The organism is Flagellimonas olearia (genome assembly GCF_009184425.1).
Taxonomy (GTDB): Bacteria; Bacteroidota; Bacteroidia; order Flavobacteriales; family Flavobacteriaceae; genus Flagellimonas; species Flagellimonas olearia.
Window position 1 is genome coordinate 346,030 of sequence record NZ_WELG01000001.1, and the last position, 57,671, is coordinate 403,700.

51 protein-coding genes and 1 tRNA gene (2 of these 52 only partly in view) are annotated in these 57,671 nt (G+C 42.2%); 34 read left to right on the forward strand and 18 right to left on the reverse strand.

From position 1 onward, the window contains the following. From F8C76_RS01355 to F8C76_RS01440, 18 genes are all read left to right on the forward strand, one after another. Positions 1 to 412: the end of a RagB/SusD family nutrient uptake outer membrane protein gene (locus F8C76_RS01355; protein WP_129655898.1), read on the forward strand. The gene continues 1,202 nt to the left of window position 1, outside the view; 412 of the gene's 1,614 nt are visible here — the last part of the coding sequence; the start codon falls outside the window, past its left edge; its stop codon occupies positions 410 to 412. 361 nt (positions 413 to 773) lie between these two features. Beyond that, the gene (locus F8C76_RS01360) at positions 774 to 1,946 is read left to right on the forward strand and encodes a heparan-alpha-glucosaminide N-acetyltransferase domain-containing protein (RefSeq protein WP_152130126.1); all 1,173 of its coding nucleotides are present in this window, start codon (positions 774 to 776) and stop codon (positions 1,944 to 1,946) included. A gap of 9 nt (positions 1,947 to 1,955) precedes the next feature. Next, positions 1,956 to 3,038 (forward strand): family 20 glycosylhydrolase, encoded by a 1,083-nt coding sequence (locus F8C76_RS01365; protein WP_152130127.1) that lies wholly within the window; start codon positions 1,956 to 1,958, stop codon positions 3,036 to 3,038. A gap of 179 nt (positions 3,039 to 3,217) precedes the next feature. Further along, the gene (locus F8C76_RS01370; RefSeq protein WP_242502190.1) at positions 3,218 to 4,900 is read left to right on the forward strand and encodes a PQQ-dependent sugar dehydrogenase; all 1,683 of its coding nucleotides are present in this window, start codon (positions 3,218 to 3,220) and stop codon (positions 4,898 to 4,900) included. Between the two features lie 26 nt (positions 4,901 to 4,926). Further along, complete coding sequence (locus tag F8C76_RS01375) at positions 4,927 to 5,940, forward strand: SMP-30/gluconolactonase/LRE family protein (protein WP_211372096.1); 1,014 nt, start codon at positions 4,927 to 4,929, stop codon at positions 5,938 to 5,940. A gap of 17 nt (positions 5,941 to 5,957) precedes the next feature. Continuing rightward, positions 5,958 to 7,205 carry an amidohydrolase/deacetylase family metallohydrolase gene (locus F8C76_RS01380; protein ID WP_152130128.1) on the forward strand — a complete coding sequence of 416 codons (1,248 nt, stop codon included), beginning with the start codon at positions 5,958 to 5,960 and terminating at the stop codon, positions 7,203 to 7,205. A gap of 42 nt (positions 7,206 to 7,247) precedes the next feature. Then, positions 7,248 to 8,876 carry an aminotransferase class V-fold PLP-dependent enzyme gene (locus tag F8C76_RS01385; protein ID WP_152130129.1) on the forward strand — a complete coding sequence of 543 codons (1,629 nt, stop codon included), beginning with the start codon at positions 7,248 to 7,250 and terminating at the stop codon, positions 8,874 to 8,876. Positions 8,877 to 8,940: 64 nt separating this feature from the next. After that, complete coding sequence (locus F8C76_RS01390; protein ID WP_129655910.1) at positions 8,941 to 9,423, forward strand: RidA family protein; 483 nt, start codon at positions 8,941 to 8,943, stop codon at positions 9,421 to 9,423. A gap of 40 nt (positions 9,424 to 9,463) precedes the next feature. Continuing rightward, on the forward strand, positions 9,464 to 10,384 hold the full coding sequence (locus tag F8C76_RS01395; protein ID WP_242502191.1) for an RraA family protein: 921 nt from the start codon (positions 9,464 to 9,466) through the stop codon (positions 10,382 to 10,384). Between the two features lie 26 nt (positions 10,385 to 10,410). Further along, the gene (locus tag F8C76_RS01400; RefSeq protein ID WP_152130130.1) at positions 10,411 to 10,905 is read left to right on the forward strand and encodes a nuclear transport factor 2 family protein; all 495 of its coding nucleotides are present in this window, start codon (positions 10,411 to 10,413) and stop codon (positions 10,903 to 10,905) included. A 60-nt stretch (positions 10,906 to 10,965) separates the two neighbouring features. After that, on the forward strand, positions 10,966 to 12,072 hold the full coding sequence (locus F8C76_RS01405; protein ID WP_242502198.1) for a bile acid:sodium symporter family protein: 1,107 nt from the start codon (positions 10,966 to 10,968) through the stop codon (positions 12,070 to 12,072). Positions 12,073 to 12,125: 53 nt separating this feature from the next. Next, positions 12,126 to 13,172, forward strand: coding sequence for a sugar kinase (locus tag F8C76_RS01410; RefSeq protein ID WP_129655914.1), 1,047 nt, complete (start codon positions 12,126 to 12,128; stop codon positions 13,170 to 13,172). A 31-nt stretch (positions 13,173 to 13,203) separates the two neighbouring features. Further along, positions 13,204 to 13,878, forward strand: a complete 675-nt coding sequence (locus F8C76_RS01415) for a bifunctional 4-hydroxy-2-oxoglutarate aldolase/2-dehydro-3-deoxy-phosphogluconate aldolase (RefSeq protein WP_152130131.1) — start codon at positions 13,204 to 13,206, stop codon at positions 13,876 to 13,878. Between the two features lie 185 nt (positions 13,879 to 14,063). Beyond that, the gene (locus tag F8C76_RS01420; RefSeq protein ID WP_249042334.1) at positions 14,064 to 14,939 is read left to right on the forward strand and encodes a sugar phosphate isomerase/epimerase family protein; all 876 of its coding nucleotides are present in this window, start codon (positions 14,064 to 14,066) and stop codon (positions 14,937 to 14,939) included. 92 nt (positions 14,940 to 15,031) lie between these two features. Continuing rightward, a tRNA-Arg gene (locus F8C76_RS01425) sits at positions 15,032 to 15,108 on the forward strand. An 887-nt stretch (positions 15,109 to 15,995) separates the two neighbouring features. Further along, a complete protein-coding gene (locus F8C76_RS01430; RefSeq protein WP_152130132.1) occupies positions 15,996 to 19,154 on the forward strand; it encodes a SusC/RagA family TonB-linked outer membrane protein in 3,159 nt (1,052 codons plus the stop codon). Positions 19,155 to 19,163: 9 nt separating this feature from the next. Beyond that, a complete protein-coding gene (locus F8C76_RS01435; RefSeq protein ID WP_152130133.1) occupies positions 19,164 to 20,843 on the forward strand; it encodes a RagB/SusD family nutrient uptake outer membrane protein in 1,680 nt (559 codons plus the stop codon). A gap of 195 nt (positions 20,844 to 21,038) precedes the next feature. Further along, a complete protein-coding gene (locus F8C76_RS01440; protein ID WP_152131434.1) occupies positions 21,039 to 23,357 on the forward strand; it encodes a GH92 family glycosyl hydrolase in 2,319 nt (772 codons plus the stop codon). Between the two features lie 26 nt (positions 23,358 to 23,383). On the opposite strand, the gene F8C76_RS01445 is transcribed toward F8C76_RS01440, so the two are convergent. Both F8C76_RS01445 and F8C76_RS01450 read right to left on the reverse strand, forming a co-directional pair. Beyond that, positions 23,384 to 25,303 (reverse strand): helix-turn-helix domain-containing protein, encoded by a 1,920-nt coding sequence (locus F8C76_RS01445; protein WP_152130134.1) that lies wholly within the window; start codon positions 25,301 to 25,303, stop codon positions 23,384 to 23,386. 233 nt (positions 25,304 to 25,536) lie between these two features. Beyond that, complete coding sequence (locus F8C76_RS01450) at positions 25,537 to 26,499, reverse strand: NAD-dependent epimerase/dehydratase family protein (RefSeq protein ID WP_152130135.1); 963 nt, start codon at positions 26,497 to 26,499, stop codon at positions 25,537 to 25,539. 164 nt (positions 26,500 to 26,663) lie between these two features. Between F8C76_RS01450 and F8C76_RS01455 the strand changes: the two genes are divergently transcribed. Continuing rightward, a complete protein-coding gene (locus F8C76_RS01455; protein ID WP_152130136.1) occupies positions 26,664 to 27,125 on the forward strand; it encodes an Lrp/AsnC family transcriptional regulator in 462 nt (153 codons plus the stop codon). Between the two features lie 315 nt (positions 27,126 to 27,440). Here F8C76_RS01455 and F8C76_RS18820 read toward each other — a convergent pair whose 3' ends face one another. From F8C76_RS18820 to F8C76_RS01475, 5 genes are all read right to left on the reverse strand, one after another. Next, a complete protein-coding gene (locus F8C76_RS18820; RefSeq protein WP_211372097.1) occupies positions 27,441 to 27,644 on the reverse strand; it encodes a hypothetical protein in 204 nt (67 codons plus the stop codon). Next, a complete protein-coding gene (locus tag F8C76_RS19055) occupies positions 27,595 to 27,801 on the reverse strand; it encodes a Rid family hydrolase (protein WP_211372136.1) in 207 nt (68 codons plus the stop codon). Before F8C76_RS19055 ends, F8C76_RS18820 begins: the two co-directional genes overlap by 50 nt. Positions 27,802 to 27,974: 173 nt before the next feature. Continuing rightward, positions 27,975 to 28,484: a cupin domain-containing protein gene (locus tag F8C76_RS01465; RefSeq protein WP_152130137.1), complete on the reverse strand. Its 510-nt coding sequence runs from the start codon at positions 28,482 to 28,484 to the stop codon at positions 27,975 to 27,977. After that, positions 28,459 to 29,076, reverse strand: coding sequence for an FMN-dependent NADH-azoreductase (locus F8C76_RS01470; RefSeq protein ID WP_152130138.1), 618 nt, complete (start codon positions 29,074 to 29,076; stop codon positions 28,459 to 28,461). The genes F8C76_RS01465 and F8C76_RS01470 overlap by 26 nt, the downstream gene beginning before the upstream one ends. A 140-nt stretch (positions 29,077 to 29,216) precedes the next feature. Then, positions 29,217 to 30,104: a sigma-70 family RNA polymerase sigma factor gene (locus tag F8C76_RS01475; protein ID WP_170283933.1), complete on the reverse strand. Its 888-nt coding sequence runs from the start codon at positions 30,102 to 30,104 to the stop codon at positions 29,217 to 29,219. Positions 30,105 to 30,177: 73 nt separating this feature from the next. On the opposite strand from F8C76_RS01475, the gene F8C76_RS18990 reads away from it, so the two are divergent. The 3 genes from F8C76_RS18990 to F8C76_RS01485 all read left to right on the forward strand — a co-directional run bounded on the left by F8C76_RS18990 (position 30,178) and on the right by F8C76_RS01485 (position 31,198). Continuing rightward, on the forward strand, positions 30,178 to 30,306 hold the full coding sequence (locus F8C76_RS18990) for a hypothetical protein (RefSeq protein ID WP_283016249.1): 129 nt from the start codon (positions 30,178 to 30,180) through the stop codon (positions 30,304 to 30,306). 8 nt (positions 30,307 to 30,314) lie between these two features. Continuing rightward, a complete protein-coding gene (locus F8C76_RS01480; RefSeq protein ID WP_152130140.1) occupies positions 30,315 to 30,539 on the forward strand; it encodes a hypothetical protein in 225 nt (74 codons plus the stop codon). Positions 30,540 to 30,673: 134 nt separating this feature from the next. Next, positions 30,674 to 31,198 (forward strand): hypothetical protein, encoded by a 525-nt coding sequence (locus F8C76_RS01485; RefSeq protein WP_152130141.1) that lies wholly within the window; start codon positions 30,674 to 30,676, stop codon positions 31,196 to 31,198. An 83-nt stretch (positions 31,199 to 31,281) separates the two neighbouring features. Here the strand turns inward: F8C76_RS01485 and F8C76_RS01490 are convergent, their stop codons facing one another. Both F8C76_RS01490 and F8C76_RS01495 read right to left on the reverse strand, forming a co-directional pair. Continuing rightward, on the reverse strand, positions 31,282 to 31,914 hold the full coding sequence (locus F8C76_RS01490; protein ID WP_152130142.1) for a response regulator: 633 nt from the start codon (positions 31,912 to 31,914) through the stop codon (positions 31,282 to 31,284). Then, entirely contained in the window at positions 31,901 to 33,892 is a 1,992-nt protein-coding gene (locus F8C76_RS01495) for a tetratricopeptide repeat-containing sensor histidine kinase (RefSeq protein WP_152130143.1), read from the reverse strand. The genes F8C76_RS01490 and F8C76_RS01495 overlap by 14 nt, the downstream gene beginning before the upstream one ends. A 148-nt stretch (positions 33,893 to 34,040) precedes the next feature. On the opposite strand from F8C76_RS01495, the gene F8C76_RS01500 reads away from it, so the two are divergent. From F8C76_RS01500 to F8C76_RS01510, 3 genes are all read left to right on the forward strand, one after another. Continuing rightward, positions 34,041 to 34,430 carry a hypothetical protein gene (locus tag F8C76_RS01500; protein ID WP_152130144.1) on the forward strand — a complete coding sequence of 130 codons (390 nt, stop codon included), beginning with the start codon at positions 34,041 to 34,043 and terminating at the stop codon, positions 34,428 to 34,430. Positions 34,431 to 34,502: 72 nt separating this feature from the next. Next, positions 34,503 to 35,000: an outer membrane protein gene (locus F8C76_RS01505; protein WP_152130145.1), complete on the forward strand. Its 498-nt coding sequence runs from the start codon at positions 34,503 to 34,505 to the stop codon at positions 34,998 to 35,000. Positions 35,001 to 35,080: 80 nt separating this feature from the next. Beyond that, the gene (locus F8C76_RS01510; RefSeq protein WP_152130146.1) at positions 35,081 to 36,127 is read left to right on the forward strand and encodes an OmpA family protein; all 1,047 of its coding nucleotides are present in this window, start codon (positions 35,081 to 35,083) and stop codon (positions 36,125 to 36,127) included. A gap of 70 nt (positions 36,128 to 36,197) precedes the next feature. Here the strand turns inward: F8C76_RS01510 and F8C76_RS01515 are convergent, their stop codons facing one another. The 5 genes from F8C76_RS01515 to F8C76_RS01535 all read right to left on the reverse strand — a co-directional run bounded on the left by F8C76_RS01515 (position 36,198) and on the right by F8C76_RS01535 (position 39,717). Beyond that, on the reverse strand, positions 36,198 to 36,833 hold the full coding sequence (locus F8C76_RS01515; RefSeq protein ID WP_152130147.1) for a hypothetical protein: 636 nt from the start codon (positions 36,831 to 36,833) through the stop codon (positions 36,198 to 36,200). A 268-nt stretch (positions 36,834 to 37,101) separates the two neighbouring features. Beyond that, positions 37,102 to 37,932, reverse strand: coding sequence for a hypothetical protein (locus F8C76_RS01520; protein ID WP_152130148.1), 831 nt, complete (start codon positions 37,930 to 37,932; stop codon positions 37,102 to 37,104). Positions 37,933 to 38,404: 472 nt separating this feature from the next. Beyond that, the gene (locus F8C76_RS01525) at positions 38,405 to 38,764 is read right to left on the reverse strand and encodes a nuclear transport factor 2 family protein (protein ID WP_152130149.1); all 360 of its coding nucleotides are present in this window, start codon (positions 38,762 to 38,764) and stop codon (positions 38,405 to 38,407) included. A 45-nt stretch (positions 38,765 to 38,809) separates the two neighbouring features. Next, on the reverse strand, positions 38,810 to 39,232 hold the full coding sequence (locus tag F8C76_RS01530; RefSeq protein ID WP_152130150.1) for a VOC family protein: 423 nt from the start codon (positions 39,230 to 39,232) through the stop codon (positions 38,810 to 38,812). Positions 39,233 to 39,534: 302 nt separating this feature from the next. Continuing rightward, on the reverse strand, positions 39,535 to 39,717 hold the full coding sequence (locus F8C76_RS01535; RefSeq protein ID WP_152130151.1) for a hypothetical protein: 183 nt from the start codon (positions 39,715 to 39,717) through the stop codon (positions 39,535 to 39,537). A gap of 223 nt (positions 39,718 to 39,940) precedes the next feature. Here F8C76_RS01535 and F8C76_RS01540 point away from each other — a divergent pair, with 223 nt between their 5' ends. Continuing rightward, on the forward strand, positions 39,941 to 40,177 hold the full coding sequence (locus tag F8C76_RS01540; protein WP_152130152.1) for a hypothetical protein: 237 nt from the start codon (positions 39,941 to 39,943) through the stop codon (positions 40,175 to 40,177). A 91-nt stretch (positions 40,178 to 40,268) separates the two neighbouring features. Further along, positions 40,269 to 41,273, forward strand: a complete 1,005-nt coding sequence (locus tag F8C76_RS01545) for a C45 family autoproteolytic acyltransferase/hydrolase (RefSeq protein ID WP_152130153.1) — start codon at positions 40,269 to 40,271, stop codon at positions 41,271 to 41,273. A gap of 160 nt (positions 41,274 to 41,433) precedes the next feature. On the opposite strand, the gene F8C76_RS01550 is transcribed toward F8C76_RS01545, so the two are convergent. Further along, a complete protein-coding gene (locus F8C76_RS01550) occupies positions 41,434 to 41,997 on the reverse strand; it encodes an RNA polymerase sigma-70 factor (protein ID WP_152130154.1) in 564 nt (187 codons plus the stop codon). Positions 41,998 to 42,251: 254 nt separating this feature from the next. Between F8C76_RS01550 and F8C76_RS01555 the strand changes: the two genes are divergently transcribed. The 7 genes from F8C76_RS01555 to F8C76_RS01585 all read left to right on the forward strand — a co-directional run bounded on the left by F8C76_RS01555 (position 42,252) and on the right by F8C76_RS01585 (position 54,080). Next, entirely contained in the window at positions 42,252 to 43,214 is a 963-nt protein-coding gene (locus tag F8C76_RS01555; RefSeq protein ID WP_152130155.1) for a FecR family protein, read from the forward strand. A 163-nt stretch (positions 43,215 to 43,377) separates the two neighbouring features. After that, positions 43,378 to 46,902: a SusC/RagA family TonB-linked outer membrane protein gene (locus F8C76_RS01560; RefSeq protein WP_170283934.1), complete on the forward strand. Its 3,525-nt coding sequence runs from the start codon at positions 43,378 to 43,380 to the stop codon at positions 46,900 to 46,902. A 36-nt stretch (positions 46,903 to 46,938) separates the two neighbouring features. After that, positions 46,939 to 48,336: a RagB/SusD family nutrient uptake outer membrane protein gene (locus F8C76_RS01565; protein WP_152130157.1), complete on the forward strand. Its 1,398-nt coding sequence runs from the start codon at positions 46,939 to 46,941 to the stop codon at positions 48,334 to 48,336. A 79-nt stretch (positions 48,337 to 48,415) separates the two neighbouring features. Beyond that, positions 48,416 to 49,303 carry an ABC transporter ATP-binding protein gene (locus F8C76_RS01570; protein WP_152130158.1) on the forward strand — a complete coding sequence of 296 codons (888 nt, stop codon included), beginning with the start codon at positions 48,416 to 48,418 and terminating at the stop codon, positions 49,301 to 49,303. A 4-nt stretch (positions 49,304 to 49,307) separates the two neighbouring features. Continuing rightward, positions 49,308 to 49,976 (forward strand): hypothetical protein, encoded by a 669-nt coding sequence (locus F8C76_RS01575; protein ID WP_152130159.1) that lies wholly within the window; start codon positions 49,308 to 49,310, stop codon positions 49,974 to 49,976. Positions 49,977 to 49,978: 2 nt separating this feature from the next. Further along, complete coding sequence (locus F8C76_RS01580; protein WP_152130160.1) at positions 49,979 to 51,214, forward strand: DUF4857 domain-containing protein; 1,236 nt, start codon at positions 49,979 to 49,981, stop codon at positions 51,212 to 51,214. Positions 51,215 to 51,263: 49 nt separating this feature from the next. Then, entirely contained in the window at positions 51,264 to 54,080 is a 2,817-nt protein-coding gene (locus tag F8C76_RS01585; RefSeq protein ID WP_152130161.1) for a M16 family metallopeptidase, read from the forward strand. Between the two features lie 192 nt (positions 54,081 to 54,272). Here the strand turns inward: F8C76_RS01585 and F8C76_RS01590 are convergent, their stop codons facing one another. The 3 genes from F8C76_RS01590 to F8C76_RS01600 all read right to left on the reverse strand — a co-directional run. Next, positions 54,273 to 54,776, reverse strand: coding sequence for an ecotin family protein (locus F8C76_RS01590; protein ID WP_152130162.1), 504 nt, complete (start codon positions 54,774 to 54,776; stop codon positions 54,273 to 54,275). 1,053 nt (positions 54,777 to 55,829) lie between these two features. Beyond that, positions 55,830 to 57,284, reverse strand: coding sequence for a nitrilase-related carbon-nitrogen hydrolase (locus F8C76_RS01595; RefSeq protein ID WP_152130163.1), 1,455 nt, complete (start codon positions 57,282 to 57,284; stop codon positions 55,830 to 55,832). An 83-nt stretch (positions 57,285 to 57,367) separates the two neighbouring features. Then, positions 57,368 to 57,671: the 3' portion of a helix-turn-helix domain-containing protein gene (locus F8C76_RS01600; protein WP_170283935.1), read on the reverse strand. It continues 560 nt past the right edge of the window; the window shows 304 of its 864 coding nt (coding positions 561–864); its start codon lies beyond the right edge, outside the window — the gene reads right to left on this strand; it ends in the stop codon at positions 57,368 to 57,370.

A 57,671-nucleotide genomic window follows, 5' to 3' on the forward strand; every position in this document is an offset into this window, starting at 1 on the left:
CGCTGATGATTATATATCGGACAACGTTTCCGTGCCTGCAGATTATGTGGACCCAGTGTACCCGTCCAACAATATCAATGCCCTTACCGATGCAACCATTGCTTGGGATGGTGCTGATGACAATGAAACCAAATTGGAAAAGATCATTACCCAAAAATGGATAGCGGTATTCCCTGATGGACAAGAGGCGTGGAGCGAGTTCCGTCGTACCGGATACCCCAAAATTTTCCCGGTAGTGAGCAATCAAAGCCCAGGAACCATAGATACGGATATTCAAATCCGAAGAATCCCATTTGTGGATAGTGAACTTTCTACCAATGCCGAAGGCGTTGCCGGAGCCGTTTCCAAATTGGGCGGTCCCGACAATGGAGGCACTAGACTTTGGTGGGATACTGGCGCCCCTAATTTTTAGAGTTTACATGTTTAAGTTGAGTTAAGTTTGAAGCCGCGGGCGGGAAAGCCAGTTTTCTCGCCCGCTTTTTTGTTTTATATCTTGAATAATGGAATTCGAAGGCAAATGGATTCATAAGATATTAAGAGCTTTCAAAGAGGATTCTTTTTTTGAAGGCTTTCTTTTGAAAAAATAACAATTGTTTGCAATTTAAATCCAAGGAAATCGAAAATTTAATAGCTTGCAGGATTATATATATGAAGATTTTTTATTAAAAATCACAAAAAAATATAGGGTTATTAAAGTTTCGTGCGTACTTATAATATGGGTGTAATAAACTTGGGAAATTTTTCAAAAGGATATAAGGCCTACGGAAACTAATATGCGACTCAATTCAATAGACATTCTGAGGGCGTTGACCATGGTTTTTATGATATGGGTAAACGACTTTTGGACATTGGATAATGTTCCAAAATGGCTTTTGCATGCCAAGGCAAGTGAAGACTATTTGGGCTTTTCCGATATTATTTTTCCCTTGTTTCTTTTTATAGTGGGGCTTAGTATTCCTTTTGCGATCAAAAATCGCTTAAAGAAAGGGGACACGCGCGCATCCATTGCAAAGCATATTTTGATAAGGTCGTTCTCCTTACTCTTCATAGGGGTCTTCATGGTGAACTACGAAACCGCATTTAGTGAAGGCATGATAATTGGAAAATATCTTTGGTGCATGCTGATGGCCTTTGCTGTATTTTTGGTATGGACCCATTACAAAAGAAGCCCAATTCCTAAAAAATGGCATCTTCCACTTCAGATTTTTGGGGTACTGATATTCTTGTTTTTGGCCTTGATTTATAAAGGAGGTGCAGACGGAGAGCATTGGATGCGGCCACAATGGTGGGGTATTTTGGGATTGATTGGGTGGGCCTATTTGGCCAATGCCCTTATCTTTTTGTATGCAAGGGGAAATTTTGCTGTAATGATTGCGGTTTGGATACTTTTCAATGTCCTTTCAGTGTTGGCGCAAACCGATTTTTCTTTGGAGTTGAATGGAGGGTGGAGATATTTTTCAACTGTTGTTGGTGGTACCATACCCGGGCTGACTTCTGCAGGGATTTTGGCTTCACTGATTTTTGAAAAATATGTCAAAACCAGTTTAAAACAAGTGTATCTGATTCTCACAGTGTTAGGAATTATATGTCTTGTTTATGCATTGGGTACCCGGCCAATATGGGGAATCTCCAAGTTAAGGGCAACACCTTCATGGTTGGCAGTGTGCTCTGCCATGGGTTTTATCCTTTTTGCGGTTCTGCACTATATCGCAGATAAGAAGAAAATTACAAAGTGGGCCAAGATCATTGCTCCGGCAGGAACGGCTACTTTAACGTGCTATATGTTACCGTACATTATTTATCCATTACGGACATTTGTGGGCTTTACGTTGCCCGATGTTCTGAACACTGGGGTAATCGGACTTTTAGGCTCCATGGTATTTGCCCTGCTCGTAGTTGCGATTACGGGATGGTTGGAGAAAAAAGGAATTAAACTAAAACTATAAAACAAAATCATGGGAAGAAAAACAATAGTGCTGATTTTGCTGCTTGCCACGACTTTTGGTTTTGGGCAATCCCCATTTGCAGTGAGAGGTTTTTGTATAGCGGCCCCATCCAAGGATAAAGTAAACGATTTTGTAAAGTTCATTGAAAACGAACTGGCTCCCGGCGGAATCAATACCCTTGTATTGAGGGTAGATTACAATTATGCCTATGAGTCCAGACCAGAGCTTAGGGATGAGAATCCATTGAGCAAGGAAGATATCAAGAAATTGCTGGCGGTTAGCAGAAAGCACAACATCAATTTGATTCCACAGGTAAATCTTTTGGGACATCAATCCTGGCATAGTGATTTGAGCAAACTTTTGGAGGCCTACCCAGATTTTGACGAGACCCCAAAGGTAAAGCTTCCGGAAAAATATGAGTGGCCCAATGCGGATAGGCTGTATTGCAAAAGCTATTGCCCGTTGCATCCCAAAGTACATGATGTTGTTTTTGATATAGTGGATGAGATTATGGAGGTTTTTGAAGCCAACGCTTTTCATGCCGGTATGGATGAAGTGTTTTATCTGGCGCATCCAGATTGTCCTCGATGTCAAGGAAAAGACCCTGCCATGCTTTTTGCAGGGGAAGTGAACAAAATAAGCGATCATTTACAGAGTAGTGGCAAGGAACTATGGATTTGGGGCGATCGTCTTATCGATGGTACCGATTCTGGAATAGGAATGTGGGAGGGAAGCTATAACAATACGGCGAGTGCAGTGGGGATGATTTCAAAATCTGTGGTCATTTGCGATTGGCATTACGAGAAGGCCATTCCCACACCTGCCTATTTTGCCATGAACGGATTACAGGTAATTGCCTGTCCATGGCGTAGGCCCAATGTGGCCGAAGAGCAAGTGGAAATGATGAACTCCTTCAAACAAAATTCAACCCCTGAAATGGCTGGGAAATATTTGGGGGTAATGCATACAGTGTGGTCGTCCGCAGATTCTTTTATGGAAAATTATTACAGTGAAAAACCAGATGAAGCCAGCGCAGGAGTGGTAAACACCCTAAAAGCAATGATTGCCGCAACACAAAAGATAAAAAACTAAACTTAAGTAAACTAAAACCAAACAATAGAGTAATACCCTTGACTAAAATGAGTAAATTTTTGAACCAAACTAGCCAACCAAACTTTAAATACGCTAACAAAAGGCGTGTTTTTGCGTATCCCTTACTTTGTGCGATCGCCGCAATTTTTCTTGTACAATGCGCCCCAAAGGACAGTGGATTGCCCCCCGGAGACCCGGACAATGCAGGTCTGTTTGTTCCGGATGGATTTGAGGTGGTGTCCGTTGTGGACAGCTTGAAAGGAAGGGCTAGGCACCTTACCGTAAATACCAATGGCGATATTTACGTAAAGTTAAGATTCCCAAATGATGAAGGAGGAAATGCTGCGCTTCGGGATACCGATAATGACGGTAAGGCCGATATCATTGAAACATTCGATGATTACATAGACCGCAGTAGTTACGGAACCGAAATGCGTATCCACAATGGATATCTATATTTCAGTTCGGTAACAAGGATTTATCGCCAAAAATTAACGGACCAGTTGGTGCCCGATACTGAACTTGAGTTGATCTTGACAGATAGGCAACCGCCAAGACAGCATGATACCAAGCCAATCGCTTTTGATAAAGAAGGAAATTTGTACACGGTGTATGGAGCTCCTTCCGATGTATGTCAAGTGGACGATAGATCGCCATTGTCCCCTGGAATGTTCCCTTGCCCCATACTGGAAGATAGAGCTGGGGTTTGGAAGTTTGATGCCAATAAGTTGAACCAGTTTCAGGAAGATGGAGAGAAATTCGCTACGGGTCTACGAAGCGTTGTGGGAATGGATTGGAACGATCAAGACAATAACTTATATGCCGTGGTGCACGGAAGGGATTACATGCACCCCACATGGCCAAATAAGTTTACGGCTTGGGAAGGCTCTGTATTGCCTTCGGAAGTATTTGTGAGGCTTAAGGATGGAGACGATGCAGGATGGCCATACCATTACTATGACCAAATCAAAGGAGATTATTTCCTTAATCCCGAGTATGGCGGTGATGGCGAAAAACAAGGAGAGGATGTAGACAAATTGACCGACCCTGTTGTTGGTTTTCTTGGGCACTTTGCACCAAACGATATCATGTTCTATGAGGGAGATCAATTTCCAGAGCGATATAAGAATGGTGCCTTTATAGCCTTCCATGGTTCTACCAGTAGTGCCCCATACCCCCAAACAGGTTATTTTGTTGGATTTGTTCCTATGGAGAACGGAATTCCAACAGGACCTTGGGAAGTATTTGCTGATGGCTTTGCCGAACAGGAAATCATCAAGAACACCAGTGATGCAATGTACCGTCCTATGGGGCTGGCCGTTGGACCCGACGGTTCTTTGTATGTATCGGATTCCGAAAAAGGTAAGATTTGGAGAATCATGTACAAAGGGGATAAGGAGGAATTCGGTGAAGCTGAATTGGCTGGGATGGAAGAGCGCAAAAGAACGGCTTCCAACATTAAAACTCCGGTTGAGTTCGAAGACTTGGTGGTTAAGCCGAATGATGGCGAAGATAAGTATAGTGATGAAAATGTAGGCGAAGGAGGAAAGCTTTTCAACACCTATTGTTCCGTATGTCACCAACGAAATGGTTTGGGTAACGATCGTTTTCCACCTTTGGATGATGCAGAGTGGATTTTAGGAGACAAGACGCGTTTGATCAATGTGGTGCTTCAAGGCCTTCGCGGGGAAATATTTGTACACGAAAAGTCCTATAACAACGTAATGCCCAAGTTGGATAGACTTACAGATGAGGAGATTGCGGGTATATTGACCTATGTGCGTGGTAACTTTGGAAACAAAGGTTCAAAAATAACCCCGGAAGAGGTGGCTAAGGTGAGAAAGGCCAACGAAACACCGTAGGGACAACCAATTAAACCACTTTTTTTATGAAATCTGTATATCGTATAACAATGGCTATTAAGAATATGGGCGTTTGCAATCCCTTCCGTAACTTTAGGCTGATGACGGTATGTTTGGTGTTGCTATCCACAGCATGTAAGCAAAAATCAAACGGTCAGTCAGTATCCGAAGCACAGGAAAACAGTACTAAAGAAGAATCCACATTGTATCAGAGCAGCGTTTTTACAGAACCATCAGGTTTTACCGGAGGAATAGAAGGGCCTGCTGTTGACGCAAATGGCATCCTTTATGTGGTAAATTTTGAAAAGCAGGGTACCATTGGTCAAGTGGATGCTGTGGGGAATGCCTCGCTGTTTGTGACCCTTCCCGAAGGGAGTATTGGCAACGGTATCCGGTTTAACAGTGCCGGGGATATGTTCATTGCGGATTATACCATGCACAATGTGCTAAAAGTGGATATGGACACCAAGGAGATCAGTGTTTATGCCCACAATGACGAATTGAACCAACCGAATGATATCGCCATTATGGACAATGATATCATCTTTGCCAGCGACCCTGATTGGGCCAATTCAAAAGGACAGATTTGGAGAGTGGAAGAGGGGACCTTTACCTTGCTCGAAGGGGATATGGGAACCACCAACGGTATTGAAGTGAGCCCGGACAACAAAACACTTTATGTGAACGAATCCGTACAGCGAAACATATGGGCCTATGATCTTTCTCCGGAAGGGGAAATCAGCAACAAACGTTTGCTGACCAAATTTGAAGATTTTGGGATGGACGGTATGCGCACCGATGCGGATGGAAATTTATATGTGACCCGCCACGGAAAAGGTACCGTTGCCAAGATATCCACAACAACAGGGGAAATCCTTGAGGAGATTCCATTGACAGGTAAAAAAGCTTCCAATATTGCATTTGGCGGTGAAGAGGGAACCCAGGCATTCATTACCCTTCAGGATAATGGAAATGTGGAGACCTTTACTGTGGAGAGTCCAGGAAGGGCATTCCAAATGATCAAAGAAAGAAAAGAATAACATAATCTCATAATACAATGAAAATACATAAATTAAAGTACGCACTTATTGCTTTGGCAGTTTTGTTCTGTTCAAAGGCCGTTCAGGCACAGGAATATGATTTGGTGATCAAGAACGGAACGCTTATCGATGCCAAAAATGGCATAAACAAGAAAATGGATGTGGCCATTTCAGAAGGAAAAATCGCTGAGGTTTCCAGTAACATATCGGCCAAGAAGGGTAAAAAAGTTATCGATGCCCAAGACAAATTGGTCACTCCCGGACTTATTGACCTTCACGGACACGTTTTCTTCGGAACCGAAGAGAATTCAATGTACAGTGGAGGTTCGCACAGTGTTGCTCCTGATAACTTTACTTTTCGAAGCGGTGTAACTACCGTCGTGGATGCCGGTAGCGCAGGATGGCGAAATTTTCAGGTTTTCAAGAAAAATGTCATTGATGAATCCAAGACCAGGGTATTGGCATTTTTGAACATTGTGGGCTCTGGTATGAAAGGTGGTGTGATCGAGCAGAACGTCAACGATATGGATCCAAAAATGACTGCCTTGACCGTTGGTAGATACAAGGAATTGGTAGGGGTAAAGTTGGCCCACTATTCAGGATTCGAATGGACCCCAACCGAAAGAGCTGTTGAAGCAGGAACCATGGCCGATGTACCGGTAATGATCGATTTTGGAGGAAGTAGACCTATGTTGTCCATAGAGACCCTGTTCATGGAAAAGTTGAGACCCGGGGATATCTTTACACATGCCTACGCCTCATTGGGTAGCAGGGAGCGAGTGGTTGATGACCAAGGAAAGGTGAAGCCTTTTGTTTTTGAAGCCCAAAAAAGAGGAATCGTTTTTGATGTAGGCCATGGTGGCGGAAGCTTTGCTTTTTCACAGGCAGTTCCTTCCATGCAGCAAGGTTTCAAGCCCAATTCCATCAGTACTGACCTGCACATTGGTAGTATGAATGGTGGTATGAAGGATATGACGAACATTATGTCCAAGTTTTTGAATATGGACATGCCGGTTGCGGAAGTAATTGCCATTTCCACATGGAACCCTGCCCAATATATCAAGAGGACCGATTTGGGACATTTGAGTGTTGGTGCCATTGCCGATGTGGCCATTCTTAGCATTGAAAAAGGAGAATTTGGATTTGTGGACACCAAGAATGAAAAGATGATGGGAGACCAAAAATTCCAGTGTGAGGTGACCTTAAAGGACGGTAGGGTAGTGTATGACCTTAACGGATTGTCCAGCAAAGAATGGGACAAATAAAAATGACCAAACTAAAACAAACTAATACGTAAAGACATGAGCATGAAACGAAGGGAAATAATCAAACAATTGGGTGTCGTTCCTGTAGCGGGAAGCCTAATGGCCAGCCAATCAATGCTTGGCGGTACATTGGGAAGTGTTACAGGTCCATTGATGACCAAGTCATCCAAAGGCCCCAGCATTTATGAATCCTTGGGAATAGATACCATTATAAACTGTAGAGGTACCTTTACCATATTGGGAGGCTCTACGGAACGTCCAGAGGTGATAGAGGCCATAGAGGCCGCATCTGGGTACTTTGTACAATACGATGAGTTGGCCGAAGGTATTGGCCGTCGTTTGGCTGAAATTACCAAGGCAGATTGGGGAATGGTCTCTGCAGGATGTGCTGCAGGGATGAAACACGTTACTGCCGCCTGTGTAACCGGTGGTAACCCAGAAAAACTGATCAGGATACCCCATATTGATGATTTTGAAAAGAACGAGGTTATTATCCCAAGAAGTTCACGAAACTACTACGATCACGCTATCCGAAATATTGGGGTAAAAGTGATTACCGTGAATTCGGCAGAGGAAATGCGGGAGGCCATCAACCCAAGAACGGCCATGATCTATATCATGACAGGGGATGACAATGAAACAGGAAAACCACTTTCGTTGGAAGTGATCAGCGAAATTGCCAAGCCAAAGAACATTCCAATCTTGGCCGATGCGGCTGCGGAAGATTTGAGCATTCCTTGTGTGCACTTGGAGCGTGGGGCCACAGTGGTTGCCTATAGTGGAGGAAAGGCCATTTGCGGACCACAGTGTGCCGGGTTGTTATTGGGAGACAAGGATCTTTTAATGGCAGCATGGCAGGCCAGCTCGCCACACCATGGACCGGGAAGGGACAACAAAGTAGGAAAAGAGGAGATGTTGGGAATGTTGGCCGCTGTTGAGGCTTGGACAACCAGAGATCATGATAAGGAATGGCAGACCTGGTTGGGTTGGATGGACGAGATTTCTTCCAAATTGACCAAAATTGATGGAATTACTCCTGAAGTGACCTTGCCCAAAGGCTTGAACAATAGGACCCCTAGATTGATTTTAAAATGGGATCCGGACAAACTTAACATCACTGGAGAGGAAGTGGCCGAGATCGTGGCCCGAACCAAACCAAGGATCGCCATTGGAGGTGGGAGCAGGGGTGACAGTAGTGCCATCACTATTACCCCTAGCCAAATGCGTCCAGGAAATGCAAAAGTGGTCGCGGATAGATTGTATGAGATACTTTCACAAGAGAGAGAGCCAATTTCAGATGAAATGGTATCTCCAAGCGAAGATATCTCAGGCCATTGGGAAGCCGATGTAAAATACTTTACCAGTAACAGTACCCATAAGTTTTTCTTGGAGCAGGATGGTAACTGGATATCAGGTACGCACACCAGTGAAAATGGCAGTCAGGATATGATTGGTATGATCGAGGGCGATGAAGTGGTACTCCGAAGCAGTTTTAGGATTCCAGGAAATGGTATCAGTTTTTGGTTCACGGGTAAGATTTCCAATGGAGAGCTGAGCGGTTCCGTATTTCTTGGGGAATATTTAACAGCCAAGTTCGCTGCCAAAAAGGTATCTTACAGGCAAAATCGTAAAAAATTGAATGTACCGGGAGGCCCGCCGTTGGCTACCTAGTCTTTAAAATAATGTATATAATAGAAAAATAAACAAACCTTAAATCATTTTTAAACATTGTAATATGGAAAATCAAACATCAAGAAGATCATCATTCAAGCGAATTGGAGTAGGATTGGCAGCTCTATTTGGAGTTGGGGCAACAGCCGCTGCAAAAGCCATGACCGGAGGAGAAAAAGCTAAAAAAGAAATAGTTGGTGATATTGTGACCGACCAAGATGTTCCTTTGTTCTCTGGAGCTGTAAAACATGGAAACACTTTGTATATTGCAGGTAAAGGGGCACACGTTGAACCTTTCGAAATAAAAGCGCATACCAAAATTGTTTTGGACAACATCCAAAAGGAGTTGGAAAAGAACGGTTCCTCCATGGATAAAGTGCTAAAGGTGAATGTATATTTGGCAGACCTTAACGATTATCACGCCATGAACGAGGTGTACCGTGGTCGATTTGGAAACAATCCTCCTGTAAGAACTACTGTGGCTACGTACGGTGGTGTACCTGGAGATTCCTTGGTGGAGATTGACTGTATAGCTGCTTTGGACTAAACAAATAGTACAAACGATTAACTTAAATATGATGAAACATATGTTCAAACTGAACATTGCCATAGTATTTTTATTTTTTATCTCAATAGGTCTGAAGGGTCAGACAATCCCAAAAGAAGAATTGGTTTTCTTGACTTCGGAGTGGAAAGGCGAACGTTTTCCTGACGGGCGTCCACGCATTCCGGATGATATTGTGGAGAGAGCCAAAAAAATTGGGATAGACGATGCTTGGACCGTTCTCAATAACGAAGGGTATACCAACCAGTTCGAAGGGAATTGGAAAATGATCCATGACGATGTTGCCGTCGTAGGTCGTGCGCTAACGGCCATGTACATGCCAAGCCGACCCGATGTTGAAACTAACATCAAGGCACGTGGACATGCCGAGGGCAGAAAAGGGAATACCAATTCCTGGCCCATCGATATGCTTACCCAGGGAGATGTCTATGTTGCGGATGGCTTTGGTAAAATTGATGCCGGTACACTTATGGGTGCTACTTTGGCCACTTCAATTTTTAGCAAGTCTGGCAACGGTGTGGTCTTCAACGGAAGTGCAAGGGATTTGGAAACGGTCAAGGAATTGCAAGGTTTCAATGCTTTTGTACGGGATTTCCATCCTTCTTTTTTGGAGGAAATGGTAACCATGGGACTCAATGTGCCCATCCGTATGGGTGCTGCCATAGTACTTCCCGGTGATTTGGTGATCGCCAAACAGGAAGGTGTCCTTTTTGTACCGGCCCATTTGGCCGAACAAGTTGTGGCCACTGCAGAGTTCGTGGCCCTAAAGGATGTGTTCGGTTTTGAGATGATAAAAACCAAAAAATACACCACAGGTGAGATTGATAGCCAATGGACCGATAAAATCAAAAGTGATTTTATCACATGGCTAAAAGGAAAGCCTGAACTTGGCAAAATGACCAGGGAAGAACTGGACAAGGTCTTGAGTAAAAGGACCTGGTAGAGAAGATAAAAGACTAATAAACATTTATGACTGTAAAAAATAGTACGGCCATTGCCCTTTCGGCAATGGCCCTGTTGCTATCCCTAGCTTCCTGCGGGGATGCCCAACAGAAACAGGAAGAGACAACAACAGTGGTTGAATCCGCAGCCCCTGCGCCTAAAGTATCGGACGTGGAAGCTGTGGTTTTGGAATTTAACAAGGCATTGGAAAATCCAACCCGTGAGGTGCTGGAAAAGCTTTGTTCGGATAAAATGACCTATGGCCACTCCAGTGGATTGGTACAGGACAAAGAGACCTTTATTGATGATGTGCTCAATGGCCCTTTTGATTTTCAATCAGTGACCGGACCAGAGCAGACCATAACCCTATCGGGCAATACCGCAGTGGTGCGTAACATCTTTTTGGCCAGTGCCACCAAAGATGGTGAACCCTTGGAAATCAAGATAGGGAACATGCAGATCTATGAACTCTCCGAAAGTGGGGAATGGCAATTATTGGCCAGACAAGCCTTTAAATTATAGGCAAGCGTTCCTTAAGGGAACAACAACTGTACATAAGAATAACCAAAACAAACTTGACTTTTGAAAAAATTAAATAAACACTCAATTTCCTTGGGGATTTCCCTGCTTTTGCTGGTTATTGCCATAGGCATGGCCGCAACGGGTAACTTACCTAGTGCAGGTCTCGTGATCATTGGCATATTTGTTTTTTGTGCCTATGGTTTCAGTGGGTACGAATCTTTGAATGGCAATGTGTTCACGGCCTTGATATTTGCCGGGGTGACATTGGCTTTGTATTATCCCCAATATTTCACCTATATAGGTGACTTCAAGCTAACAGGATTGATCATCCCTTTGATCCAGATAATCATGTTTGGTATGGGAACCTCCATGAGCGTCAACGATTTTGTGGGAATCATTAAAACTCCAAAAGGGGTTTTGGTAGGGGTAACCGCCCAATTGGCCATTATGCCGGTTATGGGTTTCCTATTGGCTACCATTAGCGATTTTCCACCGGAGATTGCCGCTGGTATTGTATTGATCGGTTGTTCACCCAGTGGGGTGGCATCCAATGTAATGGCCTATTTGGCCAAAGCAAATTTGGCGCTTTCCATTACCATTACGTCCATAGCTACGCTTTTGGCCCCATTTGTCACTCCTTTGTTGATGAAACTATTGGCAGGGGAATTCATCGAAATAGATGTGTTGGGTATGATGTGGAGCATTGTTAAAATGATCATCTTGCCCATTGGGGCTGGTTTGTTGTTCAACAAACTAAGAGGCGATGGAGCCAAATGGTTGGATAAGGCCATGCCCATAATTTCCATGTTGGGTATAGGATTGATCATTGTGGTGATTACTGCTGCCGGAAGGGACAGTCTATTGGATATAGGTGGTGTGCTGATGCTATTGGTATTGGTGCATAACCTTTTTGGATATACCTTGGGCTATTGGTTCGCACGACTTGTGGGCATGTCCGAGAGGGATTCCAGAACCATATCCATAGAAGTGGGAATGCAGAATGGCGGACTGGCTTCGGGTATTGCAAACTCCTTGGGCAAAATTGCCACCATGGGACTTGCACCTGCCGTATTTGGTCCGTTAATGAACATCACGGGATCTATATTGGCCTCGTACTGGCACAAAAGACTTCCGGAAGGTGAAGAAGTTGAGGAAGATAAAGAGTAAGAAATCAGATTAAATTAAACAATAACAAACAAATAATACGATTAGTAGAAGGAATGAAAAGAGTTGTGACATTTGGTGAAATTATGCTGCGATTGGCCCCTGAAGGGTTTTTAAGGTTTTCGCAAGCAAGTAGTTTTGATGTGGTGTATGGTGGAGGAGAGTCCAATGTGGCCGTTTCCTTGGCCAATTATGGGGTTCCTGTGGATTTTGTGACACGGCTTCCCAAAAACGATATAGGGGAATGTGCCCTTATGGAGATGCGAAAAAGAGGCGTTGGCACCGAGCATATTGTGTTTGGTGGAGACCGTCTTGGGATTTACTTCTTGGAAACCGGAGCGGTGAGCAGGGGAAGTAAAGTGGTCTATGACCGTGCCCATTCGGCCATGGCCGAGATCACCAAAGGCATGGTGGATTGGGATGCTGTTTTTGAAGGAGCCGAATGGTTTCACTGGACAGGTATTACCCCCGCTATTTCCCAAGGAGCTGCCGATGCTTGTATTGAAGCCGTTAAAGCCGCAAAAAAATTGGGACTAACGGTTTCCACAGACCTTAACTACAGAGCAAAACTTTGGAAGTACTGTGACGATGCCAAACGTGAGGAAATCATGTCCGAACTGACCTCATACTGCGATATTGTATTGGGTAATGAGGAAGATGCCGAGAAGCACTTTGGAATCAAACCAGAAGGATTGGACATTACTACCCAGGGTGAACATGTAAAGGCCGAAGCCTTTTTGTCGGTTTGTAAGCAAATGATGGAGCGTTTCCCCAATGCCAAAAAAGTAATCACTACCCTAAGGGGATCAATATCTGCCTCGCACAACACGTGGGCAGGAGTTTTGTACGACGGAAAAACCATGTACAAGTCCAGTGAGTACCAGATTACCCATATTGTGGACCGCGTAGGGGGTGGGGATTCGTTTATGGGAGGCCTTATTTATGGACTCCTTAAGTATCCCGAAGATGATCAGAACGCATTGGACTTTGCGGTAGCGGCTTCTTGCCTTAAACATACCATCAAGGGAGATGCGAACTTGGTAACCGTGGATGAAGTGGAAAAACTCATGGGAGGAGATGCCTCCGGACGAGTTGCCCGATAACAAGTATTATTTAGAATAGAAGAAGATATATATGGCAAGGTACAGTAGATTGGAAGTAGCACAGGTCATGCAGGAAACTGGCATGGTTCCGTTGTTCTATCACCCAGATGTGGAACTTGGAAAAAAAGTGCTCAAAGCCTGTTATGATGGAGGCGCACGTTTATTGGAATTCACGGCCCGTGGCGATTTTGCTTACGAGGTCTTTTCAGAACTCAACAAGTACGCTTTGGCCGAACTCCCAGGTATGATTATGGGAGTGGGGTCCATTACGGATGCAGCTGCAGCTTCACTTTTTATACAGATGGGGGCAAACTTTATTGTGACCCCATCGTTGCGAGAGGACATTGCAGTGACCTGTAACCGTAGAAAAATAATGTATTCACCAGGCTGTGGAAGTCTAACGGAGATCAACCGGGCGGAAGAGCTTGGTGTGGAAATCATTAAACTGTTCCCGGGATCAACCTATGGCCCCGGCTTCGTGAAGGCCATAAAGGGACCACAACCATGGACCAGCATTATGCCTACCGGAGGGGTAAGCACGGAAACCGACAACCTGAAAGCATGGTTTGCCTCTGGGGTCACTTGCGTGGGCATGGGATCTCAACTGATCAGCAAACAAATTTTAGCGGATCAAGATTATGCCGGACTGGAAGCATTGGTCAGTGATACCTTAAAGAACATCAAGGAAATCCGGAGCGGACTCTGAATATAGGGATAAGCTTACTATAAGTTTGTAAAGCCAATAGCAAAGAATTTTGTTATTGGCTTTCTTTTTGAATAACATTTAGTGTTTGAAAACATAGGGAACCCTAAGTAGTCAACCGTAGTATTCAGGGGCAGGAATAATCCCAAGAAAATCCTATATTGAACAGAAATTAATCTATACATACAATGATGAAAACAGATTTAAAATCAGCCAAAGGTATTCTATTTGCATTTTTAGGGTTGTTTTTAGCAGTAGTCGTAAATGCCCAAGAAAACTTTGGGGGGTTGGCCCTGTATACGGTCAGGGATAATATGGGAGATGATGCTAAAGCAACCTTGGAGAAAGTGGAAGAGGCAGGCTATGCCTACGTGGAGGCTGCTGGTTACAGCGATGGAAAGTACTACGGAATGGCCCCGGAGGATTTTAAGGCGTATTTAAATAGCTTGGGATTACAACCTGTAAGTACCCATCAGGCATCGGCTACTTTAGATAATATTGACACGGAACTGGCAGCTGCCAAAAAAGCTGGATTTGAGTACTTTGTCATTCCAGTGCCCCCAATGGGACTTTTTACCTATAACTCGGAAACCAAGAGTATGGGAATGAAAGGTCCTATATCCGATTTGGCAGAAATACTTACCCAAATGGGGAAAAAGTGCGAGACCGTTGGTTTAAAGTTATTGTACCACAACCACGATTTTGAATACAAAGTAAATGAAGAGGGTATTGTGCCCATTGACTATCTTTTGGAGCATACAGACCCAAAATATGTAAACTTTCAAATGGACTTGTATTGGGTAACTAAGGCTGGTGCCGATCCCCTTGCGTATTTTGAAAAGTATCCAGGGCGATTTAAGGCGTGGCATGTCAAGGATATGGATGAAGAGGGAAAGTTTGCCCCCGTGGGTGAAGGTACCATCGATTTTAAACGGATTTTGGCTCAAAAAGAAGATTCCGGGATGGTAAAATATTTTGTGGAACAGGACAGGACCTGGGACCAAAAACCCATGGAAGTGATAAAAATTAGCCATGAAGGACTGAAAGAAATAGGCTTTCATTAGAGAATTGGCAGAAATGGGGGTAAAGGACATAAGAAATCAAAAAAATATTTTTTACAACCGAAGACATTAGTATCTTTGCACCCGCAAACTTAGGTCGCGTAGCTCAGCTGGATAGAGCATCTGCCTTCTAAGCAGACGGTCGAAGGTTCGAATCCTTCCGCGATCACCAGTATTTAGAGACCCTTGGAGAGTTCCACTTTTTAAGGGTCTTTTTATTTGCAAACAATTTGCAAGCACCTTATTTTTTTAACAAACTTTAACATTATTTGGCTTCGTTTGTTAAACTTTAAATAGATTAGTCTAATCTATATGATTTAGTATTCTTTCTGATGATTTAATCCTTGGAAAATCATAAATATGATGGTCCATATTCCCGAGTTTCCTTTTCTGAATTATTGAAATCCGCAATGCCATTTTATGTCGGTGGGAATCTTCAATTTTATCAATTGGGATGAATATAGAGACCGTTCCCTATTTAATGCAATGTCTAATTGAGGAAAGGGAAGGTAGCTTAACCTCATATGAACCTCAACTTCAAGTCCATTATCGATTCAGCCCAGCTATTATAATGCAATATGCTTTTAAAAGATTAAGAATTCCATAAGAAGATTATTATGCATAATCTTATGGAAATGTAAGTTAAATCGGTTCTGAAACGTAAAATTCATGAATTTTAGAGCTTTTTTTTAAAAAATATTCAATTGAATGTCATCTATGGATAACTTCATCATCAAAATGAACTCTTACTGTTTTAAATTCAGAAGGTATTTGGCAGGGGAGGTAAAGATGCTAACTAAAAAAACGGCCCTCATGAAAACAAGATTCTAACGAAAAAAGCCTAGAAAATGTTGGAGGTTTTCTAGGCCTGAAATTCCAATATTGTACTGACAATATCCGAAACTACAAAAATATACTTCTTTTTTGGATTGATGAAGGTTTAGGTTCATTAATGATAAAGGTGAAGGTTTTGTGCAGTATTGGCATTGATACCTAATGTCCCATAAACGATATCGGGATAAAACACTGAAAATTAATAACTAACAAACTATTCAAATTATGAAGTATTGTTTATACAAAAAAAAGCTGTTGCTTGGATTTGTACTTGTTTCAAATATAATCCTTGCACAGACAAAGACCGTTTCGGGAACAGTACGGGACAACCAAGGGAGTCCATTGCCCGGGGTAAATGTTGTTGTCGATGGTACCACCAATGGGACACAAACGGATTTTGATGGAAATTATTCTATCGAGGTATCTGAAGGAGAGATGTTACGATTCTCCTATATTGGGATGGTAACGGCCTCCGCATTGGTGTCAAGCACCAACATCCTAGATATCGTCATGCAGGAGGATACCAATCTTCTTGATGAGGTGGTGGTGACCGGATATTCCAAACAGTCTACCCGAAATATTACAGGTTCGGTAACCGTAGTGAACACGGAAGACCTTGCGGCCACATCACCTGTAAACGTGGAGCAATCCCTACAGGGGCAGGCCTCAGGAGTGGTGGTAGGTTCAGAAGGTGGTCCAGGTGGGGAGGCCCTTGTGCGGATCCGGGGCTTTGGGACCATAAACAACAATGATCCATTGTATATTATAGATGGTACGCCCACCACATCTGGGATTCGACAGCTCAATCCAGCGGATATCGAGTCCATACAAATTCTAAAGGATGCCTCATCCGCTGCCATATACGGGTTTAGAGCTGCAAATGGAGTGATCATCATTACCACCAAGGGTGGAAAATATAATAGCAAATCCAAAGTAGAGATTGGGGTGAACACAGGCATTGATTTTGTTGCCAAATCCGATTTTCCAAAGTTTTTGAGTCCTCAAGAATCGGCCAATGTAATATGGCAACGGTTTCAAAATGACGGTGTTGCACCATCACATCCTCAATACGGTAATGGAGCCTCTCCAGTACTGCCCAATTATTTGACACCCACGGGAGCGGATTCTGTGGATGAATCCACGTATGACCCGTTGACCAATAAAATCACCAGAGCCAATAAAAAAGGGACCAATTGGTTTGATGAATATTTTGACCCTGCACTGGTCCAGAACTATACCTTGGGCATGTCCGGAGGGTCGGAATCGGCCAAGTTCAATGTAGGTATGGGCTTCCTAAAGCAAGATGGTGTAGCTCTTGAAACCTATTTTGACAGATACACTCTAAGGGTGAATTCTGAGTTCAAGGCAACAGAAAACATTAGAATAGGGGAATCGTTCAATATTTCCTATTCAGACAGAGTTGCTGCAGGTGGCAATCAAAATACGGGTGGTGATATATCATTTCTTTATCGCGCCGATCCCATTTTACCAGTTTATGATATCGCGGGGAATTATGCGGGAACCAGAAGTGTTGGTTTAGGAAATGGCTTTAATTCCGTTGCGGCTGCAAAACGAAACAAGGATAATATATTTAGGTCATTACGGGCACTGGGTAATGTATATGTAGAGGTTGATCTTTTGGAGGGACTCACGTTCAAGACCAATATTGGGTTGGATTATGACACTTCCCATTGGTCAACATTCAGGTTCCTGAATCCTGAAGTAGCCGAACCCAATGCAGTCAATGGGTTGACCGAGAATACCATATACACGATTTCCTCAACTTGGTTCAATACCCTTAACTATGCAAAGGATTTTGGCCAGCACAATATCAATGTATTGTTGGGAACGGAGTTTTTCAAAAACCAGTTCAAGCAATTTGGGGCAACCAGAAACGAATTCTTTACAAATTCCCTGGATTATAGATATCTGGATGCCGGTACGGGTACAAGTACAAACTATGGTTATGGGGGCAAGCGGTCTTATTTCTCATCCTTTGGGAAAATAGACTATAATTATTCAGATAAATATTTGGTTTCATTTTCAATGCGTAGGGATGCCACTTCACGTTTTGCAAAGAATACAAGGGTGGGCTATTTTCCATCCTACAGCGCAGCGTGGAGATTGTCCAATGAGAAGTTTCTTGAGGATTCAAACGTCATAAATGATCTTAAACTCAAATTGGGATATGGTGAATTGGGGAATGAGAGTATCCCTCAGGGAAGAGTGGAAAACTTGTACGGGAACGACATCAACACCTCCAATTACTCAGTTACCGGGAGCAATAGTTCTGTGGCCCCAGGTTATAATCTGACTTCTATTGGCAATCCAGACCTTAAATGGGAAACCACTACCACCAAGAATATTGGTGTTGGTGGAATTCTTTTTGACAACAAGCTCAATTTTAGTTTTGAGTACTACATATCGGAAACCAAGGATATGCTATTACAAAGTGCCGGTGATATCACCATTATCGGGCACGTGACCGCACCATATGCCAACTTGGGATCCATGGAGAACAAAGGATTTGATTTTTCCGTTGGATATAATGGTAGAATAGGTGAGGAGCTTAAGTTCAATGCATCGGCCAATATATCTGCATACAAGAATAAAGTACTTAGCCTAACGGATAACCCAGATTACTTTTTGAACGGTAATGCTGCTCGGGAAACCTATCCTTCTCGAACTCAGGCTGGTCAGGCACTGGCTTCGTTTCATGGATTTATAATTGATGGAATAATCCAAAATGAAGCAGAGCGTGATGCCGCTGCGGACTACGGAGGAAAAAATGTGGGTACCTTTAAATATAGAGATGTGGTTCCTGATGGAGTCATTGATGACAATGACCGTACCTTTATTGGTAGTCCACACCCCGATTTTACCTACGGATTGAACCTAGGGATGGAATACAAAAACTTTGATTTATCTGTGCTTTTCCAAGGAAGTGAGGGGAACGATATCTATAACTTCACCCGATTCTTTACCGATTTCAATAGCTTCCCAGGTGCCAAAAGCTATAGGTACCAAAATTCATGGAGCCCTGACAATACAAGTGGAGGGTTGCCCCAATTGACCAATAATCCTGCACAACATTACTCAAGTGCAAGCACCTACTATATTGAGGATGGCTCCTATCTGAGATTAAAGAACATCCAATTAGGCTATAATTTGCCTGAAGCATTGACTTCCAAGATAGGGGTGGAGTCATTGAGACTTTTCATTCAAGGAAAGAATCTGTTCACTTGGACCCAATACTCTGGTCTTGATCCGGAAATCAACCTTCAGAGCTATGGAGGGGATGATGTAAACCTGGACATAGGGATAGACCGAGGGGCATATCCAATTGCCAAGTCGGTATTGTTCGGCCTAAATCTAACTTTATAAAAAACTATCATGAGAAACGTAATATTATTTTCACTTTTTACAGTTCTTACCCTTGCTTCATGTGAAAATGAGCTGGAGATAAATCCGCAGGGAAGCCTTTCGGAAGGGGTTATTGAGATCAATGAAGAATGGGTGGGCCAACAATTGGTGAGTGCCTATGCAATGTTGGATGGAAATCCAGGATATTTTTGGGCGCCAGCATCTAATTGGACGGTTGGCGATGTAGCGTCCGATGACTTTTACAAAGGTAGCGATATCTCTGACCAACCCCCTTTGAATGAGATAGAACGGTATACCCCTGGAACCACCAATATTTATTTGATTAGAAAATGGCAAGCCATTTATGAAGGGATACATAGGTGCAACCAAACCTTGAACTCCATTGGATTGGCCATAGAAAATGGCACGGCGGAAAGTGCTTTGACCACCTTAGGGGCTGAAGCGCGCTTTTTAAGGGCACACTACCATATGGATGCCAAGAAAATATGGAACAATATTCCTTATATATTGGAGACCACCACAGAGGCCGTGTCCAATGATATTGATGCTTGGCCAAGTATAGAGATGGATTTGGAGTATGCCGTGTCCAATCTCCCTGCTGTCCAAGATGATGCAGGAAGACCAACTTCATGGACGGCCAAAGCTTATTTGGCCAAAGCCCATATGTTTCAGAAAGATATGGCAGCTGCAAAGCCTATCTTAGACGACATTATTGATAATGGCCCTTATAGCTTGGTGACCAATTACCATGATAACTTCAATGGGGAGAAGAATAACAATTCAGAGTCTGTTTTTGCCGTTCAAAATTCAGTGAATGATGGTGGGGATGGTTATATCAATGGGAATAGGGGAAACCGATTGAACCACCCCTACTCCAATGATGCTCCCGGAGGAGGATGCTGTGGATTTTTCCAACCTAGCCAAAATCTTGTGAACGCCTTTAAAACAGATGCGAATGGACTTCCTTTGTTGGATACTTTCAATGATGTGGACGTAACGAACGACCAAGGTATACCCTCCGAAGACCCTTTTGATTCTTACGTGGGCAATCTAGATCCTAGACTGGACTGGACTGTTGGAAGAAGGGGGATAGAATATTTGGAATGGGGCCCCATGCCCGGTATGAGATGGGTCAGGGACCAATCCAATGGAGGTCCGTATGTAGCCAAAAAGCATGAGATCCTTAAGTCGCAAGAAGGAACCATTTCTGCAGCAGGCCTACCTCAGTACAATGCAATCAATACCCCTTTGATCAGATATTCCGATGTGTTGTTGTGGAGAGCTGAAGTACATGTGGAAGACAATGAACTTCCAGAAGCCATGGGCTTGGTCAACCAAGTCCGTAGCAGGGCGGCCAACCCTGATGGGTTTGTTAAAGACACGGAAGGAATGGATGCGGCCAATTATGTTATAGGACTATATGTGGATTTTCCAAACCAAGACTACGCCAGAAAAGCGGTTCGGTTTGAAAGACGGTTGGAGCTTGCCTCCGAAGGACACCGGTTCTTTGATTTGGTTCGCTGGGGAATTGCTGATGAAGTATTGAACGAATATGTTTCCGGGGAACAATCCAAAAGAGTATACCTGCAAGGTGCAGTTTTTACTTCCGGAACCAACGAATACTATCCAATACCACTTGAGGCCATTAATACATCAAGAGGTGTTTTACAACAAAACCCGGGATATTAGTTTTTGAGTTAGTTTAGTTTTTTAATTCGAGAGGTGGGATTGTGCGTAATCCAATCCTGCAGATCAGCGATGAAAGGCAGTGTCTTCCTTGGATACTGCCTTTCTCATCAATAATATCTTCCCCACAATAGGTAAACGATTTTATCGCATTTATAGAGTATTGAAATGTTTTCAGTGAAATATAGTATTGCCCACATGACAACCCTTGTGTTGTTATCCATTTCTTTTTCATGCAAACAAAAAGAAGCTGTTTCTGATTTAAAAGCGGAAACTCGCACGCATGACGATTTTATCCAGTATGTAAATCCAATGGTGGGCACCAAGAATATGGGGCATACCTTTCCTGGGGCAACCTCTCCTTTTGGAATGGTACAGCTTAGTCCCCAAACCAACAACCAACCCTATGCCATAGGGGGGAGGTACAATAAACGAACCTACGAATACTGTTCTGGATACCAATATGCAGACTCTACCATTTTTGGTTTTGGACACACACATTTTAGTGGTACGGGCCATTCAGACTTAGGGGATCTTGTAATAATGCCCACGGTAGGTAAATTACAACTGCAACCTGGAGATGCTTCGGAACCCAATAGCGGTTATCATTCAAAGTTTTCCCATGAAAATGAACAGGCAGTTCCAGGATATTACAAAGTAAAGCTTGAAGACTACAATGTATTGGCCGAACTGACTGCCACTGATAGGGTGGGTCTCCATCAATACACTTTTCCAAAATCCAATAGTTCACATATTGTACTTGACTTGGTGTCCAATATTTATCACCATAAAGATAAAAATGTATGGACTTTTGTTAGGGTGGAAAATGACTCCTTGGTCACAGGATATAGGCAGACCACTGGATGGGCAAGGACCAGAAAGGTTTTCTTTGCCATGAAATTCTCCAAACCATTTCAATCATACGGCCACAAAAAATACGATACCATTCAATATGGCGGATTTTACCGTAGGTTCAATGAAGAGAAGAATTTTCCCGAAATGGCAGGAAAGAATCTAAGGGCCTATTTTACGTTCAATACCGACGAGAATGAGAAAATAAAGGTGAAAATGGCATTGTCTTCTGTAAGTACAAGAGGAGCCTTAAAGAATATGGAAGCAGAAATCACCCATTGGGATTTTGACCAAACAAAAAAAGAAACCCAAGACAAGTGGAACAGGGAGCTATCCAAGATAGTTGCTGAAATCGAAAGCCCAGAACAAAAAGAAACTTTTTATACAGCACTGTATCATACGATGCTGTCTCCCATTATTTATGAGGATGTGGATGGAAGGTACCGGGGATTGGACCAAAACATCCATGAATCTGATGGATTCCAGAACTACACCATTTTTTCCCTTTGGGATACGTATAGGGCATTGCATCCTCTATTTAACATTATTCAACCACAACGGAGCAATGATATGATTAAGTCCATGTTGGCCCATCATGATCAAAGCGTACACAAAATGTTGCCCATTTGGAGCCATTATGCGAATGAAAACTGGTGCATGATCGGGTATCATTCTGTTTCGGTGATAGCGGACGCCATTGTCAAGGGAACTACTGATATAGACCTTTTAAGGGCGTTTCATGCTTCGAAAAATACATCCACCGTAGGATATTTTGATGGAATTGATAGTTATATGGCCCTAGGGTATGTTCCCGAGGACAAAAGTACTTCATCAGTCTCAAAAACGCTAGAGTTTGCTTACGATGATTGGTGCATTGCCCAGATAGCGCAAAGGGCGGGAAACAAAGATGCCCATAAATATTATATGGCACGGTCTAACAATTATGCCAAAGTTTTTGACTCCAAATCCAATTATATGCGTCCCAAATTGTCTGATGGTACATGGCGAAAGAAATTCAACCCCTTTGATACCCATGGCCAGGGATTTATTGAGGGCAATGCATTGAATTATGGACTCTATGTGCCCCATGATATTGATAAAATGGTGGAAATGATGGGGGGTAGGAAAGAATTCCCAAATCACTTGGACAAGATTTTCACCACAGAAATAGAAGACAGGTATATTGAGAAGAACGAGGACATTACCAGGGATGGAATCATAGGGAATTATGTGCATGGCAATGAACCGGGACATCATATCCCGTATTTGTATAATTGGACAGATAGTCCATGGAAAACACAGGAAAGGGTCAGGATGATTCTGGACACGATGTACAGCAATAAAGAAGACGGGCTTTGTGGCAATGATGATGCCGGTCAAATGTCTGCTTGGTATGTTTTTAGTTCGTTGGGATTCTATCCTGTGTTACCAGGCTCTGATGAATATGCCATAGGAAGCCCGATGGTAAACAGGGCAACTATACGATTGGACAATGGAAAGGAATTTGTCATTGAGACCAAAAATCAGGGGAAGGAAAATATTTATGTCCAAAAAATGGAACTCAATGGTGTAGAGTTAAAAGGCTTGAAACTAAGGCACGGTCAGATTGTTGAAGGAGGAATCCTAACCTTCCATATGGGAAAAGAGCCTAAAATATCCAATTAGTAAGGGATCTTTAAATGGATAAAGGGTTACACTTTTTTGGGCTTTGATTCCTGAATCAGTTCGTTAATAAAAAAAGAAGGTAGTATGCCCTGCCTTTTTTTAAAGGCGGTGTTAAAGGTATTAAGGTTGTTATAGCCTACGCATGTGGCGATATAACTTAGTTTGTTGTACTTAAAATCAGGGTCTTCCAATAAGAATGTCAATAAGTAGCCTATTCTGAGCTCATTGATATAGTTGCTGAAACTCATTCTCTTTTCTTGATTGACCACTTGGGACAAATATTTGGGATTGGTTTTCAGTTGTTTGGCCACCTCTCTTAAACTACAGGAATGGTCCAAGAAAAAGCGCTCCTGTTCCAATGTATCAAGCCGCTTTAAAATAATGCCCGTTATGGTGTCGTCCAAGGTTTTGCTGGTTTTTAACCGACGGTCATCTTCCGAAGGGTCTATTTCGCTGACCTTGGTTTCCTTAGTCTCGAGTTGCTGTAACTTTTGTCTCATGCTGACCTGCACTTGTGCCAACTCAATGGTCTTTCGGTACAACAACCGATTTTTGTTTCTTACCTTAAAATAGGCATACGCCCCAAATGAGCCGATAAGAAGAATAAAAACCAAAACAATGATTATGGTATTGTAGCGAGCCTTTTGTGTTTCGTTTTCAAGCTCTAGTATTTTTTGTTTTTGGGTGACCTCCTTTATTTTTCGTCTGGTTTCCAGAATTACGATTTTTTGTTCCTTTTCATTACTGAACAAAGAGTCCCGTATGGCTTTATGAAGTGTGTTGTATTCATAAGCTTTGGAAAGCTGGTTGGTTTTTTCGTAAAGATTGGCCAAAATGGCACTACTGGTTTTTACCACATCAAACGCATTAATATCTTCTGCGGCATCAATACTTTTTTCATAGTGTAAAAGTGCATTCGTGGTGTCGCCTGTTTTTAGGAACAATTCGGCCTGTAGGATCAATGCTCTTGGAATTCTGAAACGGTAATTGTTTTGGTAGTTCAGTTCCAAGGCCTGGGTCAAATATTCCTGGGCCTTTTCATATTGATTTGTTGAGATGTAGATATCCGCAATGTTCATGTATACAATGCTTTGGATGTAGCTTCCAGGCGAAGCTATTTTTTTTTCGACATCGAGGTAAAAAGAATACACTTCCAAGGCTTTTTCCGCACCCTCCAATTTGGCGGTCATTCTCCCTATCTCATCAATCTTGGGAAATATAAATTGGATTTTTTTCAATCGAATGACATAGTGTAGTCCTTTTAGGCAATAGCTCAGGGCCATACGGTAATTTTCCATCCGGAGATAGTAGTGGGAAAGTGCTGCGCTTGCCCTCATAAAGAGATATTCATTTTGGGATTTTTCAGCAATGTCCAATAACCGTAATCCTGTTTCCAAGGCCATATCATATTCCCCTCTTTCCGTGTGGATATATGAAATCAAGGCGTGGGTATCTGCATGCACTTCGGGATAGTTTTCAAAAGTGGCCTTTCTTGAAACATTTTCCGCCAATAGCATGGCTTCATTAAACTGTCCATTGACGAACAATAGATAAGCTTCATTGAACTTTGCGGAAAGTTCTCCTTTTACATAACCTATATTCTCTGAAAGCTGAAGGGCTTTTTGGTTATAGCTGCGTGCATTCTCCAATGATTTGTATGCGTAAGCGGAATATAGTTTGAGCAGTGTGCATACTTTTTCGGTACCGCTTACCCGTTCTTGTTTGTCCAAAAGAAATCCAATATCCAAAAAATCCTCCTTATGGTCCTTGCTTTTTTTTAACAGCTCTTCTATCTGGCCGAAATAGGTGTTTATGGAATCGTTGTATGTTTTCTGCGGATATCCTTTAACGGAAAAGTACATAAAGAAAAAATACAAGAAAAATGTGTTGGACCTTGGATACAGATGATGCATTTGAGTGTTTTGATGGTTAAGGTATTCGTTCATGTCCAGTACTCGTTTTATACACCTTGTTTTCCTTTTCAAAACTTTGGGGTTTATATATTGAGTCGAACAATTCGAAAATACTGAGTAAACCAGCCTTTGCACAATTCCGGGATGGTTTGGAAAATAATTTACGGTTATAGATTGGATCCCTCCATTATTGCAAATCGTTGAAACCAGGCTACCAATTGAATATGCTCATTGAAAAGAAGCTATATTCAATATGAAGGTTTACACTATTTTAATTTTTCCATCTTATATATTTTGGACAATTCAGCTATCATTTTCCCAGAGATCTCATCCAATGTGTAATGAGGGGACCAGCCCCAGTCTTTTTTTGCAGGTGACCCATCTATGAAGGAGGGCCAGGCATTGGCAATCGACTGTCTAAAATCCGGACTATAGATAACCTCAAACCCAGGAAACCATTTTTGGATGGATTCAACAATTTCCCATGGGGCAAAGGTCAAACCGTTCAGATTATAGGAGGTTCTTGTGCATATGTTTTCCTTTGGGGTCTCCATTAACTCTATGGTGGCCCTGACGGCGTCATCCATAAATATCATGGGTAGGATAGTATCCTTTGTCAAATAGCAGGTGTAGGGTTTGTTTTGTACAGCTTGGTGGTAAATGTCCACTGCATAGTCCGTAGTTCCTCCACCGGGCAATGCCCCATGTCCAATAACACCTGGATAGCGCAAGGAACGAACATCCAATCCATATTTTGAAAAAAAATAGTGTCCCCATTGTTCCCCCACAGCTTTACTTATGCCATAGACGGTCAAGGGATCTAAAAAATCTGTTTGGGAAGCGGACAGTTTATTTGCGGACGGACCGAAGACAGCTATGGAACTTGGAAAGAAAACTTTGGTGACCTCATGTTTTTTCGAAGCCTCCAATACATTGAGCCAGCTTTTGGTATTGATTTCCCAAGTCTTGGCTGGATTGGCTTCACCATTGGCCGACAATATGGCCGCTAAATGATATATCTGGGAGATTTCGTGCTTTTCAATAATTGTGTCCACACTATTTGTGTCTGTTGTGTCCAGAAACCCAATATCCAAGTTATCCACGGTTTTGGGATGGAGGTCCGTTGCCATGACATGATCGGTTCCATACCGATTGGCCAAAGCCTTAGCCAAGGCGGTCCCAAGTTGCCCTCCCGAACCGGTGATCAAGATTTTTTCTTGTGTTTTCATTATGCGTATTTGCAGAATGAAATTATATTATTTCAATTAAATACAGTGATATGAACTGTTATACTATTTAAAATGAGTAATATTTATCATAAAAACGGATTTAGACAGTAATAATATCTTTTTTATCTTTAAAAGATGTTGTATACAAGTAATTTTATCTTCCTATGGAAAGACTGGATGAGATTGACCTTAAGATCCTGAGAATCCTGCAAAGAGATTCAAATATGTCCACAAAGAAAATGGCAAGCCTACTGAACTTGACACCTTCCCCTATTTACGAACGGATCAGGAAACTTGAAAAGGATGGCTATATCAAAAATTATGTGGCGCTTTTGAACAAGAAAAGGATAAACAGATCTGTTACAGCTATTTGTATGGTATCCCTGAGATATCATAATGAAGGGTTCATCGATAAGTTCGACAGCCAGATCAAGAAACTCAACGAGGTCCAGGAATGTTTCCATATGGCCGGTAAGGTGGACTTCTTCCTAAAAATCAATGTTTCGGGTCTGGATGAATACCATGAGTTTGTCCGGACTAAATTGTCCAGAATAGATAATATTGGCGTCTTGGAAAGCTATTTTGTCCTTAAGGAAATCATGGATACCACGGAGTTCCACTTCTGAACCAAGGTTAAATGACATTCAGGTACCATGAATGTGGAAAATGGCTTTATATTTAATCAGCTACATGATTCAAGGTTTAGACGGATGTAATGATGGAGCCACTTTCTTCCGAGTAAGGGATAGGGTGAACTATTAATGGGACAACTAACTTTGGTTGTATAGGTCTACAATGGTTTTATGGTAGGATAATTGCCAATGACCACCATTGGCCTTTTTCTTTGATTAGGGTAATTAAGGAGTTGAAAATCAATGTTTCGATTTCCAGGAAAACTTGGGAATAGACTATGTTTTCCAGTATATTGAACTGCTTTATCTCTATTTTTCGGGGAACGCCACCAAAAGTGCCTTCCCGAACCAACGATGTATACTCCGCTTTGTAAAAATTGAAAAAGGGCCTTTTTGTCCTGAAAACCTAGCTACGCTTCCATAGTTTTCATGAAGGGTATGCTCCAATAGTTCAAGGTCGCTTTCATCGCCGGCCTTTGACAGTATACAACGTACCCTGACAACATCTTCCAAGGTCACATGGTTTTGATAATGCCTCAATGATATTATTCAAACATTGTTCGGTCTGATCCAGCAGATAATCACTAATGGTCATGGTTGAATAATCATAGCCGGTGGTACCGGAAACGAAAACTAGGTTTTTGACCTTTACCGCCCTGGAATACCCTATTTTTTCCTCAAATTCCTAACCCGAAGAGATCCATTGTTTTTTCATTTTGATGTATGCTTTTAATGTTATAGTGTTCATTGGTGATTCATGCCATATATCGATTGGATAACGGCTGGTTTGCAATGATTACTTTCTTTCTGGTTTTCTTGGATCTTTGGGCTAGGATATTGCCATTACCTTTCCATGCCTCCTTGATATGGGACACTGTCATATTTGTTGTAAAGCCCAGCAAAAAGATTTGGATCGAATGGCTTGCGCTCCAAGACCTGTTTAAGTCCTTTGAAAAAGCCTTCACGTCCCATGGAGGGATTGAAGAATATCAGGGCCTTGACTGTTTCATCGCTATCGTTCCTGAATCCATGGACAGTGAACTTTGGTATATGCACCAAAGTACCAGGTATTGCAATATGTTGTGTATCCATGGTGGTTAAGGTCAAATTGCCGGAAATGACAACAAAAACTTCCTCCATGAACCTATGGTAGTGTAAGTCGGCACCTACGCTTTTTGGAGCCAGCTCTACCTGGTATATCCCAAACTGGTCTTGGGTCATCTCACTGGTAACCTTTAACAGGACTTGACTTTTGTCCATGGAGATTTGCTCACCGTCCTTGGGAGCTATGACCTTGAGACTTTGGGATAATATATCTTTTAAATAGTCAGACTTCTGTTCTTTCTGCATCATATTGCTTAAAGTGGTTTTCAATTAAACGTTTGGATTTGGATAGGGATTCCTCAGATCCAGAATAGGTCGTACCATGAATACTGAAGCGGGTCAATTGTTCAACGCCGATGAACTTTAGAATACCCTCCAGATAGGTTTCGACACCGTCAGGGGACTTTCCATTGACGGGCAAACCGCCACGGGCAACGATTATGGTCGCTGAGGTGTTTTCCAGTAATCCTTTTCTGGTGTAGGTTGACGGGTCATAGGCAAAGGTTCTGTCGATTCTAAGGATATGGTCTATATAGGCCTTTAGCGTGCTGGGTACCGCAAAGTTGTAGACAGGGGAACTGATCAAGATTTCATCGGCCTTCTCCAATTCTGCAATGAGTTCGTTGGACATGGCCAATTGTTGGATTCCTGCCTTGGGATCGTTAAATGCTTCGTATACCTCTCTTGTCAAATGAGGGAGTTGGGACAATGCCAAGTCACGATATATTACCCTGCCATTGGGATTGTTCCTTTTCCATAAATGTTCATAGTGGTCGGTAGCCTGTCTACTGAAAGATAAATCACCGCTAAAGCTGGAATCGATTCTTAAAAGTGTTCTCATGGTTCTATTTTTCAATAAGACCAATGCGCGTTAAAAAATGTGACAGCGTTAGGACGTTTATGGAATGATTTCCAGACTTAACTATACGCTACTATTGTCTATACAATTGGAACGAATGGTGACTCATGGACGGAATAGGGTCAATTGGGGTTCAAACTTGACAACAGCTTATCGATCTTGTTTCCATTAAAACCTTCATTACGTAGATATAGACTGTTCAGCTTGTCGGGGTCTACAATGGAATAGATGTTTTTGAATTTTTTCTCATTATCAAATTGGAACACCATACAACTGATGACCTTGCCATTGTTTTTGAACCATAGGGCCGGTTGGTGGTTGATATAGTTAAACACACATTCCTTTCCATTCAAAAACATGGCATAAACGTATTGCATCAATTCAGCGGTTCTTTCCTTACCCTCTGTGATTCGGGTAACCACTTTAACGGTATGGCCGCCATCCGCCATAAGTGCAATATCATCTGCAAAAAGGGTTTCCAACTTATCCGTGTCACCTTCCATCAAGGCATCTATGTAGGGAGCCATACAGTTTTTCGGGGGTAGGTCTTTTTTAATTTCGGTTTGGGCCAGATGTTTTTTGGACCTTGAATATAATTTTCTGCTGTTCTCAACGGAAATATCAAGGACCTTGGCTATTTCATCATGCTTATAGTTGAAACTTTCCTTTAGCATGAATACGGCCCTTTCCTTAGGGTTGAGTTCCTCAAAAAGGACCAGCAGGGAATAATTGGCCACCTGTCTTTTTATCAAATGGGCGTCCGTCTCTTCGGTGGCAATGGGTTCAGGAAGCCAAATGCCATACTTGGAGAATTTTTCGCTTCTTTTTTTGAAGTTTATGGAAAGATTGATGACTGATTTAATAAGATAACTTCTTTCGTTTTGTATGGTGGATTTGTCCAATCCGATGTATTTTTCCATGGTATCCTGAACGAGGTCCCTTGCGTCTTCAAGGCTCCCGACGATATTGTAGGAATAGGTGAGCAATGACCGATAAAAGCTTTCCTGCATGATAAAACGTTTAATTGAATATGACAATTGATTTATCCTAAATGTGACAAGCTGCAACTGAAAAGTAACAAAATTGAAGGGATATATTTCAGTACGGCCCAATTGCCCCACCTTTTTTGAGAATGGAATCTCCAAAAGAACAGTTGCCATCAAGAAGAAAATTGACATGGAAATTGTGGTGGGGAAGCTGTTGGTATATTAGTATAGTCAGTGGCAATTGAAACCGAAACAATAGGCAATAAAGTCTGGGATGCCATAATTGATGTTTTGACCATCGAAAGAATCAACACTATTTTAGAAAAGAACAGGGAAATGGAAGGATTCATTGGAGAAGAAGTAATGATGGGACACTTGGAAAAATGCATGGTTGACAAGGGAAATGCTATTCACTGCCAATACAAAAGGATGAATAATAAATATCGGGAATCTAGATAGAGTACCATAAAACCATTAGAAAAAGTTACATGGTTTAAGTGATTGCCCACTACATACGGGTCTTATAATTTTACCCATCCGTTATTTCCAGCACAGAAAGCTGATACACACTATTTAAAAATCTGCATTTATAAATGAAACGACTACCTATTTTTTTATCTCTCATACTACTCTCGGTATTGTTTACAAATTGCTCTGAAGATGATGGCAATACTGTGTCTGGAGAAGGTTTTTTGAGATGTAAACTCAATGGCGAGCTTAGGGAATTTAACTATTTGGTTAATGCAAACGACCCACCTCGGGAGGAAACCGTGCATTTTGTTGTGGTGGGTGGATTTGAGGAGAAGAATATCAATAAATCCCCCTCATTTGAAATTATGCTTGTTTCCGAGGAAAACATAGGTAAAGGTACTTACTCTGTTGCCGGAGAGTCCTTCCCTGAACTGGACGGGCAATACTGTATGCAGATTTATGATGGGGAAACCCATACTGGAACGGAATGTTTTATTGGGGGTAGGTCAAATGGAACCTATTTTACGTTAAACATTACAAGCATGGATGATTGGGGGGTGAAGGGGATTTTTTCCGGTTTGCTAAGGGATGTAGATCATAATTTACTTGAAATAACTGAAGGAGAGTTTGCCGCACCTTACAACTAATTGTTCAGAACAAATCAAAAGACATGTAACTCACCGAGAAATTTGTTCGAGCATAGAGTACTGGATGGATTTTTAGAAACCTTTTAAAGTAATCGATGTTTGGTGGCCATCATGATAAGTTCCGCCACATTTTTAACTTTGAATTTGTGATGCAGGTTCCTACGATGCGTTTCAATGGTCAATGGGCTCACGTTCAATTGGGATGCAATTTCTTGGGTCGTTTTTCCATCTGCCACCATTTGGAGAATCTGTTTTTCCCTTTTGGTCAGATGGGGAGTATCCCCAAGCTCGTATTTGGTAGGTCTGGAAATAATATCCCTGATTTCACCACAGAAATGGATTTCTCCGGCCATTACCAATTCGATTCCGTGCAACAATGCTTGCTTTGAAACATTTTTGAGCATATATCCATTCGCACCGTTCTGAAGTGTCTGCAAAATAATGTTCCGTTCATTGTGGTTGCTCAACACCAAAACTTTGGTTTCAGGGGCAACGGCCTTGATGGTACGGCATAGATCGATACCACTTACATCGGGAAGGTTAATGTCCAATAACACAAGATCAGGGCTTTCCTTTTCAATGAAATTACAGGCCTCCTTTCCAGACGTAAAGTGTCCAAGGACATTTAAATGGCTTTCATCCAAAAGGGATTTAAGTCCCTCTATGACTATGGAGTGATCATCAACAATGACAATGGAAGTCTTATCCAAGTACATTCAGTTCGATGTTTACGGTTGTTCCATCATTCTGTTCGGATATGATCTTAAAGGTGCCATCCATGGTTTTGACCCGATGTTCAAGGTTGCGGAGTCCCAATCCCTTTTGATGCTGTGGATCCTGTGGGTCAAAACCCGTCCCATTGTCCTCGACGGTGATATAGAATTTGTCCTTGTTTTGACTGCACTGGACTATGACCAGGGAAGCACCGCTGTGCCTAAGTGCGTTGTTCAATAGTTCCTGAACTATTCTATAAACGGTCAATTGTTCCGTTTCCGATAATGACGATTGGATATCAAAGGGTTGGTAGTCCACTTTAAATGCAGCGGACCCATAGGATTTGCAGAGCTCTTCCAAGGCATCTGACAATCCAACCTTCGACAAGGATTCAGGCATCAGGTTACGGGCAATCCTTCTCAATTCCTTCATGGATTTGTCCACGTTGGTACTGATCTTGTTGATCTCTCCATAGAGTGTTTTGGCCACCTTGCCCTCCACATGGGAAAGGTTCATGCGTACCCCTGTCAATATCCCCCCCAGGCCATCATGGAGATCCTGCGCCATGCGTTTGCGTTCCAGTTCCTCACCCTTTAACATGGCTTGGGCGGATAAAAGTTGCTGGTCTTGTTTGAGCTTTGTCAGTTGGTTCTGATAATTCTGTTCTTTTTCAAAGGCCAGCTTCCTATCTTTTCTGTAGTAGAAGTAGGAGTACAGTACCATGAACAGGAAAAAGAGGCTTATGGTGCCCAATAACCAATTGGCAAGCCGATTGTTTCGGGCCGACAGGGAGGCCATTTCATTTTCAGCCTCCAATCGGGCGATGCGTTTCTCTTTTTCCGCATTATTGTATTTGATTTCAAGGGCGTTGATATCGCTCTTCAGCTTACTGGTATGTAAACTGTCGCTAAGGGTGCTGTATTTTTTTTGCCATTCATAGGCTTGTTTCATGTCCCCAAGATTGACATAGGTCTCGGTCAGCCCTTGATATATTTGCAGTTTATTGATGGCAAGGGACATGATTTCCTTTTGCCTCAATAAAAACTGGAATATTTTCTCCGCCTTTCTATATTCCTTGTTGTTATAATGCACATAGAACTTTTGAAAGAGCAAGGTTTGTTCTTCATATTTTAACGAGCGTTTTTTGGCAAGGGCTATCCCTTTGTCCAAACTGATCAGGGCATCATCAAATTGCTCCACAACCGTGAAATACATCCCTTCAATGGCGTAGTAGCGTAAAAAATGTTCGGAATCCGGGTAGGGCGCCAAACGTACTTTGGCACTATCGAGCATGGCCTTGGTCTTCGCATATTTTTCCTCGAACACGTAATTTTCCGCAATGGTATAATAGGCTTTGGCGAGTACTCCCGGTTCGGCACGGGCATTTTTTAGGGCATGTATGGCCTTGAGGCAATACTCTTCGGCTTTATCCAATTGACGTTGGTTTTTAAAGACGATTCCAAGGGCCATATAGTGATCGCCCACAAGGGCACTGTCCCCCGATTTTCTGGCAAAGGGAATGGCCTTGTTCAATAGGATATCGGTAAACGACTTTTCATCATCTTCCACCTGTCTCAGTGCACCAATCCTTCGCCATACCTTGGAACGATAAAAATAAGCGTCCGTATTTTGGTATGTCTTGAGCAATGAATCCGCCTTTAAGTAGATGGAACGGCTTTTTTCAGGGTCGGTATTATAGTAAAAATAGGCTTGAAAATATTGTTTCAGCCCTTTCAAATAGGGAAAGGGACGCCCAAGTTCATCTCCCATGGCCAAGAATTCCTTAGCCATGGTCGTATCCTTGTTGTACCAATATTCGGAGAGTAACAAATTGACCCTTGCCTTGATGCTATCATTGTGTTCACTTTTTAGAATATGGTTTAGGCTGTCGGCATATGTGGACCCGCCCAAAGGGGTTTGGGCCAGACCTGCATACATACCAAAAATCAATAAGTAGGTGATAAGGGGATTGCGAATCATGCACGCAATTTATGATTTAGTTTAATTATTCGACCTTTTTCGCTTAAAAATACTGGAAAGTAGGTATGTGAAAATACTACTGGCCGGGTATTGCCATGGAGGGGGTGGGCCTCTACTTTTGCCCTTGTAATTTCTTAACAATATAGCGATGAAAAAAATCAGCTGGGCTTTGGCCCTTCTTATTATGGTCACTTTTGCAGCCTGTTCCTCGGACGATGGACCCGCTTCCCAAAACAGAAACATGAAATATGAATTGACCGGGAATTATTCTGGGGAAATCACGGTCATATATTCCGATGAGGGGGGCAACCAACAAATTGCGGAAACGAGCTCCCTGCCTTGGTCCAAGTCCGTGACCATTGATGGGGATGTCCCAGTGGTAGTCCTTGGGGTGGGGAACAGTGTCACCAACCCTGGGAATGAGGGAGAGACCACTGTCTTGAAAATATACAGTGGTAAGCGTGTGGTAGAAGAATCTTCTGTTACCGCTATTAGCGATGGGTACATGAATTTTTCCATCACCTATGAATTTGACTGATAGAGGGTGGTTCAATACACTTATAGTATCAAGAAGAGTAGCATATAATCATAAATTTTAACCTTTGAATACATGAAAACTTTATTATTGAATGTTGGATTATTACTGTTGAGCTGTCAGGTCGCCTTGGCCCAGGATGATTTTCGTATTGGCGGAAAGCTTATTTACGGAACCGAGATTGAGAGTATAGGAATTGGGGGCACTGCGGAAATTCCGATTATGGAAAAACTTGTGATCGCTCCGGATTTTGGGTATTATTTTCCCAAAAAGGAGGGAGGGGTCAAAATGAATATGTTCGAAATCAATGGTAATGTAAATTATTATTTTGTAGCGGATGAGAGTTTGGGATTTTATGGTTTGGGAGGATTGAACTATACCCATGTCAAGGTGGATTTTGACAATGATTTTATCAATGGAAGTGGCAGTAGCGGAGAAGTGGGCCTTAACTTGGGAGCTGGTGCGAATTTCCCAATAGGGGAGAACTTTTTACCATTTGCAGAAGTCAAGTACGTCCTTGGGGACGCCGATCAATTGGTCATAGCCGCTGGGATTAAATTCAATATTGACTAAAAGGACAAAGAATATACTATCACATTATAAAAACGGATGGAAGTGGTTGTTTTGACCACTTCCTTTTATTGATTTATACTATGGGATCATTAATTTTAAACGCAACAAAAGTATTGCTCTTCTTTGTCTTGGCCGCTCAATTGACATCGTGCAAGGATAAAGGGAATGCAGGGAATAAGAATGACAGGGCCGGGGACATATCTGTCCAAGAGACCCAAGCAACGGATAGGTCAGGAGTATCGGATGAAATAGATGCCGAAAAGTCCAAGTTCGATATAGACAATATCCCGATTTCCAAAACTGATCTGGGAGACTTTCCCTTTTTTGGCCTTCCAGAGGGACTTGTCACCACCAACAGCCCTATTCAACGAAATTACGATGTTCTGTATGTTGCAGTGGATGGTATCATGACTCCTTTTGAAGGTAAAGTGTGGAAGACCTATGTTTCGGCCGAAGGAGGTTATGATGCATGGTCTTTACCGTACTTTCAAAAAAGCTATGATGACATCATCACTTCCGTGGGGGGAGTGAAGATCTTTGATGGTAAGATAAGCTATGAAGAGTATGAGAGGTATCATGGGGATGCCGTGTATATGGGAGAGGATGGTTCCATTGGTTATACGGACCAAAGGATAAAGACCTATGTGATCCGACGTTCGGATGGAGGGGACATTTATGTACAAATGACAGGTGATGGTGTTTCAGGTAGTCTAAACATTCTTCAGAAAAAGCCATTTGAACAAACAATAACCATTTTGAAATCGGAAAAGATCCAGAGGGATCTAGAAGAAACCGGAAAGGTGGTACTGTACATCAATTTCGAGTTGGACAAAGCAGTTTTGACCTCCAAAGGTAAAGAAGCCGTGGATGAGGTGGCCAAAGTGTTGCAGGGTGATAAGGAACTCAAAATATCCATTCATGGGTATACGGATTCCTCTGGAGAAGAAACCCATAACCAAAAGTTGTCCGAAAGTAGGGCACGCACTGTTATGGCAGAACTGATAGCCATGGGCATCGCAACCGAACGCTTGTCTTCCCTAGGGCATGGTTCCCAAAACCCCTTAGCCGATAATGGTACTGATGAAGGAAGGGCCAAAAACCGAAGGGTAGAACTGATAAAGCAATAATTTTGTACTTGAAAACGGTCACTATAAGGATTGGAAGGATTATATTCCGATTCCAGTCCTTTGGTGATGGTTACTTCAGTTTGACCTTGGTGACTTTCTGGTTCGGTTCCACTGTAATGACCTGTATGAGGAAATCACTGTGGGATACCGTATAGTAATGTCGGTCATAGTAATCCACCCTCCCTCCATATGAACCATATCCACTCCCTGAATATGTATCCTGATAGCTTGAGGAGGTCCAGGGCAAGGTTCCCATAATGATATATTTTCCGGGCTTGATTTCTGGAAAAGTAAATTCGCCGCGTGAATTTGTCTCACAATACAACCTGTGTTCATAGGCGATACTGTCCATATAGACAATCTTATTTTTTCTTATGTTCTCCTTTCTTTTTTTGAGTTCATACCATTCTTCAAAATATGGGGTATAGGGAAATAATTCCACAGTGATATGATTGGCATAGATTTTCTCTGCCAAGGGAGCTTTGAACCCTAAATTATTGGTTGGTTTTGTAAAGGCAACACCCTTTATGACCGAACTGCCCTTTGCCAATGAAATCCTTGCGGCAATTGAGTCAAAGGACTGTTGGGGGAAAATCTTTTGAAGAGGGTATTTCTGATATTCTGCCTGCTTGTATTGGGCACTAATGGATGTGTTTCCTAGGATTGATAGAAGGATTATGGATAGTAGGAGGGATATTTTGTGCATGATTTCCGTTTTATTCGATTTGTTTTAAAACACTGTGGAAGGTTACTGTTCTGTCAACATTATTAAGGGCATTTTTGGGACTCAAAATTAGGGGGGGTGAAATTAACCTTGTATGCCAACAGTCACCGTTCCCATTACTTTATAGTGATAATTGCGAACATGCCAATTCGTGTCATCACTCGAACAAACAGTGGATAAAAAGGGTCAGCATGCGACATAAAGTAATGATATGGAATACTTTTATGGAAAGTGTCCGTAAGAATCAGGGTTAAGGGGTTCCGAACATGATTTCCATAAGTTTGGCCGCAATGGTTTGCGTATCGGACTTTCCTGAGTACACAGGCTGACTTTGTAGGATTGTCATGTCCGAATCACTGACTGGGGCCGAGGTCACCTTTTTAAATTCATAGACCATTGGCATATCGGATTGAATATCCTGATATACGGCAATTTTCATGATGCCGTGTTCTTCTTCCAGATAGAAGGGATGTATAAAATTCAGGGATTGGGGCATATGTTCAGAGGTCCAGACCTCAAGTTTCCCCAAGGCCATTGGGGTGTTCTCTTTTAAGGTATATACGCTTTTGGTACAGGTATAGCCAGAGATGACATCGGTATCAGAGGTCGTTTTCCTGTGATATAAACTCATGTCCAATCGGGTTTGAAACTGGATTTCCCCGAAGTAATCCTCGTTGTAATTGAATGTCAGTTCCTTGCTTTTATCATATTGTGAACGTATGAACACTGTTCCGGTCCCGGTATCCCCATCAAATTTATTCTCCAAATGGTATACCAGTCCATCGCATTTGGCCAGTGCTTGTCCCTGACGTACGAAGATTACATTTTTGAGCAATGGGGCAAACATGATCTGCATGGCAAGAATGGGATTTCCTTTCATCACTTTTTGTATGCTTTGGGCTTCCGCTGGTGACAACTCCTTCATAAGGTTCTCCATCTGCTGTTGTATATTTCCCTTTGAGGGATCCACTTGGTTCAAAATTTCACCTAACCGGTTCCCGGGGAAATGGATGGCTACATCTATCATCCCTTCTGTAAAGTGTTCCGCATCAGTTACCATATCCGCATTTACCAATTCCATGGATTGTGGTTGAGGTCCCTGGCTCTGTCCGTTTTTACACGCAATGGTGCACATAAGTGCGATTAAAAAAATAATCTTGTTTGTCATTTTTTCTGTAATAGGTTTTTGAGGTTTTCTCGATAATGATACCCAGCTGCTTTTGTAATTTCAAGGACTTGCCGAAGGACGCACGGAACTTATGGCAAAAGGTATAGGGTACCACAGTTTGTTGGTCTCCAATTTTATTCAAAACTAGGACGTATTGAGGGAAGAGACAATCACTGGAAATCAGTATTTTTTTCCTACCTGTATTTCATTTGGACATGAAATGTTCCTACGGATATCCGTCAGCCATAATGATAGGGTTCTTTGCAGGACCCAAACCATGGAGTTTATGATTGATGGAGATGAAGTGGTTGATGCCAAATGATACACGGCAGAAGGATTGCCCGAACAGGTACAATTGTATAAATGGCTTTTCCATTGGAATCTTTTAGTTTGTCATATCAATTTTAGGGATGTTGCTGATGACCTGCCATTGTTCATTTTCAAATACGCAAACGATTGTTGAATCGAATTTTAATTGATCACTTTCCAATACGATCTTTGCAATGGCGATATTTCCCATTTGATGAATGTCCCCATACTTTATGGTCCGGGGAAGACCGCCGAATTTTTTTGTCCTGACCAAATCAATGTATTGTTCTTTTGAGAAAACATAAATGCCTTGCCGCTCAAAGAATCCGTCTTGAATGTTTTGGTAGTTTGGATGTAATATTTGGTCGAGAAGTGTTATATCGTTGTTGTCACCACCTTTTACAAAGGTTTCGATGGTTTTTTTAATTTGCTCCATGAGTTTTATTTAAAATTATTGTATTCCGTATGCGTCAATATTGTATCAATCTTCGGGCATAAGGTTGGGATTGTAGACAATCTCCCAAAGATGTCCGTCAAGGTCTTGGAAGTAACCTGCATAACCACCCCAAAAAGTATCCGAAGCTGGCTTGATGATTTTAGCCCCTGCTTTTTCGGCAAGCTCCATTATCCCATCCACTTCTTCAGTATTTAGGACATTATGTCCCAAGGTGAATTCCAATGCGGAAGGACTTTGTAGCTGAATACCTGTATCGTTCTCCATACTTTTTCTTGGCCAAAGAGCCAGTTTTAAACTATTTAGTAGGTCAAAGAAAGCGACAGCTCCATTTTCAAATTCCCTTCCTATAATTCCCTTTGTTGATAACCCAAGTCTGTCCCTGTAGAATTCGACGGACTTTTCCAAGTCTGACACGCCTAATGTCAAGACAGAAATCCTTGGCTTCATATTTTCCATTTTTAAGTTTTTCAATTCTGATTTGTGTTTTTAATGGAGTTTTCGACCCGGTAACCGCTATCCGTTCTAGATAATATGTCCATCCCATTGGTTTGTTGAAAGACAAAATCACATCCTAAAACGTGACAATAAATGACCAATAATTGGACAGGATACAATTTTTTGAGGTCAGGGAACGGCCATAAAATGAAGCATACTTGCTTCCATGATGTTGTTCCTTTTTAAGTTCATGGCTTGGGAAGTTCGAATATTGGATTAACGGCACCTTTGTATGGAACCTACCCAAAGGATGGTTATAAAGTTTTCGCTCCCATATGGGCCAATTGCAATAGGGCCGTTCCCAGAACTTCATCGGCGGATATTTTCCCCAATAACATATGCTCCAGTAGTTCCGATTTGAAGAAAAACATTAAACCCTGCCATAATGGCCTCTCTGGTCGTTGTGGAAACACATCCATATGTCTTGCTGTATCCACGTAAAATAGTGTTGGTTTATAATCCAATCGGCTAACCTAGAGGCAACTTTTTTTAAAAAGATACATCTCTTAGGAAAAGAAGTATGATCAAACCAAGATTTTTAAAAGCAATAGGTCTTTTGATCATCATCCTTGGCTGCAGCGATGATGATGGGAAAAGCCAATAATTGATGGAGAATATATAGGAGTATTCGTAAGGGACGGGGACACCTCAAGTGTTAGGTTGAATTTTCGTAAAGGAACGTTCACAGGGGAAAGTGAGACCGAAAAATTTCCCGCCATTTGTAGAGGTAGTTACGCTATTTCAGAGGGCAAACTGGACTTCACCAATACCTGCCATTGGACCGCGGAGTTTGATTGGTCATTGATTTTACATGAAGAGTGGAATTATGATCTTAAGGGCAGCACTTTGATTTTGACCAAATCAAATGGAGATAGATACACCTTGACAAAACAATAACTGTATACATCAATGATGTTTGATTCTATAGATTTGACGCCCTATTCCAAGGGTGATCATGTAAGGTTGAATTGTAATTGTTAAGAAATCTATGTACCACCCAAGACTGTATGGAGCCTTTTACGAAATGGGGTTGAGGTATGGAAAATTACTGTATGAAAAAGCAAATTTTGTACTTCCGGAAATAAATCAACAAAAAAGGGAATTCGGACTCGAATCCTACCGGGAGCTTAAGGCATTTTACCCTGAAGTTATTGATGAAATAACGGGTTTCGCAGAAGGTATCCGAGACCGACCTGAGAATGTCGGGGCTTTTTTGTTGAGCCTTGGGGTTTTCGAAACATCGGGACAGTGCAGTGTGTTTGCTTTTAAAAATGAGGATTCCGTAATTTTTGGAAGAAATTATGACATGCTCTTTGACTTTAAAAAGTTTACTGAAGGTAGTTTGATCGCCCCAAAGGACAAGTATGCATACATAAGCCAATCTGATGTTTTTATTGGACGAAGCGATGGTATCAATGAAAAGGGGCTGTCCATTGCCATGTCATTTGTCAACGGTACAAGAATCCAACCCGGTATAGGCTTCCATTTTATGGTAAGAAAGGTGTTGGAGGACTGTGGGACTGTACAGGAAGCCATTAATGTACTTCAAAGTGCAACGGTGGCAACTGCCAACAACTTCCTTATAGCGGACTGTACTGGGGAAATTGCCGTGGTTGAATCCGCGCCCCAAGGTAGTGTTGTGAGAAGGCTTGGTGCATCCGATAGGCATGTCCATATCACAAATCAGTTTATCACGTTGGAAATGAAATCTTTCGATAGAGGCGGTGTTACGTGGAGTAAGAGTGCGGAACGATACCAGGGATTGGGGAACCGCTTGGCCTCTGTTGGGAACATGGATTTGGAAAAGGCCAAGGAAATCCTGTCCGATAAGTGTGTGTGTTTGAATTTAAGAAAGGAAAGATTCGGCACCATCTGGTCCGTTGTGGCCAATTTGAGCGAACTCAAGATTGAAAGGGCGGAAACAAAACCAAGCCCCACCAATTATAAACCTGAGACCAGACTGGATTGGTGGTTGAAAAAGAGGGACGGATAGTACCCCGTGTTATGGAAACTGATAGGGTGTGAGGTAAAACTGCAAGTTTGAAGCCTGTACTGTATTGGAAAAAGTCATTCGGTTTCCAAAGCCATAGGATGATGGTCAATTATACTTTTGGAAGTGCATATAAGCGTTTTGTTGATACATAGGGAATTCCTTACAACCAAAGAAGAGCCAGACCCAGAAGAGGTTTTAGTTCCTTTCGTATGTGACTAAGGGCCTTTGTGATATGGTTCTCAACGGTTCTGGTGGAGATTTGCATTTTAATGGAAATCTCTTGGATGCTCAAATGTTCATAGCGACTCATTTTAAATACTTTTTGACATTTTGGAGGCAAGGAACCTACAATTTCATCGATCAAAAAGCTAAAGTCCTTCATGGCCATAAAGTCCTCTGTGGGGTTTTCAAAGTTTTTAAGTAGATAGCCCCCAAGCTTATTAGCATAAATTCTCCTTACCTTTTCAGAACGTATATGATTCAAAATCTGATATTTGGCCGAACCAAACAGATAGGATTCCAGAGAGGAGGTTATGGTAAGATCGGTTCTTTTTTGCCATAATGAAATAAAAACCTCTTGGACAATACCTTCGCTGACCTCCCTATGGTTGATTCTGCTGTTGCAATAATTGTACAGGCGTCCGGCCATTAGGTCGTAAATCAACTCAAATGCTTTTTCATCACCGCTCTTTAACCTTGCAAGAAGAGCTTTTTCCTCCTTCATGATCTAGAATAATGTAACCATAACGTTAGTTAAAAGTTTCGACAATTTATATAAAAAAAAGCAAAATGGGAGAAGGGGGTAAAAGAGATGGTACATCTCGAAGGAATTGTAGTGTTTTTTCCTTAAAACTGGAGAACAAATGGGTAAATGAAAAAATATTTTAAAAAAAAGTGGGGGTTGTGTGTGTGTCGGAACCGATTAGGGTTACTTATATACAGACACACCATGGAAACCATTAACAAAGTAAACAAACTATGTCCGAATTTGATCAGTTGATAGAGAAATATCAAAAAGGGCTTTTGGAAGGATCCCAAAAGAAGTTGATGGATAAATGGTTCGATGCCCTTGGGAATGACGAACAGGATTCTGATTGGGACAAGACAGGGGAAGAGCAGCTCAAGAGAAAGATATTGGACTCCATTCATGGGACAAAGGTCCGTTCTTTGAACAAAGGTCCACATCATACAAAATGGATGTCCATTGCTGCGGCCGTGGCAGTACTTATTGCCTGTACCTATTTCGTATGGAATTATAGCTCATCTTTTAAGGTGGGCATGAATGATGATATGCAGGTAATCTCCTCGGCCAATATTTCCAAGATCATTCTTCCTGACGGAAGTGTGGTCTGGCTCAAGGCATTTAGTAAACTTTCGTATCCGGAGAATTTCTCCGGTGATTTGAGGGAAGTTGCTTTGGAGGGGGAAGCTTTGTTTGAAGTGGAACAGGATTTGGACAAACCTTTTGTGATTTCATGCGGGAGTTTGAAGACCACTGTATTGGGAACCAGCTTTAATATAAAGGGGAACCAAGATGATATTGAGGTCAATGTACTGACCGGTAAAGTGGCGCTCTCCGTTGACCGCATTAATCATAATGTGATCTTACTGCCCAACGAGATGGGTGTTTTTGATAAGAAAAGCCAAAGTATATCCAAAAGACAGGCAGCGATGGAGACCCTCCAATCCGTTACGGTAGGTACCAGGTATACTATGAAGTTTTCGGATACACCCATGAGATTGGTGGCCAATGAACTGGAAAAAAAGTTCAATGTCAAGGTGGATTTTAAGAACAAGGCGATAGAGAACTGTGTCATTACGGCCGATTTTTCGGGACAGACCCTGAATGAGATCGTCCATATGGTAGGGCAGGCCATGGATGTTGGATTTTATGTGGATAAGGACCTTGTGGTAGTAACGGGAAAAGGATGTAACCAATAGACCAAATATGAATATGAAAAAATCAATGATCATGAGCCGTATCGTGAGAGCCGCACCACCATAGAAAACAAAACAGGAGCGCTACCAACACTCCTGTTTGAAGGGACCCTGTATGAGCAGGGTCGGTGTCATTATTCCGAATAAGAAAACAACATGTAAATCTATGAAAAAAAGTGATACGCTCTATGCTATTCCCTATAGAGCAAGACAAGCATTTATAGTGCAATTTTCCCTAGCCTTATTTTTTTGTTTTGTGGCCTATGCCAGTCCGGGCATAGCACAGAATGTCCTTTTGAAAAGGGTGTCGGTCGATTTGGTCGATGTTTCCCTAAAGGAAGCCTTGTTGGAAATCGAAGATAAAGGTGAGATCAGTTTTGTGTACAGCGGAAGTCAACTTCCCCTGGATGATCAGGTTACCATTCAACAAGAAAACCAATCCCTGGGTTCTCTTTTGGATACTTTATTTGGGCCTATTGATATCAAGTATCAGGTCCAAGGGACCAATAAACATATTGTTCTTTCCCTCAAAGGTTCCGATACAGTACCCACCGGGTCGGACCGTGTCGATATCCAAATCATACAACAAGATGGGACAATAAGCGGAAAGGTCATTGATATTGAAGGTATTCCTTTACTGGGGGTAACTGTACTGGTGAAGGATACGGGTCGGGGCACTACCACGGATATGGATGGAAATTATAGCATACTTGCCGATCAGGGAGAAATCCTTGAGTTCCGTTTGGTAGGTTTTAGGACCAAAGAAGCCACGATTGGTATGAGTACATCCCTCAATATGGTGCTCGAAGAGGATATCATTGCATTGAACGAGGTGGTGGTAAGTACCGGATATCAGGAAATACCCAAAGAAAGAGCCACAGGTTCTTTTGTCTATGCGGATGAGGAACGACTTGATAACCAGATCGGTGTCATCAGCATAAGTGAAAAGATCCAGGGACTTATTCCGGGGGTTTTGGTAGAGGGCAATCGCATTGTCATCCGGGGACAGTCTACCATTAATGCGGATGCGAGCCCGGTAATCGTGGTCGATGGCTTCCCCACATCATTGTCATTGGACGATATCAACCCCAATGACATTGACAATATCACCGTGCTAAGGGATGCAGCAGCGGCATCCATTTGGGGGGTAAGGGCCTCAAACGGGGTGATTGTGATCACTACAAAAAAGGGAAAGACGGGGAGTAAACCCAGATTTTCATATACCTCGTCCCTACGTATAACGGAAAGACCGGATATCAGTGCCTTGAGATTGGCGGATTCCCATCAATATATCGATGCAGAACTGGAAGCATTGGACAGAGGGTGGGTGAATCTCACTTCTGCCGATGGCAATAGTGGAAATTCCAGGGTATTTGAAATCTACAAAAAACAGTATGATGGTGACATTTCCCCCGAGGAAGCCGAAAGACTTTACAATCAACTGCGAGCCAATGATAGTCATGGGCAGAGTGACCTCTTTTTTAGAAACAGTATCTCGCAACAGCATGACCTAAGTATGTCCGGTGCTACTGAAGTGAACAATTATTACGCTTCATTGAACATACAGGACAATACTTTTGAAAGTGTGGGCAATAGTGATACCCGTGTGAAGTTCAATTTAAAGAATACCTATCAAATACATCCAAGGATTGCATTGGATGCCAATATAAGCATCTCCTATGCCAAAGGGGCTTTCAATGGAGTGGGGACATATAGTTTTGTGCGTCAAAAACCCTATGAGCTTTTTGTGGATGGGGAAGGGGATTATGTGCCTGTCTATGATGCATACCGATCGGTGGAAACAAACAAGGAGCTTGAAGAGTTGGGCTATTATGATTGGAACAATAATCTAAAGAGGGATGTGGACAACGGTGACAATACCACTAGGTCGTTCTCCCCAAAGATCATAACCGGATTGACGGCACAGTTGTTGGACGGACTTCGGTATGAAGGGCGCTTTATGTACGAGACCAGACGTTATGGAAATGAGACTTTCTTTAATGAGGAAATGTACAAAACTCGGGATTTGATCAATAAGTTCACCACAATAACCGGTGATGGATTGGAGTATCAAATTCCCAGAGGTCCACTTTTTGAATATACCAACACGGAAATGCAGTCCCATACATTGCGTAACCAACTTATTTTTTCAAAAAACTATAAGGGCACCAAGCATAGGGTAAATGCATTGTTGGGTACGGAAATCACCAAGACCAAGAACAATCTGGAAAAGGGGAGGTATTTCAACTATGATAAAAACCTTTTGACCTATAGTTTGATCGATGAGAAGACCTTGGCCGAAGGGGTTCCGGGCTGGAATGGTTTCACGCAACGCCTTCCCGCCATATGGAGGCCCATAACAGAAACCGAGAACAGATATTTCTCCTACTATTTTAACGGGGCCTATACTTATGGGGATAGGTATACCTTTTCTGCCAGTGGGAGAATAGATAAATCGAACCTTTTTGGGGCGGATGCCAATGACAGGGTCACGCCTTTGTACAGTATTGGATTTTCGTGGAACGTTGCCAATGAGGATTTTTTCGATGTGGGCTTTATCAATGCATTGAAAATAAGGGCCACTACAGGGGAGAATGGAAATGTGGACAAAAGCACAAGCAAGGTTCTGGTGGCCACTCCTGAAACCAATTCCTATTCCACAGGGGAACAGTTCCTAAAGATTGAATTCCCAGAGAACAAGGAGTTGAAATGGGAGAGTACCAAATCCTATAATGTGGGGATCGATTTGGGAATGTTCAACAACAGATTGTCCTTGGTGGCCGACTACTATATCAAGAAAAGTTACGACCTGTTGGCCTATTCCGAAGCAGACCCGTCTTTGGGATTTTCAAGTGTATACAGGAATACGGCGAGTGTTGGGAACAAAGGGATAGATATAGGTTTGGGAGCTCGTATATTTGAAGGTGATTTTGGCTGGAACTTGGAGTTCAATATTTCCAAGAACACCAATGAAGTGACCAAGGTCTACAATCCCAACCCTACCGTGGACAATTATCTGACAGGCGGATATGGTAGACAGATAGAGGGTTTTCCCATAGATTATATTTACAATTTCCGCTGGGCTGGCCTGTCCAATGATGGACATCCCCAAATCTATGATCATGAGGGGAATGTGTATTCTTCCGAAGATTCTGAGGTAGATCCCCAGATCGAATGGTTGAGTTATGCGGGGAGTACCGCTCCCAAATACTTCGGTTCAGTGATAAATACCTTTCGATATAAGGGATTGAGACTGAACACTATATTCACGTACAAGTTTGGCCATGTGATGCGACTCCCAACGGTCTATGTGAGAGGTTCTGATCTTGTGCTGGCCGAAGTGGACAATAGATGGCGTCAGCCTGGGGATGAAAATAGGACCGATATCCCAAGAATGTACGATGTGGCCCAACAGCCGTTTATCCGTTCCCAGTTTTCAAAGGCCAATGACCACAGGACCAAAAGTGCCTCCTTTGTGCGATTGAACAATGTCAATCTGATCTATGACTTTCCCAAGGGTATCCTTGGTAAGGAAATCCAATCATTACAGTTGCAGGCCCAAGCTACCAATGTGGCACTGTGGACCAGGAATGATAGGAATATCGATCCGGAAGCCATCAATTTAAGATATGGCGACCTTAGTTTGCCCAGTCCATCCATTTACACATTTGGAATCCGGGTCGGGTTTTGATGTATTTCATTTTGAAACTTTAAACAGACAAGAAACATGAAAAAAATTATCGCAATATTGATTGTCGCACTTGCGCTTGGATGTGATGATTATCTAGATATACAGGAAAAAGGGAAGAAGATTCCAGAAACGGTCGAAGACCTGAACTTGTTGATGAACGATTACAACAAGTTTATCAGAAGTACGGTAAATGTCCTTTTCGTTAATGATGAGGTGAAGTTGTACGAGGATGAGGTGAGCAAGATTTTTTGGGGAGGAGTGGAGCGTTTCCTAAATGGTTATCAATGGAGGGATCATATTTATGATGACCCCGATGCCAATGACAGTGATTGGAATGATTTTTATGCCCAGATCTATATCTGTAACGTGGTTTTGGATAAAATCGATGAAGCGGAAGGAGATGATGTCACCCTTAGGAATATTACAAAGGGCGAAGCTTTGGCGCAACGGGCCTATGCTTACTTTATGTTGGTGAACATTTATGGCAAACACTATAATTCAACCATGAGCACTTCGGACTTGGGTGTACCACTTTATACGGAACCCGACGTGAACAACACAAAGGGCAGGGCCACGGTAAAGGAAGTATACGACCTTATTGAAGGGGACCTGCAGGAAGCATTGACACTATTACCTCCGAAACAGGAGTACCCCTATCATCCTTCTCAAGCAGGGGTTCATGGTCTTTTGGCCAAAGTATATCTGTACAAAGGAGAATGGGAGGAGGCCCTAGATCATGCCGAGAGTGCCCTGGCCATCAATTCCAACCTGTATAACTTCAATGATTATGACTTTATTCCCGGAGCCCCAAAATTTGCTGGACTGCTTGGTTTTCCGAGACAAACTTGGGAACATGAGGAAATACTCTGGACCAAAAATGTGAGTCATCCGTTCGTATATGGCATTGGTGTGTATATGACCGAGGATCACTTGAGCCTATACGATGAAGGTGACCGCAGACTTTATTTTAGACATATTGAGTTCCATGGCTATGGGGCAAATGACCGCGGCCCCATAATCTATTCCAAGGAGAACTATTACAAGGCAGGGATAAATACACCGGAGCTCTACCTTATCAGGGCGGAATGCAATGCACGTTTGGATAGGCCCGATCTGGCCATTGGAGATTTGAACACTTTAAGGCAAACAAGGTTCGATGTGGATAAGTTTGTGCCCTATGCCATGGGGATGTCCAGTAATGAGGCATTGGAGTTGGTGTTCAAGGAACGTAGGGTGGAACTCTTTTTGGAACCTTGGCGTTGGTTCGATCTTAAGAGGCTCAATTTGGAAGCGGAATATCAAGTGACCCTCACCAGGACCTTCAATGGCACTACCTATAGCTTGTCCCCTGAAAGCAACAATTATGTGATTGCCATACCCAAAAAGGTAATCAACCTCAATCCAAAAGTGGAGCAAAACCCAAGAGGGCAGTAGCTTTTTTTGGTAAACATTTTATATTCCAAGGCTCCCCAATTCTGGGGAGCCATAACCCTCAATACATAAAACTATACAAATGGAAAATGTAGTAGAATGCATTAACCTTACCCATTATTATGGTAAGAAAATGGTATACGAGAACCTTAATTTCAATATTAAAAGGGGAAGTATACTGGGGCTCCTAGGAAAGAACGGGGCCGGAAAGACCACAACCATCAACATCATAAATGGCTTTTTGACACCCAAAAGTGGAAAATGCATGATCTTGGGCGAGGATTCCAGATATCTTTCTTCCAAGACCAAGGCCCAGATAGGATACCTGATCGAAGGGCATGTACAATATGCCTTTATGAACATTTATCAAATTGAAAAGTTCTATTCGGGTTTTTTTCCCAACTGGAAACGCGAGGCCTATTTTGATTTGATGGCCAAATTAAAAGTCACACCAAAACAGAAGATATCCACCATGTCCTGTGGTCAACGATCCCAAGTGGCTTTAGGATTGATTTTGGCGCAAGACCCTGAATTATTGGTGTTGGACGATTTTACCTTGGGATTGGATCCGGGCTATAGAAGATTGTTTATCGATTACTTAAGGGATTATGCCAAGGAAACCAACAAGACCATTTTTACCACCTCACATATCATTCAGGATATGGAGCGCCTTATAGATGATTGCATGATTATGGACTACAACAGGGTACTGGCCTATATGCCCGTCAAGAAGTTCCTTAATGATTTCAGGGAGTATACCATAGAATTGGAAAATCCGGATATAGGGGTGGCACTTGAAGGTCCCATCGTGAATTTGGAAAAAATGCACAACAAGCTGGAGATATACACGTATGCCGCTCCAGAAGAGATTAAGGGATATCTGGATGCCAAAGGTCTTGGATATACAAATTTCAAAGAGGTGGACATGTCCTTGGAGGATGCGTTCATAGGTTTAACCGGTAAATATTGATATCATGCTAAAAGCCATAGTTTATAAGGAGTGGATCAAAATCAAAAGGGTATCCCTTTTTTTACTTCTGATAGGAGTTTTGATCGTTATTGGGATATATTCCAATGTAAGACATGAATTGATCATTAAGGATGCGGAATCGTACTGGAACGGTATCCTTCAACAAAGGGCCATATGGTTCTATGTACTAAAGTTTGTCCCGTTGATCGTCGGGTTGTTGATCGCGGTGGCACAATTTGTACCTGAGATTGTGGACAAACGCATAAAACTTACCCTGCATTTGCCAACCAATGAAGAGACCATTGTATTGAAAATGGTACTCTTTGGGTTTTTCTGTACAACATTGATCTTATCGGTGTTTATGGGGATGTTTTTAGGGATGGGGGCGTATTTTTTTCCACAGGAAATCGTCTGGGTATCCTTCTTGACCACAGCACCATGGTTTTTGGCGGGGATTGCAGCATATTTTCTGATATCCTTTATTGTATTGGAGCCCCTTTGGAAACAGCGTATTTTTTACATGTTGTTCGGGGCGGCCTTTCTTGGGACTTTTTTTAAAGGAAATTTTCCAGGGACCAATGAATACCTCTTGTGGCCATTTGTTGGCCTGATTGCCTGCATTAGCATTGCAACACTGTTTTCAATTTATAGATTTAGAAAAGGAGAAATGTAATTATGTTACCAAAATTAAGCAGATATTTACTCGTTTTTGTAGCCATTTTTACCATGGGCTACGTATTGCCAAGCATTTACAGAACGTTTTTTGATGTTCGTATCAGCTCCCCCAACTTTTCATATAGTGTATTGAACAAAAAGTTCTACGCCTCCAAATACGTGGATGGTCAAAACCGTTTCTCGGATATGGAAGGCAACGAGTATACTCGGGAAGAGTACATGGATGAATTGCCCATCAACAATTTTTATTACCATTTGGGAAAGGGAACTTTGCCAGATTCCATTATGGGGGTGAGGCTCAACCCGGCCCAGTTGAGACAGGAGAACTTCTATCAAGGGACAGCTGCTTTAGAGTTTTCCATGCCCGACTATGGATTGAACCCCTTGTTTGAATCGGCATCGGATTTTGGAATCACATTGCCCAAGGATGTCTTTAGGATTAAGGACCGTATGGAGTTTGTTGTGGCAAAGACCAATGAAATTGATGAGGCCAAAAGTAAAGAGTATACCCAGGCATTGAAAGACCAAGGATTCGTTTTTCCTGCCAGGGTCTTGGGAGGGATTCCTTCTTTTATGAAGAGTCGTGATGATGGCTGGTTTATCCAAGACAGTACTTTACAGCTGTTCCATCTCAAAATGGTAAAGGGCAGGCCAGAGGTCAATCGAGTCAATGTGCCAGAGGGGTTTAAGATCAGAAAAATAATATGTAATGATCATGCCTCCAGGGAATTCTATGCCACCATTGTGACAGATGACAATAAGCTTTATCTTTTAATGACGGACAATTATGGTATCCAACCCTTGCCCATAGAGGATTTTGATGCCAATCGGCAAACACTGGTCATGGGAGGGAACCTGTTCTACAAGACCGTTATATTGATGGATGAGGCTTTTACCAAGGTATATGTCATCGACAGGGACTTCAAGAAGGTGGATGAACTCAAAGAAGGACTTCCTTTGAAATCTGAAATGGCCATTGGTAAAGTGGAGCAGTTCCTTTTTCCGTTTTCCATTGCACTCAATAAATCCACTTCTTTGTTCACCGGTATATATATGAAGAAGTATGTTTCTTGGAGTTGGGCCATTCTGAGTGTAGTACTTGTGATTTTTACACTTGTTTTGATCAAGAGAAACAATCGATCACTAAAGAACAACATCTTGGATATAGTGTTGGTGTTTTTTACTGGAATTTTCGGGTTTATTGCCGTCCATATGTTTCCCAATAAAGAATATTAAAAAGTCTATTAATCCGGGCCCCAGTAGGGGCCCTATCCATCTTTCCACTATGAACAGTTTGAAAACAAAAATCACCCTTATAATGGGTGTGGTCCTTGCCGTGCAACTTTGTGCGCAATCCACGCCGCAACAAAAATTATTGGATTCCACCATACGCCATGGCATTCTTGAAAATGGCATGGAATATTACATAAAGAAAAATGATATGCCCAAAGAACGCGCCAGCTTTTATTTGGTGCAAAAAGTAGGGGCCATTTTGGAAGAGGACCATCAAAATGGGTTGGCCCACGTACTGGAACATTTGGCATTCAATGGGTCTGAAAATTTCCCCGGAAAAGGAATGCAGAAATTTTTGGAGCGCCATGGGGCAGAGTTCGGTAAAAGCATGAATGCCTACACGGCACAAGATGAAACAGTATACAATATCACCGATGTTCCTGTAAACCCTGCCGTACTGGATTCTTGTGTGTGGATACTGCATGATTGGTCAGGGAACCTCTTGTTATTGCCAGAAGAGATCGAAGCGGAACGCAATGTCATTCAAGAGGAATGGCGGGCCAAGAACAACGCACAGTTCAGGATGGAAGAAACGGTAAGCCACATTAGACACAATAATTCCAAATACGCCAAGAGAAATGTGATAGGCGATATGGACATTGTCCTGAATTTTCCACACACATCCATTTTGGATTTTTACAAAGATTGGTATCGGCCCAACCTTCAAGCTGCCATCATTGTTGGGGATTTTGATGTGGATGAAATGGAACAGCGCGTAAGAACCATACTCTCAACATTAAAGAACCCAAAGGATGAAAAAGAGAGGGAGGTATATACGGTCCAGGACCATAAAGGCCTTATGTATGGAGTGGCCACAGATTCCGAAGCAAGTTTTCTGAGTTTTGAATATACCATGAAGCACGATGCTGTTTCCAACAATAAAAAGGATAGGGAATATATTATTGGGAATATGAAATCGGCATTGGTAATGCAGATGATGAACCGTCGTTTCAAAGAACGGTTGATGTTGCCCGGAGCCTCATTTACACAAGCTAGGGCGGGTTACTATTCCTTTATTCAAAACAAGGATATATTCACTGTGGGCGGACTTTTAAAGGAGGACAATATTCAAAAAGGAATCAAAGATGTATTGGTGTTGGTTGAAGAAGCCAAACAAGCTGGGTTTACACAGAGTGAACTGGAAGTGGCCAAGACCAATCTATTGAGAGGGTATGAATACCGGCACAACATCAGTGAGAATATATCCAATGATGACCATGCCAAGGGTATGCAAAGTTCTTACCTGTACAATGAACCGTATCTGTCCACCGGGCAGCTATTGCTTTTAGCGGAGGAATCGGTTCCTTCCGTTACACTTGATGAAGTGAACGGGCAATTGTCAAAATGGGTAACGCACAACAATGCCTTTTTTCTTCTCAAGGGACCAGAAAAAAAAGAGTTGGTATACCCCACTAAAGATGAAATTCAACACATCATTGAAGAGGCGGTCACGGCAACCTATACAAAAAAGGAAGAGCAAGATGGAAATATCACACTCCTTGCAAAAGAACCGGTTAAAGGTAAAATAGTATCCAAAAAGATCCTTGAAGGCTTTGAAAATGGAATCGCATATACGTTGTCCAATGGAGCGGAGGTTTGGATGGTTCCCACGGACAATGCTAAAGACGATGTACATTACTTGGCCATCAGTAAAGGTGGGATGTCCCGACTGGATACTGATAAGATCTCCTCGGCCAAACATCTGGTTCCTTTGGTACTGCAATCCGGTCTGGGCGTCCATGACCAAAATCAACTTACAAAGGTGTTGGCAGGAAAGGCCCTGAAGCTGGAACCCGATCTTGGATATTATACGGAAGGATATAGTGGAGGTTGTGACCTTAAAGACTTGGAAACATTACTTCAAATGCAATACTTGTACTTTACCAATCCACGCTTTGATCTACAGGCATTTGAAGTATATAGGGATAAGACGCTTTCCTTTTTAGAAAACCAAGCCAAGAATCCCAGATCGGCATTCAACGATACCATACAACAGCTTATGACGGACCACAGTCCAAGAAGACCATTGAACTCTCACGAGCTTCTGAAGAATAGAGTAGATTTTGAAGACATACAGGAAGTCTATAAAGAAAGGTATGGTAATGTTTCCGATTTTACCTTTGTTTTTGTGGGTTCAGTCACTGATACCCTGTTAGAGCCCCTTATTGAAAAGTATATTGGTAGCATAACGGGGAATTCGGCCAGGGAAAATTGGGTGGATCATGGAGTGTCCCCTCCAAAGAAAAGTACCAAGAAGCATTTTGCTTTTCCAATATCCATTCCCAAACACACCAATTATGTCGTGCATTATTCAGATACCTATCCCTATGATCCTGGGAACAACATTGATATGGAAATTTTCAAAACGATATTGGATCGCAGACTTTTCCATAAACTTCGGGAAGAAGAGGGGGGTACGTATGGTGCACGTATCGGGGTAAATTATAGTACACGACCCAGACCCAATATGGCATTGTCCATCTTCTTTGACTGCAACCCGGAGAAGGGAGCTGAACTACTGCGGTTGGTATCGCATGAAATGAATGACCTATTGCGCAATGGGGCCACCGAGGATGAGTTTGCCCAAGCGAAGGAGGTACTGATAAAAAATAGACAGGAGAACCTGAAAAAAAATGCCTACTGGTTACATATGTTGAAAGAATATCAATTGAACGGGATCAATGAATTAGCTGGGAAAAACTATGAGGATATCCTCAGAAAGAATACCGTTGTGATGTTCAATCGGAAAATCGGGAAACTCTTGGAGCAAGCAGAGGAATATGAAGTAGTGATGAAACCCAAGGGATGATTCCTTTTTTCTTGTAATCAGAAGCAAAAGGCCCACTAAAAGTGGGCCTTTTTAATGGTAGAATAGGCAAGATACCTTCAATGGGAACAATTTTCACGGGAACTGTCGTTTTCATCCCTATACACTTCAATCCCCTCTGGTCAACTTAAAGGACAAGGTATAGGCAATTCCTCCATCCCCAAGGAGAAGAATCTATTGGGGCTTGACTTCACTAGCTTGATACACATCTCCTTCTGTTTGGAATATTTTAAACTGCACGTCGCAGTCTTTCGGGACATAGATGACAATCGGTAACCTTCCATTGTACCGCACCGTTTTGGATTGAGCGGAAATAAATTTTCTGACCATTTCTTTGTCGAGACAGGCCATTTCGGTGGACATGACATGTCCTTCTGTGTCAAAAACAAAGTATCCGTATCCCCACCCCTCAAGATTTTTTTCTTCTAGGGTACCCATAAGTCCATGTTTATTACAGGAATCCACTTCCATCCACTTTCCAATGACAAACTCTATTTTCTTGTTGGCATCGTTATCTGAATGGGGGACCTCGATCACCATTTGTTTGAACCCTTGTTCAGGTTTGGGAAATATTGATAGGTCAATCTTTGTCAAGGATGTTTGTCCCATGGTCATAGTGATAATGCTTAGAAATGTAATTGAAAATAATCTGATGGATCGGTTTGAAATTGTTTTCATAAAATTCTTTTTTGGCAGTTACTCAATATCTGTGCCAAAGAACGGCTAGAAGGGTAGCAGGCTTATTGGGAAGAAGGTTTTAACGCCAACAGGATTTTTGGTTTTAGGGTATTTGTACTGATATTAAGGGAAGTTGATTTAAGGAATGGATAAGGGTGATATGAAACCTTTTTAAGGTTATTGATTTATGTCAGTACCTGTCTGTAATCAATTTTACTGGCTCAAAAAGTGACTGCTTACAGGACATCTTCTAAATAGGGCCTGGTTATTGAATATTAGGGCCATGTACAACTCTCTGACGGATACCTATAGAATCGAACCTATGTTTGTAAGACAGGGGGAGGAGCTCAAAGAGGAAAATTATGGAACTTGGCCCTTGGAGAAATATAAATAGTCGAATGTACCACGAAGAACATATTATCAAGATCTGTTCTGGGAAGGAAGCAACTACAAGTTCAACAAAGTGGTGGATATGATCTGTGAGACCGATTATGTTGATTGTTAAGGCCTTTGACAATGGATGACTCATTCACTTATCCATAAGAAATATCGGATTTGATGTTTAAAGGGAACAATCTGGTGGAGTTTCCAGGGGATTGCAAGTTTTCCTAAAAAATAGCTGCGATGATAAGTGGACTACAGACTTTATATCTTGGAACATGAAAAATTGATATAGAGCCACTGGTCAAAATCCTCAAATAGTGCGAAGTGGGCCTCCTGTTTTATCCTAGGAAAAGTCCATGAATGGGTACTTTCTGTATCAGAAAAGACATGGAAATCCGTTTTCAAAAAGCAGCTTGACCTTTGCAGTGAACCATAATGGCGTATTGGAGGTGAAGCCATGCAAATTTATGCATTATCCAAAATTCCATTTACAAAGATCTATCTATATTGGTTTTCAAATCCAAGGGTGTACAGGGTTTTCATTAAAGAAAATGTAAGTACGGCTATTTTTGGGTTCACTCTGACGGACCGATCCAACTCTCCTCGTATTCTTTAAAAGTTCCCAAAATACTGTGCTTTTGGAAGACATGTTCACAGGATAATTCCAGATTAAATTACTTTCCCTCGATATAGGAGTACAAATAACAGGACAACAAAGGCGGCACAATTCATAAATCCAAACCAATCACCAAACTTGGCATACAGGGTGTTTCCCTTGGATAGAGGGACATTTGCCAGAAGACTCGCCTGGGTTTTATCGGAACAACTTACTTCTGAAATGACCCTTCCAAAACGATCGTTTACCGATAACAGTCCCTGTCTGGCCGATCGGATTTGGGAAAAGCCGTTTTCAACACTTCTCAAAATGGCCATTCTGGAATGCAACCACTCATCCGCAACAAAGTCCCAAGCTGGCACAACCAATAAGTGGATATCATTGTATCGGTTTATATAATCTGGAAAATCAAGGTCCTTACATATGGCCGTCCCCATCCTCAAACCTTCATATTTGAAAATCCCTGGGCTGTTACCTGGGCTGAATTCATCTTCCAGACCCTTGATAAGCCTTGATTTGTCATAGTGAGAACTGATTTCGCCACCCGTTCCAATCACAAGTACCGAGTTTCTTGCTGTATTACTCCTGTAGTTGGTATACCCTATAATCATGCAAATACGGTTTTGTCTCGAGATTTCTGAAAAAAGGGCAAGTACTTCCTTTTCATTTTCCTTTGTGATGTTCAGTGCCCTTTCAGGTAACAATACGATTTTGGCCCCCTTTTCGGCAAGCTCATTTGCTACATCGGCATACGCCTTGGCTGTCTGCCATTCTTGTGCAGTATCGGGTTGTTTCGTGAAATGGTGATACCTTTCATCAAGTACGGCCAGACCTGCTACAACGTTGGGCCCCTCATCAATTTTTTGGGAGAGCTTGATGGAGCCGTATAGAAGTACCATTAGGGAAAATATAAGGGCAGTCGATACAATTTTGTTGAAAATAGGTCTCTCTTTATAATGGTAAAAGCATAAGGAAAGGGCGGCCGCAACAAGACAAAGATGGAAGGTAATTCCCAAAATTCCCGTGATGGATGCCAATTGGACCACAGGGAGATAATTCATTTGTGAATATGCTATACTTCCAGCACTGCCATCGGGGGCGAATTTTAGCGAAAGGAACTCAAATACGGAATAGAGTATGGGAAATGCAAAAACGGAATACCACTTAGGGACTTTCAGTGAAAACTGTCGGAACAAAAGAACGATACTTGCAAAAATGAAGGAAGCAATCGTAAAATAGATCAGTACGGACGTTATGGATAAAATTGGAACGAGATAGGTATACCAGCACAATTTTCCAATAAAAAATGCAAAAAAGGAAGCAAGGAACGATGTCCACCCAGGGAATTTTAAAGAGAGGAGCAAAATAGGTATTGGAGCAATCCACATCAAAAGACCAAACTCGCCGGATAGATCATTGGCAAAGTACCAAAGGCCACCTGAAGAGAGCGTGGACATGATTATATGGATGATGGATTTTCTCCAGTTTTGGGTTTCAGGCCGGTTCATAGGATGCTTTTGCTTGTATGATTGAGATAAGGGGTAAAGCTAGGAAGGGTCTTTATGGATAAATTGTATGGATTGGACATGTTTCATCCTTTCGTGCCCAAACGATATAGGAAATTGGCAAGTAGGGGAGTTTCCCTAAAGAAGTTGGAAGGGTTCATCCCGGTAAAATTGTAAAACTCCCTTATGAAATGGGATTGGTCGTAAAATCCCAAACGGTAAGCGTTATTGGTAAGGGAGCCATTACTGTTGTCCATTTTTTCCAAAGCATTCCTAAATCGTATGATTTTAAGAAAAACCCTTGGGGGAAATCCCAAGTATTTTAAAAATACCCTTTCAATTTTCTTATAGTTCCATCCGTGTTCCTTTGCCAAAGAATGAATTGAGGTC

Coding starts and splice junctions, on each gene's coding strand:
- F8C76_RS01360 (WP_152130126.1), top strand. CDS start 774: ATGCGACTCAATTCAATAGACATTCTGAGGGCGTTGACCATGGTTTTT.
- F8C76_RS01365 (WP_152130127.1), top strand. CDS start 1,956: ATGGGAAGAAAAACAATAGTGCTGATTTTGCTGCTTGCCACGACTTTT.
- F8C76_RS01375 (WP_211372096.1), top strand. CDS start 4,927: ATGAAATCTGTATATCGTATAACAATGGCTATTAAGAATATGGGCGTT.
- F8C76_RS01380 (WP_152130128.1), top strand. CDS start 5,958: ATGAAAATACATAAATTAAAGTACGCACTTATTGCTTTGGCAGTTTTG.
- F8C76_RS01385 (WP_152130129.1), top strand. CDS start 7,248: ATGAAACGAAGGGAAATAATCAAACAATTGGGTGTCGTTCCTGTAGCG.
- F8C76_RS01390 (WP_129655910.1), top strand. CDS start 8,941: ATGGAAAATCAAACATCAAGAAGATCATCATTCAAGCGAATTGGAGTA.
- F8C76_RS01395 (WP_242502191.1), top strand. CDS start 9,464: ATGTTCAAACTGAACATTGCCATAGTATTTTTATTTTTTATCTCAATA.
- F8C76_RS01400 (WP_152130130.1), top strand. CDS start 10,411: ATGACTGTAAAAAATAGTACGGCCATTGCCCTTTCGGCAATGGCCCTG.
- F8C76_RS01410 (WP_129655914.1), top strand. CDS start 12,126: ATGAAAAGAGTTGTGACATTTGGTGAAATTATGCTGCGATTGGCCCCT.
- F8C76_RS01415 (WP_152130131.1), top strand. CDS start 13,204: ATGGCAAGGTACAGTAGATTGGAAGTAGCACAGGTCATGCAGGAAACT.
- F8C76_RS01420 (WP_249042334.1), top strand. CDS start 14,064: ATGATGAAAACAGATTTAAAATCAGCCAAAGGTATTCTATTTGCATTT.
- F8C76_RS01430 (WP_152130132.1), top strand. CDS start 15,996: ATGAAGTATTGTTTATACAAAAAAAAGCTGTTGCTTGGATTTGTACTT.
- F8C76_RS01435 (WP_152130133.1), top strand. CDS start 19,164: ATGAGAAACGTAATATTATTTTCACTTTTTACAGTTCTTACCCTTGCT.
- F8C76_RS01440 (WP_152131434.1), top strand. CDS start 21,039: ATGACAACCCTTGTGTTGTTATCCATTTCTTTTTCATGCAAACAAAAA.
- F8C76_RS01445 (WP_152130134.1), bottom strand. CDS start 25,303: ATGAACGAATACCTTAACCATCAAAACACTCAAATGCATCATCTGTAT.
- F8C76_RS01450 (WP_152130135.1), bottom strand. CDS start 26,499: ATGAAAACACAAGAAAAAATCTTGATCACCGGTTCGGGAGGGCAACTT.
- F8C76_RS01455 (WP_152130136.1), top strand. CDS start 26,664: ATGGAAAGACTGGATGAGATTGACCTTAAGATCCTGAGAATCCTGCAA.
- F8C76_RS01465 (WP_152130137.1), bottom strand. CDS start 28,484: ATGATGCAGAAAGAACAGAAGTCTGACTATTTAAAAGATATATTATCC.
- F8C76_RS01470 (WP_152130138.1), bottom strand. CDS start 29,076: ATGAGAACACTTTTAAGAATCGATTCCAGCTTTAGCGGTGATTTATCT.
- F8C76_RS01475 (WP_170283933.1), bottom strand. CDS start 30,104: ATGCAGGAAAGCTTTTATCGGTCATTGCTCACCTATTCCTACAATATC.
- F8C76_RS01485 (WP_152130141.1), top strand. CDS start 30,674: ATGAAACGACTACCTATTTTTTTATCTCTCATACTACTCTCGGTATTG.
- F8C76_RS01490 (WP_152130142.1), bottom strand. CDS start 31,914: ATGTACTTGGATAAGACTTCCATTGTCATTGTTGATGATCACTCCATA.
- F8C76_RS01495 (WP_152130143.1), bottom strand. CDS start 33,892: ATGATTCGCAATCCCCTTATCACCTACTTATTGATTTTTGGTATGTAT.
- F8C76_RS01500 (WP_152130144.1), top strand. CDS start 34,041: ATGAAAAAAATCAGCTGGGCTTTGGCCCTTCTTATTATGGTCACTTTT.
- F8C76_RS01505 (WP_152130145.1), top strand. CDS start 34,503: ATGAAAACTTTATTATTGAATGTTGGATTATTACTGTTGAGCTGTCAG.
- F8C76_RS01510 (WP_152130146.1), top strand. CDS start 35,081: ATGGGATCATTAATTTTAAACGCAACAAAAGTATTGCTCTTCTTTGTC.
- F8C76_RS01515 (WP_152130147.1), bottom strand. CDS start 36,833: ATGCACAAAATATCCCTCCTACTATCCATAATCCTTCTATCAATCCTA.
- F8C76_RS01520 (WP_152130148.1), bottom strand. CDS start 37,932: ATGGAATTGGTAAATGCGGATATGGTAACTGATGCGGAACACTTTACA.
- F8C76_RS01525 (WP_152130149.1), bottom strand. CDS start 38,764: ATGGAGCAAATTAAAAAAACCATCGAAACCTTTGTAAAAGGTGGTGAC.
- F8C76_RS01530 (WP_152130150.1), bottom strand. CDS start 39,232: ATGAAGCCAAGGATTTCTGTCTTGACATTAGGCGTGTCAGACTTGGAA.
- F8C76_RS01545 (WP_152130153.1), top strand. CDS start 40,269: ATGTACCACCCAAGACTGTATGGAGCCTTTTACGAAATGGGGTTGAGG.
- F8C76_RS01550 (WP_152130154.1), bottom strand. CDS start 41,997: ATGAAGGAGGAAAAAGCTCTTCTTGCAAGGTTAAAGAGCGGTGATGAA.
- F8C76_RS01555 (WP_152130155.1), top strand. CDS start 42,252: ATGTCCGAATTTGATCAGTTGATAGAGAAATATCAAAAAGGGCTTTTG.
- F8C76_RS01560 (WP_170283934.1), top strand. CDS start 43,378: ATGAAAAAAAGTGATACGCTCTATGCTATTCCCTATAGAGCAAGACAA.
- F8C76_RS01565 (WP_152130157.1), top strand. CDS start 46,939: ATGAAAAAAATTATCGCAATATTGATTGTCGCACTTGCGCTTGGATGT.
- F8C76_RS01570 (WP_152130158.1), top strand. CDS start 48,416: ATGGAAAATGTAGTAGAATGCATTAACCTTACCCATTATTATGGTAAG.
- F8C76_RS01575 (WP_152130159.1), top strand. CDS start 49,308: ATGCTAAAAGCCATAGTTTATAAGGAGTGGATCAAAATCAAAAGGGTA.
- F8C76_RS01580 (WP_152130160.1), top strand. CDS start 49,979: ATGTTACCAAAATTAAGCAGATATTTACTCGTTTTTGTAGCCATTTTT.
- F8C76_RS01585 (WP_152130161.1), top strand. CDS start 51,264: ATGAACAGTTTGAAAACAAAAATCACCCTTATAATGGGTGTGGTCCTT.
- F8C76_RS01590 (WP_152130162.1), bottom strand. CDS start 54,776: ATGAAAACAATTTCAAACCGATCCATCAGATTATTTTCAATTACATTT.
- F8C76_RS01595 (WP_152130163.1), bottom strand. CDS start 57,284: ATGAACCGGCCTGAAACCCAAAACTGGAGAAAATCCATCATCCATATA.